The 46,720-nt window shown below is 71.7% G+C and carries 46 protein-coding genes (1 of these 46 cut by a window edge); 29 read left to right on the top strand and 17 right to left on the bottom strand.

All coding sequences use genetic code 11. The features are described 5' to 3' along the window. Positions 1-245: 245 nt before the first annotated feature. The 4 genes from panB to BCR15_RS11790 are packed head-to-tail and all read right to left on the bottom strand — an operon-like array spanning position 246 to position 3,116. On the bottom strand, positions 246-1,130 hold the full coding sequence (gene panB, locus BCR15_RS11805; protein ID WP_068752400.1) for a 3-methyl-2-oxobutanoate hydroxymethyltransferase: 885 nt from the start codon (positions 1,128-1,130) through the stop codon (positions 246-248). Positions 1,131-1,138: 8 nt separating this feature from the next. After that, the gene (panD, locus tag BCR15_RS11800) at positions 1,139-1,540 is read right to left on the bottom strand and encodes an aspartate 1-decarboxylase (RefSeq protein WP_068752399.1); all 402 of its coding nucleotides are present in this window, start codon (positions 1,538-1,540) and stop codon (positions 1,139-1,141) included. After that, positions 1,540-2,382, bottom strand: coding sequence for a pantoate--beta-alanine ligase (gene panC / locus BCR15_RS11795; protein WP_068752398.1), 843 nt, complete (start codon positions 2,380-2,382; stop codon positions 1,540-1,542). Before panC ends, panD begins: the two co-directional genes overlap by 1 nt. After that, entirely contained in the window at positions 2,379-3,116 is a 738-nt protein-coding gene (locus tag BCR15_RS11790; RefSeq protein WP_068752397.1) for a Rossmann-like and DUF2520 domain-containing protein, read from the bottom strand. The genes panC and BCR15_RS11790 overlap by 4 nt, the downstream gene beginning before the upstream one ends. 308 nt (positions 3,117-3,424) lie before the next feature. On the opposite strand from BCR15_RS11790, the gene BCR15_RS11785 reads away from it, so the two are divergent. Continuing rightward, positions 3,425-3,622, top strand: coding sequence for a hypothetical protein (locus BCR15_RS11785; RefSeq protein WP_068752396.1), 198 nt, complete (start codon positions 3,425-3,427; stop codon positions 3,620-3,622). Beyond that, positions 3,619-3,789 (top strand): hypothetical protein, encoded by a 171-nt coding sequence (locus BCR15_RS14990; RefSeq protein WP_153302385.1) that lies wholly within the window; start codon positions 3,619-3,621, stop codon positions 3,787-3,789. The genes BCR15_RS11785 and BCR15_RS14990 overlap by 4 nt, the downstream gene beginning before the upstream one ends. Before the next feature lie 316 nt (positions 3,790-4,105). On the opposite strand, the gene BCR15_RS11780 is transcribed toward BCR15_RS14990, so the two are convergent. Beyond that, positions 4,106-4,360 (bottom strand): hypothetical protein, encoded by a 255-nt coding sequence (locus BCR15_RS11780; RefSeq protein ID WP_068752395.1) that lies wholly within the window; start codon positions 4,358-4,360, stop codon positions 4,106-4,108. Here BCR15_RS11780 and BCR15_RS14985 point away from each other — a divergent pair. From BCR15_RS14985 to BCR15_RS11745, 6 genes are all read left to right on the top strand, one after another. Further along, on the top strand, positions 4,346-4,777 hold the full coding sequence (locus BCR15_RS14985) for a hypothetical protein (RefSeq protein WP_176715245.1): 432 nt from the start codon (positions 4,346-4,348) through the stop codon (positions 4,775-4,777). The genes BCR15_RS11780 and BCR15_RS14985 overlap by 15 nt on opposite strands. A 52-nt stretch (positions 4,778-4,829) precedes the next feature. Further along, positions 4,830-6,191: a right-handed parallel beta-helix repeat-containing protein gene (locus BCR15_RS11765; RefSeq protein WP_141680124.1), complete on the top strand. Its 1,362-nt coding sequence runs from the start codon at positions 4,830-4,832 to the stop codon at positions 6,189-6,191. Between the two features lie 4 nt (positions 6,192-6,195). Next, a complete protein-coding gene (locus tag BCR15_RS11760; protein WP_068752391.1) occupies positions 6,196-7,278 on the top strand; it encodes a phage tail sheath family protein in 1,083 nt (360 codons plus the stop codon). Positions 7,279-7,280: 2 nt separating this feature from the next. Beyond that, positions 7,281-8,156 (top strand): hypothetical protein, encoded by an 876-nt coding sequence (locus BCR15_RS11755; RefSeq protein WP_068752390.1) that lies wholly within the window; start codon positions 7,281-7,283, stop codon positions 8,154-8,156. An 870-nt stretch (positions 8,157-9,026) separates the two neighbouring features. Next, the gene (locus BCR15_RS11750; RefSeq protein WP_068752389.1) at positions 9,027-10,475 is read left to right on the top strand and encodes an HNH endonuclease signature motif containing protein; all 1,449 of its coding nucleotides are present in this window, start codon (positions 9,027-9,029) and stop codon (positions 10,473-10,475) included. Positions 10,476-11,188: 713 nt separating this feature from the next. Continuing rightward, the gene (locus tag BCR15_RS11745; protein ID WP_068752421.1) at positions 11,189-13,123 is read left to right on the top strand and encodes an acyl-CoA dehydrogenase family protein; all 1,935 of its coding nucleotides are present in this window, start codon (positions 11,189-11,191) and stop codon (positions 13,121-13,123) included. Between the two features lie 99 nt (positions 13,124-13,222). Here BCR15_RS11745 and BCR15_RS11740 read toward each other — a convergent pair whose 3' ends face one another. Next, positions 13,223-13,618 carry a four-helix bundle copper-binding protein gene (locus tag BCR15_RS11740; RefSeq protein WP_068752388.1) on the bottom strand — a complete coding sequence of 132 codons (396 nt, stop codon included), beginning with the start codon at positions 13,616-13,618 and terminating at the stop codon, positions 13,223-13,225. A gap of 114 nt (positions 13,619-13,732) precedes the next feature. Here BCR15_RS11740 and BCR15_RS11735 point away from each other — a divergent pair, with 114 nt between their 5' ends. From BCR15_RS11735 to BCR15_RS11720, 4 genes are all read left to right on the top strand, one after another. Beyond that, entirely contained in the window at positions 13,733-14,170 is a 438-nt protein-coding gene (locus tag BCR15_RS11735) for an SRPBCC family protein (RefSeq protein WP_068752387.1), read from the top strand. Positions 14,171-14,179: 9 nt separating this feature from the next. Continuing rightward, complete coding sequence (locus BCR15_RS11730; protein WP_068752386.1) at positions 14,180-15,682, top strand: FAD-dependent oxidoreductase; 1,503 nt, start codon at positions 14,180-14,182, stop codon at positions 15,680-15,682. Between the two features lie 158 nt (positions 15,683-15,840). After that, on the top strand, positions 15,841-16,053 hold the full coding sequence (locus tag BCR15_RS11725) for a hypothetical protein (RefSeq protein ID WP_068752385.1): 213 nt from the start codon (positions 15,841-15,843) through the stop codon (positions 16,051-16,053). A 64-nt stretch (positions 16,054-16,117) separates the two neighbouring features. Continuing rightward, complete coding sequence (locus BCR15_RS11720) at positions 16,118-19,042, top strand: helix-turn-helix transcriptional regulator (RefSeq protein ID WP_078919844.1); 2,925 nt, start codon at positions 16,118-16,120, stop codon at positions 19,040-19,042. Between the two features lie 45 nt (positions 19,043-19,087). On the opposite strand, the gene BCR15_RS11715 is transcribed toward BCR15_RS11720, so the two are convergent. After that, positions 19,088-19,918 (bottom strand): TspO-related membrane protein, encoded by an 831-nt coding sequence (locus tag BCR15_RS11715; protein ID WP_068752383.1) that lies wholly within the window; start codon positions 19,916-19,918, stop codon positions 19,088-19,090. A gap of 33 nt (positions 19,919-19,951) precedes the next feature. Between BCR15_RS11715 and BCR15_RS15500 the strand changes: the two genes are divergently transcribed. The 4 genes from BCR15_RS15500 to BCR15_RS11700 all read left to right on the top strand — a co-directional run bounded on the left by BCR15_RS15500 (position 19,952) and on the right by BCR15_RS11700 (position 23,111). Beyond that, entirely contained in the window at positions 19,952-20,086 is a 135-nt protein-coding gene (locus BCR15_RS15500) for a BBE domain-containing protein (protein WP_078920437.1), read from the top strand. Between the two features lie 85 nt (positions 20,087-20,171). Continuing rightward, the gene (locus tag BCR15_RS11710; protein ID WP_083196606.1) at positions 20,172-20,744 is read left to right on the top strand and encodes a DUF4956 domain-containing protein; all 573 of its coding nucleotides are present in this window, start codon (positions 20,172-20,174) and stop codon (positions 20,742-20,744) included. Continuing rightward, the gene (locus BCR15_RS11705) at positions 20,741-21,490 is read left to right on the top strand and encodes a polyphosphate polymerase domain-containing protein (protein WP_068752382.1); all 750 of its coding nucleotides are present in this window, start codon (positions 20,741-20,743) and stop codon (positions 21,488-21,490) included. The genes BCR15_RS11710 and BCR15_RS11705 overlap by 4 nt, the downstream gene beginning before the upstream one ends. Positions 21,491-21,518: 28 nt before the next feature. Then, complete coding sequence (locus BCR15_RS11700; RefSeq protein ID WP_068752381.1) at positions 21,519-23,111, top strand: carbohydrate-binding domain-containing protein; 1,593 nt, start codon at positions 21,519-21,521, stop codon at positions 23,109-23,111. Positions 23,112-23,117: 6 nt separating this feature from the next. Here BCR15_RS11700 and BCR15_RS11695 read toward each other — a convergent pair whose 3' ends face one another. Both BCR15_RS11695 and BCR15_RS11690 read right to left on the bottom strand, forming a co-directional pair. Further along, positions 23,118-24,212, bottom strand: coding sequence for a Gfo/Idh/MocA family protein (locus BCR15_RS11695; protein ID WP_068752380.1), 1,095 nt, complete (start codon positions 24,210-24,212; stop codon positions 23,118-23,120). After that, positions 24,196-25,128 carry a DUF808 domain-containing protein gene (locus BCR15_RS11690; RefSeq protein ID WP_068752379.1) on the bottom strand — a complete coding sequence of 311 codons (933 nt, stop codon included), beginning with the start codon at positions 25,126-25,128 and terminating at the stop codon, positions 24,196-24,198. Before BCR15_RS11690 ends, BCR15_RS11695 begins: the two co-directional genes overlap by 17 nt. Before the next feature lie 59 nt (positions 25,129-25,187). On the opposite strand from BCR15_RS11690, the gene BCR15_RS11685 reads away from it, so the two are divergent. The 6 genes from BCR15_RS11685 to BCR15_RS11660 all read left to right on the top strand — a co-directional run bounded on the left by BCR15_RS11685 (position 25,188) and on the right by BCR15_RS11660 (position 30,168). After that, positions 25,188-26,132, top strand: coding sequence for a Sir2 family NAD-dependent protein deacetylase (locus BCR15_RS11685; protein WP_078919840.1), 945 nt, complete (start codon positions 25,188-25,190; stop codon positions 26,130-26,132). Further along, complete coding sequence (locus tag BCR15_RS11680; RefSeq protein WP_068752378.1) at positions 26,129-26,905, top strand: fructosamine kinase family protein; 777 nt, start codon at positions 26,129-26,131, stop codon at positions 26,903-26,905. The genes BCR15_RS11685 and BCR15_RS11680 overlap by 4 nt, the downstream gene beginning before the upstream one ends. A gap of 48 nt (positions 26,906-26,953) precedes the next feature. Further along, positions 26,954-28,189 (top strand): dicarboxylate/amino acid:cation symporter, encoded by a 1,236-nt coding sequence (locus BCR15_RS11675; protein WP_068752377.1) that lies wholly within the window; start codon positions 26,954-26,956, stop codon positions 28,187-28,189. Positions 28,190-28,211: 22 nt separating this feature from the next. Continuing rightward, positions 28,212-28,814, top strand: coding sequence for a DsbA family protein (locus tag BCR15_RS11670; RefSeq protein WP_068752376.1), 603 nt, complete (start codon positions 28,212-28,214; stop codon positions 28,812-28,814). Positions 28,815-28,892: 78 nt separating this feature from the next. Then, positions 28,893-29,378 carry a flavodoxin domain-containing protein gene (locus BCR15_RS11665; RefSeq protein WP_068752375.1) on the top strand — a complete coding sequence of 162 codons (486 nt, stop codon included), beginning with the start codon at positions 28,893-28,895 and terminating at the stop codon, positions 29,376-29,378. A 25-nt stretch (positions 29,379-29,403) separates the two neighbouring features. Then, complete coding sequence (locus BCR15_RS11660) at positions 29,404-30,168, top strand: extensin family protein (RefSeq protein WP_068752374.1); 765 nt, start codon at positions 29,404-29,406, stop codon at positions 30,166-30,168. Between the two features lie 7 nt (positions 30,169-30,175). On the opposite strand, the gene BCR15_RS11655 is transcribed toward BCR15_RS11660, so the two are convergent. Together BCR15_RS11655 and BCR15_RS11650 are read right to left on the bottom strand one after the other, a co-directional pair. After that, complete coding sequence (locus BCR15_RS11655) at positions 30,176-31,840, bottom strand: DUF885 domain-containing protein (RefSeq protein ID WP_068752373.1); 1,665 nt, start codon at positions 31,838-31,840, stop codon at positions 30,176-30,178. Positions 31,841-31,868: 28 nt separating this feature from the next. Continuing rightward, positions 31,869-32,909: an LLM class flavin-dependent oxidoreductase gene (locus BCR15_RS11650; protein ID WP_068752372.1), complete on the bottom strand. Its 1,041-nt coding sequence runs from the start codon at positions 32,907-32,909 to the stop codon at positions 31,869-31,871. A 254-nt stretch (positions 32,910-33,163) separates the two neighbouring features. On the opposite strand from BCR15_RS11650, the gene BCR15_RS11645 reads away from it, so the two are divergent. After that, positions 33,164-33,478, top strand: coding sequence for a DMT family transporter (locus BCR15_RS11645; RefSeq protein ID WP_068752371.1), 315 nt, complete (start codon positions 33,164-33,166; stop codon positions 33,476-33,478). Beyond that, entirely contained in the window at positions 33,475-33,849 is a 375-nt protein-coding gene (locus BCR15_RS11640) for a DMT family transporter (protein ID WP_068752370.1), read from the top strand. The genes BCR15_RS11645 and BCR15_RS11640 overlap by 4 nt, the downstream gene beginning before the upstream one ends. Before the next feature lie 16 nt (positions 33,850-33,865). On the opposite strand, the gene BCR15_RS11635 is transcribed toward BCR15_RS11640, so the two are convergent. Further along, positions 33,866-35,770 (bottom strand): penicillin-binding transpeptidase domain-containing protein, encoded by a 1,905-nt coding sequence (locus tag BCR15_RS11635; RefSeq protein ID WP_176715242.1) that lies wholly within the window; start codon positions 35,768-35,770, stop codon positions 33,866-33,868. Between the two features lie 165 nt (positions 35,771-35,935). Here BCR15_RS11635 and BCR15_RS11630 point away from each other — a divergent pair, with 165 nt between their 5' ends. Together BCR15_RS11630 and BCR15_RS11625 are read left to right on the top strand one after the other, a co-directional pair. Beyond that, positions 35,936-37,126, top strand: coding sequence for a TerC family protein (locus tag BCR15_RS11630; RefSeq protein WP_068752369.1), 1,191 nt, complete (start codon positions 35,936-35,938; stop codon positions 37,124-37,126). A gap of 15 nt (positions 37,127-37,141) precedes the next feature. Beyond that, positions 37,142-38,467 (top strand): MFS transporter, encoded by a 1,326-nt coding sequence (locus BCR15_RS11625; protein WP_078919831.1) that lies wholly within the window; start codon positions 37,142-37,144, stop codon positions 38,465-38,467. A gap of 7 nt (positions 38,468-38,474) precedes the next feature. Here the strand turns inward: BCR15_RS11625 and BCR15_RS11620 are convergent, their stop codons facing one another. Continuing rightward, complete coding sequence (locus BCR15_RS11620) at positions 38,475-39,128, bottom strand: response regulator transcription factor (protein WP_068752368.1); 654 nt, start codon at positions 39,126-39,128, stop codon at positions 38,475-38,477. Next, the gene (locus BCR15_RS11615; RefSeq protein WP_068752367.1) at positions 39,125-40,336 is read right to left on the bottom strand and encodes a sensor histidine kinase; all 1,212 of its coding nucleotides are present in this window, start codon (positions 40,334-40,336) and stop codon (positions 39,125-39,127) included. The genes BCR15_RS11620 and BCR15_RS11615 overlap by 4 nt, the downstream gene beginning before the upstream one ends. Positions 40,337-40,470: 134 nt before the next feature. Here BCR15_RS11615 and BCR15_RS15370 point away from each other — a divergent pair, with 134 nt between their 5' ends. Continuing rightward, complete coding sequence (locus tag BCR15_RS15370; RefSeq protein ID WP_256094630.1) at positions 40,471-40,596, top strand: hypothetical protein; 126 nt, start codon at positions 40,471-40,473, stop codon at positions 40,594-40,596. A gap of 33 nt (positions 40,597-40,629) precedes the next feature. Here the strand turns inward: BCR15_RS15370 and galE are convergent, their stop codons facing one another. The 3 genes from galE to BCR15_RS11600 are packed head-to-tail and all read right to left on the bottom strand — an operon-like array spanning position 40,630 to position 42,897. After that, complete coding sequence (gene galE / locus BCR15_RS11610) at positions 40,630-41,652, bottom strand: UDP-glucose 4-epimerase GalE (protein ID WP_408647381.1); 1,023 nt, start codon at positions 41,650-41,652, stop codon at positions 40,630-40,632. A gap of 34 nt (positions 41,653-41,686) precedes the next feature. Beyond that, complete coding sequence (locus BCR15_RS11605; protein WP_068752365.1) at positions 41,687-42,310, bottom strand: MBL fold metallo-hydrolase; 624 nt, start codon at positions 42,308-42,310, stop codon at positions 41,687-41,689. Then, complete coding sequence (locus BCR15_RS11600; protein ID WP_068752364.1) at positions 42,307-42,897, bottom strand: TetR/AcrR family transcriptional regulator; 591 nt, start codon at positions 42,895-42,897, stop codon at positions 42,307-42,309. Before BCR15_RS11600 ends, BCR15_RS11605 begins: the two co-directional genes overlap by 4 nt. Positions 42,898-43,001: 104 nt before the next feature. On the opposite strand from BCR15_RS11600, the gene BCR15_RS11595 reads away from it, so the two are divergent. Both BCR15_RS11595 and BCR15_RS11590 read left to right on the top strand, forming a co-directional pair. Continuing rightward, positions 43,002-45,662, top strand: a complete 2,661-nt coding sequence (locus tag BCR15_RS11595) for an MMPL family transporter (protein ID WP_068752363.1) — start codon at positions 43,002-43,004, stop codon at positions 45,660-45,662. Further along, positions 45,659-46,720: the 5' end (the start) of a YhgE/Pip domain-containing protein gene (locus BCR15_RS11590; RefSeq protein ID WP_068752362.1), read on the top strand. Its footprint extends 1,443 nt past the window's final position; only the first 1,062 of its 2,505 coding nucleotides appear in the window; it begins with the start codon at positions 45,659-45,661; the stop codon falls past the right edge of the window. Before BCR15_RS11595 ends, BCR15_RS11590 begins: the two co-directional genes overlap by 4 nt.

Genomic DNA, 46,720 nt, shown 5'->3' with positions numbered 1-46,720 from the left:
ACACGGGAGGACCTTCCTGGAGAGCGGATACCTTGAGCAGTTCCACTCAACCGCGGGGGGTCCTCCTTCTCACGTCTACTCAGATCGTGTCGTCACAATCCCTCGACCAACCTGTCCGGTCAGTACAACTAGAGAGCAGGCGTCGCGAAGGAAGGCAGGCGTCGGGACGGGGCGCAGGCGTCGGGACGGGGGGGCAGGCGTCCGGACGGGGGGCAGGCGTCGGGACCGGGGCAGGCGCCAGGGCGTCAGCGGGGGACAGTGAGGAAGGCGGCCAACTCGTCGTCGGGGATGCCGTAGCAGTGCTCCGGCGCCGGGTAGGTGCCGTCGCGGACCTCCGCGGCGAACGTGGCCAGGCCCTCAACGGTCGCGGTGTGCAGGTCGGCGTAACGCTTGACGAAGCGCGCCGAGCCGCCCGACGACATGCCGAGCAGGTCGTGCAGCACGAGCACCTGACCGTCGACGGTGGGGCCGGCGCCGATGCCGATGACCACCGCCGTCATCGACCCCACGATCGTCTCCGCGACGGCCGCCGGGATCGCCTCGAACACGACGGCGAAGCACCCGGCATCCTGCAGGGCCAGCGCCTCGCCGGCCACGCGACGGGCGGACTCCGCGGTCCGGCCCTGCGCCTTGAAGCCGCCCAGTTCGGCCGCTGACTGCGGCGTCAGGCCCACGTGCCCCATGACCGGGATCCCCGCCGCGATGATCGCCCGCACCCGCGACACCGACCCGGGCCCTCCACCCTCCAGCTTGACGGCGTCGCAGCCCGCCTCGTCGACGAACCGGCGCGCGGTCGCGACGGCCTGCTCGTCGGAGTCCTCGTACGACCCGAACGGCAGGTCTCCCACCAGCAGCGGCGCCTGCAGTCCGCGGCGCACGGCGGCGGTGAGCATGAGCATCTCGTCGACGCTCACCTCATTGGTGTCGGGGTACCCGAGTACCGTCATCGCGCCGGAATCGCCGACGAGGACGATGTCGACGCCAGCCTCTTCAGCCGCCAGCGCGCCCGGGTAGTCGTAGGCAGTGACCATGACGATCTTCTCGCCGGCGCGCTTCTTCGCCGCGAGGGCGGCGAGGGTCACGGGCGCGGGGCCGTGGGCGGCGGTGCGGACCGGGGGTCGGGCGGACATCGGCGGCCTCAGCGCTGGTCGGGGAGCTCGGTGAGCAGCGTTGCGACCTCGGCGTCGACCTCGACGATCGCGTTCGTGCCGCGCTCGACGTGCACGACGACGGGTTCGTGCGACGCGATCTCCGGGCCCTCGTACTGGCCGTACGAGATGACGATGATGGTGTCGCCGCGGTGGACCAGGCGGGCCGCCGCACCGTTGACTTTCATCTGGCCCGAGCCGGGCTCGCCGGCGATGGTGTAGGTCTCGAACCGGGCGCCGTTGTCGACGTTGACGACGCTGACCTGCTCGTACTCGAGGATGTCGGCGGCTTTCAGCAGCTCGGGATCGATGGTGATCGAGCCGACGTAGTGCAGGTCGGCGTCGGTCACCGTGGCGCGGTGGATCTTGGACTTCAACATGATGCGCTGCATCAGGCCTCCTCGCGGGCGGGGATGGTCAGGTTGTCGATGAGCCGCACGTCGCCCACGTGGGCGGCGACGACGGCGAGGGTCGGGCGGGTGAGGTCGTCGGCCGGCGCGAACGTCGCGGGGTCGACGAGCGCGAGGTACTCCGGGTCAACGCCCTGCTGCCGCATGACGTCGGCGCCTCGTCGCTCGGCGTCGCGTGCGGCGGCGCCCCCAGACAGGGCCGCGGCGACGGCGTCGAGGCCGGCCTTGAGCGCGAGGGCCCGGGGCCGGTCCGCCGCGCTCAGCCGGACGTTGCGACTGGACATCGCCAGGCCGTCGGGTTCCCGGACGATCGGGACGACCGCGATCTCCACGGGCAACCCCAGATCAGCGACCAGCCGCCGCACAACCGCGACCTGCTGGGCGTCCTTCTGCCCGAAGTACGCCACGTCGGGCGCCACGGCGATGAGGAGCTTCGCGACGACGGTTGCGACGCCGTCGAAGTGGATGGCCCCCCGGTGCGCACCCTCGAGGGGCTCGCTGACGCCACGGACGCTGACGGTGGTGGCGTAGCCGTCGGGGTACATCTCGGCGGGGGAGGGCACGAAGAGGACGTCGGTGCCGGCGGATGCGGCGAGGTCGGCGTCGCGGGCCTCGTCGCGGGGGTAGGCCTCGAGGTCGCGGGCGTCGTTGAACTGCATCGGGTTGACGAAGACGCTTGTCACGACGGTATCGACGGCGGCGCGGGCCGCGCGGATGAGCGAGAGGTGCCCGTCGTGGAGGGCGCCCATGGTGGGGACGAAGCCGACGCGGCCGGCGTCGCGGAGGGCGGCGCGGAGCTCGGCTACGGTGCGGACGATCCTCATGCGGCGCCCCTTCCGGCGAGGCGGCCGGTGGCGGCCGCGAGGGTGTCGAACAGGTCCAGGTCCGCGGGGCTCACAGCTTCGACGGCGGCGCGCTGCCGGGCGACCGTCGCGGTGTCGCTCCGCGCGATCGGGCCGGTAAGGACCCGCGCGGCGCCGTGGGCCGCCCAGTTGTCGACGGTGGCACGCACCAGGGGGACGAGGGCCTGACGGGGGACGCCTGCGACGGCGGCGAGGCGCTCGGCCAGGTCCTCAACGGTGAGCAGGTAGTTCGACGCGACGGAGGCCGCCGCGTGGTAGGCGGGGCGGGCGCCGTCGTCGAGGGTGAACGGCAGCATGCCGAGCGAGGTGGCCAGGTCCTGCGCCGTGGCAAGGGCGTGGGCGGTGGTGCCCGCGACGCCCGCCGTCGCGCCGTCGAAGCGGGTGGGGGCGCCGGCGGGGATGGTCATCAGTGGGTGGAGGCCGAACGCCTCGTGCGGGGCCAGCGCGGTGAGCGGGGTGGCGCCCGAGCAGTGGCCCACGAGGACACCGTTTCGGGGAGGGAGGGCAGCGGCCGCCGTCGCGATCTCCCGGTCCGGTACGCAGAGGAGGACGACGTCGGCGCCGTCCGGGGCGGTGTCGCGGCCGAGGGGACCGTCGACGGTCCAGCCCGCGTCGCGGAGCGCCGGGACGAGCGCGGACCCCAGCCGGCCGCGGCCGACGACGGCGACCCGCGGGCGCGTCGGGGGAGTGTGCATCGCTTCTCCGAAAGCTGGGGGACGGGGTGTGGCAACTGTAGTTGAGGGTGGTTCGAGGGCAGCACCCATGTCCGGCGCAGTTCGCTCTCGGCGCCATCTGCGGGGTCCGGGAGGCAGTTCGATGGCGTGTCGTGCCGGTGAAGGTGGCGAGCGTGGCACCGCCGGCGGTGAAGACCATGCCGAGGTGCGCGACCGCGACGGTGAAGCCGCTGCCGGTCTTGGTGAAGGCGAGGTCCGCGGTGAGCTGCTGACCGAGCACCGCGATCATCGACGGCGTCGCGGTCGGTCTCAACAAGGGCTTCGTCGGCGTGGGCTCCAACCAGGCGCGCGGCAAGTTCGACAGCGTGTCCGTCGCGGTCCTGCCGCCGCAGATCACGCTGGACGTGACCGAGTCCTTCGACGACGGCCCGGGCCTGGTCGACGACGTGCAGACCGGGTCGTGGACCGCAGCCGACGGCGCCCTCACCGCGTCGGGCACCCCGACGGCACCATCAGGGCCGCAGTGATCGTCGGGGGGACGGCCACGGGGGAGCTGGTGTCGGTGGTGTGCAAGGACGTGGACTACGCGATCGTGGTCACGGACACGGCCGCGCCCACTCTGACCGACAACCAGTGCGCGCCGGCCCGGGGCAGCATCGGCTCCCCGTCGCCCTCACCCACCCCCGCTGGTTGAGCCCGCTGCGGCGCGAAGCGCCCCTTCCCGCTGGCTGAGGGTCCGTACCCGACACATACCACCGTTCCGACAGTTCCCCACCCGCCACGACCATCAGCGACGGCCCCGACAAGCGGTTACGCACCGCAAACCAGCCCCGATCCACCGGGTTAGAGCTGGGCGACGATTAAGAGGCTTTACGACACCGGTTCCTCTCGTACACCTTCCCGTCTTGCTCACCAGACACGGCCCATCCGGTAGTACTGGACCGTCCTGACTTTGTCACGGCTGCTCCCACCCACCCCAGGCGTTCCCCCAGGACAGGCTGCCGTCAGCTTCACTTGGCCGCTACGACGGCCAACCAATGCAGGTCTCCCACCTCCATCCGATACAACAGCGCCTCGTGGCGCACGATGTGTTCGTCGACGCCCAGTGAGGTGACGTCGGCGAAGCGGGTCTCGTCGTCGGCGGCGGTCTCAGCCTGCGGATCGCCGAGGGCGGCATCGCCGGTCTCGTCTACGACTTCTACAGCCTCGACGAGTTCAAGTTCATCGTTCTCGACGTCACGACCCAGACCGTGATCTTCGGGCACGTCACCCGAGGCTCGTGGTCCATCGACCAGACCGTCAGCCAGGTGCTCGTCGCGGGTGCCGACTACACGATGGTCGTGACCATCAAGGGCGCATCGGTGTCGTTGGAGCTGAACGGATCGTTCGTCCGGTCGATGGCGTACAGCGCGGCTCTGGCCGATGGCCGGGTCGGCTTGGTGGTGGGGTCCGCGACCGCGTCGTACGACTCCGTGCGGATCCGCACCGACGGCTGGACCGCGCCGGAGGGAACGGTGACCGAGCCCGTCCCGACGGATCCCGTGCCGGCCGACCCGGTGCCGACCGATCCCCTCCCGACGGATCCGGACCCGACCGACCCCGTGCCGACAGACCCGGAGCCGGAGCCGACAGAGCCGGTGCCGACAGAGCCGGTGCCGACGAAGCCCCCCAAGAAGAAGTGACCCTCCTGATCACTTGCCTCCGTGGTGGGGGAGCGGCCTGTAGCGTGAGCGCATGAAGGCCGTTGTGGGACTGGCGACGTCGATCCTCGCGTCGTGTGTCCTGATCGGCTGCACCTCCGCCCCGTCCTCCCCGCCCAGCCCGTCGCCCTCGCCGTCGCAGTCTCCGTCGTCGTCCGCATGGCCGGAGCGGCGGTGCCAGGATCTCGCGGCCACCGTCGGCGCGGCCCTCCAGCAGGTGGTGGACTCCTACGACGATCGCGCCGCCTCTCCCGCCCCGTCGCCGACCCCAACGCTCACCGCGACGCCCTCAGCCACCCCGACCGCCACGGTCCAGCCCGCCGAGGGCGACGAAATCCAGGACGCGCTGGCCGAGGTCCGCGACGCCGTTGAGGAGCGTCGCTGCGCGGCCGCCCAGATGCGCGCCGACGTCGACGCCGGCATCGACGACGTGAGGGCGGAATCACCGCTGGCGGAGGCGGTGCGGGCGCGTCTGGTCGCGGGACTCGACGGCCGGATCCCCGAACTGCCCGTGCGCCGGGCGGTGTTCCCCGACGAGGACCTGGCCACCGCACTCGCGGAGGTGCCGTCCGGATCGACGCTCCTGCTCAGCGAGGGGACCTTCACGCTCGCCCAACCGCTGGTCATCCTCAGCTCCGTCACGCTGCTCGGCGAGGGTGAGGAGGCCACCGTGCTGACGTCCGCCGCGCCGGAGGCAGCCATCCTCATCGCGACCGCGGAGCCCGTCACCCTCGACTCCCTCACGCTGAACCGCGACCCCGCGGTCCCCGGCTCCGGCGTCGTCGCGGGAGGGGCGGCCACGCTGGCGCTCGCGCACGTCACCGTGTCCGGCGGGCGCCCGGACGACACGGGCGGCGGAGCCGGGGTCATGCTCGTCGGCGGCGACAGCGAAGCGGAGCGTCGCACCACCTTCGAGGCCACCGACGTCACCCTCCGCGACAACGCCTGGGCGGGGCTCGCCGTCGCCGGCGCGCACCGCGTCAGCGTGACGGACGTCGACCTGATCGGAAACGGCGAGTGCGGCGTGTGCTTCCTCGGCGACTCCGACGGCTCCCTGTCGGGCGGGATCTTCTCGGGCAACACGGTGGGGATCGCGGTCGCGGAGTCGGCCCGGCCCACGCTGCTGGACCTGCGGATCGACGGCGGGGAGGTCGGCCTCCAGGTGGAGGGCGCCGCGGCCCCAGTGGTCGAGGGCGCCACCATCGCGGGGTCGAGCCGGGCAGCGGTGATCGTCGGCGGAACCGCCACCGGCGCGCTGGCAGGCGTCGTGTGCGAGGACGTCGACTTCGGGATCGTCGTCACGGACACCGCCGCCCCCACCCTCACCGACAACGAGTGCGCGTTGGCGCGGGGTCGCACCGGCTCGGAGTCGCCGTCGCCCACCCCGGGGGGATGACCGCATGCCCTACGTCGAGGAGATCCCCGCGGCCCGCTCCATCCGGCCGCTGCCCGCGTCCGTGACCGGCTTCGTCGGCGCCTGCGACGCCGGGCCCGTTGACACCCCGGTCGTCGTGACCAGCGACGGGGAGTACCACGCCATCTTCGGCCCCACCCTGGACCCCGGGCGGCCCCTCGGACACGCCGTCGACCTGTTCTTCGTCAACGGCGGCACGCGGTTGACGGTGGTGCGGGCGGCGTCGCCTGCCCCGGATCATCTCGTCCCGGGCGCGGGAGGAGGGGTCCACGCACTGGCCGACTCCGGCATCACGGTCCTCGCGGTCCCAGGCCTGACGGCGGACCACCACCTCCAGGTGAGCACCGCCCTCGCCCTCTGCGCGTCCTGGCGCGCCGTGCTCGTCCTCGACCTCCCGCCCGGACCATTCAACGACGGCGCGGGCGCGGCCGCACGCCAGACCGGCCCACACCGGGAGCGCGCGGCGGTGTACCATCCCTGGCTCGTTACTGGCGGGGTCGCGGTCCCGCCATCGGGCGTTGTCGCGGGCGTGATCGCGCGCACCGACGCGGAGCGCGGGTTCTGGAAGGCGCCGGCCGGTGTCTCGCTTCACGGGTTGGACGGTTTCACGGAGGCGCTCGACGACGTCGCCAACGAGGCGCTGGTCCAGGCCGGGGTCAATGCGATGCGCGAGTTCCCCGGCCGGGGGCGGCTGGTGTGGGGCGCGCGGACGCTCGCAGGGGCCGACAGCGCGGAGCCAGCCCGTCGCTACCTCCCGATGCGGCGGCTCACCGACCACGTGCTCGGTTCGCTGGCCGCGGGCCTGGAGTTCGTCGTGTTCGAGCCCAACGAGGCCCCTCTCTGGCTGCTCGTCAAGCAGCTCGTAGAGAGCTTCCTCAACGAGCTGTGGCGGGCCGGAGCGTTCCCAGGTGACCGGCCCCAGGACGCCTACGGGGCGCGGTGCGGGCTCGGCGAGACGATGACTCACGCGGACCTGCAGGACGGCCGGCTGGTGGTGGAGATCTACCTCGCGACCATGCGGCCGGCCGAGTTCGACGTTCACCGGTTGACCTTCCAGACCCAGGGGTAGCCATGTCGTATCCGTCGCAGCGGGCCGTGGCCGCAGTCGTCGCGATCGCCGACCCCGTGGTCCGCAACACCGCCATCACCGCCTGTTACCGCGACCTGGCGCTCGCCGTCGCGGACCTCACGGGCCGCAGCGACGTCAACTGGCTGGCGTTCGGGGCGTGGGCCAGCGCCTCGGCAGGCCGCGTCATCCGCAGGGAAGGGCTGCCGCTCGGGCTGGACCCCGGCGCCTCGGGTGCGGTCGCGGAGGGCAACCGGACGATCATCGCCGACGTCGCACCCCGATTCGTGCGGTGGCTCGACGAGGTGTCCCGGGCAGGTAGGCCCACCCGGACGGCGCTGGAGGTGGCGGTCGCGGACCCGCTGTTCGACGACGCCCCCGACCTCGGCGCGGCGATGGCGGCCTACCAGTCCGCGCTCGAGTTGCGGGCCCTCGCGGCGGCCGAGGAACTGGACGAGGAGGCAGACCGGGCGGTCGCGGAGCTGATGCTGTTGGGCAACGTGCGGGTGGCGGCGCACGAGCAGTGGATCGCGGACGCGCTGATCGACGACGCGATGCCGTTGGGTGGGCTGTTCGGGCGGATCGTGACCAGGTTCGTGGACGTGGTCACCCCCGACGGGCCCCTCGATGTGTGCCGTGAGGTGCCCGCGCCGTCGTATCTGGGCGGCGCGCGATTCCCGGCAGTCCTGGAGCACCTGCGGCAGGTGGAGCTGTGTGAGCTCGCGGCGCGGTTCGACCATGCGGTCGCTGGGGAGGTGGTGGGGAGCGAGGCGACGACGTGGGAGTGCTACGAGGAGCGGATGGGGTTCATCTTCGCGTTCTTTCGGGCATACGCGCGCGACGCCCGCTTCTTCGACGCCCCGCCCGCCCCCGCTAATTGAGGTCGCACCTGCACCGTTCGCTGAGGTCGCGCCCCCCGTTCGCTGAGGTCGCGCCCGACGGCGGAGCCGTCCGGGCGAGTCTCGAAGCCGACGCCGCAGGCGTCGATCCCCCGAGCGCAGCACGGATAGCAGCCAAACTCGGGCTCGGGGGCGGTTGAGGGCGTTCATGGCGAAGTTCGACGGCGTGTCGTGCTGGTGTCGGCGGCCCGCTCGCTGAGGTCGCGCCCACCCGTTCGCTGAGGTCGCGCCCGACGGCGGAGCACCCGGGCGAGTCTCGAAGCCGACGCCGTAGGCGTCGATCCCTCAACCCCGTCCGCTGCTGGTGTGGGGAGCCGTGACCCGACGCTCGGGCGGCACTTGTGGACGGGTGGTCTGTTCAGGTGACCGACTGGCTGGGGTTGAGTAGCCGAGGCCGCCCGAGCGTCGGTTCCCGTCTCCCCACACTGGTTCGGGCGGTGGCGTGGCCGGGTTCGGGGGCGTGCCGGTGGGGCGGCCTTGGGTCGGGTTGGTCTGGGCGGGACGCCAGTTGGGTGATCGTCGGGTTGGGCATCACTGCGCATTGCCGCCCCACCGTCCCACCCCCTCGCGGACCCGCTGGCTGAGGTCGCGCCGACCCCGTTCGCTGAGGTCGCGACCACTCGTTCGCTGAGGTCGCGCCCGACGGCGGAGCCGTCCGGGCGAGTCTCGAAGCCGACGCCGTAGGCGTCGATCTCCTGACCACCGCTCCTGAGGTTGAGCCGGCATCGTTCGCTGAGGTCGCGCCCGACGGCGGAGCCGTCCGGGCGAGTCTCGAAGCCGACGCCGCAGGCGTCGATCCGTGACCGAACCGCCGATCAGAAATTGTCAGTGGCCCCGGCAAGAATAGTTCACATGAGTGATTCGATGCGCGAGCAGATGCAGCGATCCATCGCTGCACTCTGGGACGCCGCGCTGTCACTTACCACCGACGACACCCCAGCAGACCGCCTCTCCGGCCTCGTCGCCGCGGTCACCGAAGCCGAAGCCCAGCTCGCCGGACTCCGCCTCCACCTGCTCCATGAGGCGAAACTCGCCGCCGCGGAGGCCGTGATCGACGGGGTGCGGCAGTCGGTGCGCACCACCCCCGCCCAAGCCACCGCGAGCCTCCGGCTCGCGCAGGACCTGTGCGACCGCTTCCCGCTGATCGGCGCAGCCTTGAACGACGGCTCGATTTCGTTGGCGCAGGCCGACGCCATCGTCGCCGGTCTGCGGAAGCTGCCCGGGCGATTGACCCGGGCGGAGCTGACGCGCTGCGAGGAGGAGATCCTCGCCCACGTCGACACCCTCGGCCCGTCCGAGTTGCGAGTGTTGGCGGCGCGTCTGGTGGAGATCATCGACCCGGACGCATCGGACGCGGATGACGCGAAGCGCTTGGCGCGGGAGGAAGCGGCGGCGCATCGGGGCAGGTTCCTGCGCCTGGCGCCGGACTACCACGGGTCGATGAGCATCACCGGACAGTTGCCGGTCGCGGATGCGGCACTGTTGACCGCGCAGTTGGACGCGCTGATGCCCGACGCCTCCGGCTGCACCGCCGCCGGTGAGGCCGCGTCACGGGACGCGCGTCGCGCGGATGCGCTGGTCCTGCTGACCCAGAAAGCCGCCAACACCGGAACGCTGCCCAGGCATGGTGGGGATCGGCCGCAGGTGCACGTCACCCTCGACCTCGACACCCTCACCACCGGCCTCGGAAAGGTCGGCTTGATCGGTGTCGACGACGTCGACGGCCTGTCCGCCGGCGAAGTGCGCCGCCTGGCCTGTGACGCCGGGATCATCCCCGTCGTGTTGGGCGGGCCATCCCGGCTGCTGGATGTCGGGCGCACCTACCGCACGTTCACTCCCGGCCTGCGTACTGCTTTGCTGCAGCGCGACGGTGGGTGCGCGTTCCCCGGCTGCACCGCCACCCCGGCCTGCTGTGAGGCGCATCACATCGTCCCCTGGTGGCAGGGCGGGGACACCCGGCTAGGAAACGGGGTACTGCTCTGCCCGCACCATCACCGCCTGGTGGAACCGGATCCTCTGCAGTCGGAGCAATCGCAGTGGCGGGTGGATCTGGATCCGGTGACCGGGCTGCCGTGGTTCACCCCACCCCGACACATCGACCCCGCCCGACGACCACGGCAACACCGACGCTTCCGACTCCAACAGATCCGCGCCGGGGCACCACCGGGCCCAGACGACGACCCGCCAGACACCGACCCACCTGACGTCGACCATCCCGAGACGGAGTCGTCAGCCGCCGACCGGTCGGTCCTGGGCGACCTCATTCGCCGCTCCGCCGCCATCTGGGGCGACGGCACCTGACCCGCACCCAGGGGGATCGACGCCTACGGCGTCGGCTTCGAGACTCGCCCGGACGGCTCCGCCGTCGGGCGCGACATAAGCGAACGGGTGGCGCGACCTCAGCGAGCGGGGGGTCGCGACCTCAGCGTCGCTGGGGATTCCCGCGAGGGGGTGGGACGTTGGGGCGGCAATGCGCAGTGATGCCCAACCCGAGGGTCACCCAGCTGGCGTCCCGCCTAGACGAACCTGTGCCAGGGCCGCCCCGCCGGGCCGCCACCGGACCCAGCCACGCCACGGGTGCAACCAGTGGGGGGAGACGGGACCCGACGCTCGGGCGGCCTCGACTGCTCAACCCCAGCCAGTCGGTCAGCCGAACAGGGCACCCGGCGTCAAGGGCCGCCCGAGCGTCGGGTCACGGCTCCCCACACCCTCAGAGGATGGGGTTGGGAGATCGCCGCCTGCGGCGTCGGCTTCGAGACTCACCCGGACGGCTCCGCCGTCGGGCGCGACCTCAGCGAACGGGAAGGCGTCGGCTTCGAGACTCGCCCGGGTGCTGCGCACCGGGCGCGACCTCAGCGAACGGATAGGCGCGACCTCAGCGAACGGGCGAGCGCGACCTCAGCGAACGGATAGGCGCGACCTCAGGAACCGGCGGGGCCGCTGCTCCCCACACACGGGATCAAGTGTGAATGTCAGTCCAGGAGTATCGTGGAATGGGTTCCCTGGAGGGCATCATGAGCACCGCGACTCACCCCACATCCACGCCCACCCACGGCCCCAGCGCCCGCGAGGCCCGCACCGTTGCGGAGGCGGCACGACAAACCGAGTGGACGAAGCCCAGCTTCGGCAAGGAGCTCTTCCTCGGCAGGCTGCGGCTGGACCTCATCGAGCCTTGGCCCACACCCAGCCCGGAGGCCAAGGCGAAAGGCGAGCCGTACCTCAAGCGGGTCGAGGACGTGTGCCGCCGAATCGACGGCGCCCGCATCGAGCGCGATGCCAGCATCCCCGACGAGACGTTCGCCGAGCTCGCCGACATCGGCGCCTTCGGGATGAAGGTTCCCGAGCCGTACGGAGGTCAGGGTCTGAGCCAGTACTACTTCAACAAGGCGCTCACGCTGATCGGGTCGGCCAACCCCGCGGTCGCCGCGACGCTCTCCGCGCACCAGTCCATCGGCGTGCCCCAACCGGTCAAGATGTTCGGCACCACCGCCCAGAAGGACGAGTACCTCCCGCGGGTGGCCGCCGATGAGATCTCCGCCTTCCTGTTGACGGAGCCCGACGTCGGATCGGATCCCGCCCGCCTCGCCACCACAGCCACGCTCGACGGCGACTCCTACGTCCTCGACGGCGTGAAGCTCTGGGCCACCAACGGCACCATCGCCAGCCTCTACGTCGTGCTCGCCCGCGTTCCGGCCACCGCCGACAAGAGGGGCGGCATCACCGCGTTCGTCGTCGAGGCGGACTCGCCCGGCATCACCGTCGAGCGGCGCAACGCGTTCGTCGGTCTCCGCGGGATCGAGAACGCGCTCATCCGCTTCCATCAGGTGCGGGTCCCCGCGGACAATGTGCTGGGCGCCGTCGGCAAGGGCTTGAAGATCGCGCTGGCCACGCTCAACACCGGCCGGCTGTCGCTGCCCGCCATGTGCGTGGGGGCGGCGAAGTGGTCGCTGCACGTGGCGCGCGGCTGGGCGGGGGAGCGGGTCCAGTGGGGTCAGCGCGTGGGAGACCACGAGGCCATCGCCACCCGCATCGCGTTCATCGCGGCCACCACGTACGGCATGGAGTCGATGCTCGATCTGGCCAGCATGTTGGCCGACGACGACGCCAACGACATCCGCATCGAGGCCGCCCTGGTGAAGCTGTATGCCTCCGAGATGGGGTGGCGCGTCGTCGACGACCTCGTCCAGATCCGCGGAGGCCGTGGGTACGAGACGGCCGAGTCGCTGGCGGCGCGCGGTGAACGTCCCGCGGAAGTTGAGCAACTCATGCGCGACATGCGCATCAATCGCATCTTCGAGGGATCCACCGAGATCATGCACCTCCTCATCGCCCGCGAGGCCGTCGACGTCCACCTCGAGGTGGCCGGCGAGATCATCGACCCGGAGGCGTCCACGCGTGCGCGGGCGGAGGCCGTGGCGCGGGCGTCGGCCTTCTATGCCAGGTGGCTGCCGATGCTCGCTGTCGGCGCGGGGACGGTACCCGGGGCATACCGCGAGCACGGACCGCTGGCGGAGCATCTGCGCTACGTCGAGCGTGCCGCCCGCCGTCTCGCCAGGGCGACCTTCGCCGGGATGGCACGCTGGCAAGGCAGGTTGGAGCATCGACAGGCGTACCTGGGCCGGATCGTCGACATCGGCGCCGAGTTGTTCGCGATAGCCGCGTCGTGCGTGCGGGCCACCGCCGAGCGCGACTCCCATCCCGACGGCGTGGAACTCGCGGCCGCGTTCTGCGAGCAGGCACGGGTACGGGTGGACGCGCTGTTCGGTGAGCTGTGGCACAACTCGGACCGCAGCGATCGCCGCCTGGCACGTCGCGTGCTGGACGGACACCACACGTCGCTCGAGGAGGGAGTCCTGCACATCGCCGACGATCTGCCGTGGGTCGCGGCCTGGACCCCCGGGCCCTCGACCGCCGAGGACGTCCGACGTCGGGTCCCCCGCCCGACCTGACGGTCGCTGAGCCCAGGAAGCCACGCCGCCATTAGTCCGCCCAGGACGCAGCCGAGCCGGCCGGGCTGCAATCAGCTCGGCCGGCTCGTGCCGACTGAATCAGGCCGCGGCACCGAGAAGGCGCGTGCACGCCTCCTCGCACTTCCGGCACGCCTCGGCGCAGATCCTGCAGTGCTCATGCATGTCGGCGTGCCGCTCGCACTCGGTGGCGCATGCGGAGCATGCCGCGACGCACGCGCGCAGCACGGCGTCCACGACGGCGTCGTCGCCGGCCACTCGGCGGGCGACGACCCGCTCGGCGGTGGCGCAGACGTCCGCGCAGTCCTGGTTCAGCCGGATGCAGGCGCGCAGGTCAGCGACCATGTCCTCCGCCAGGCAGGCATCGGCGCACAGCGTGCACACCTGGGCACACTCGGCCAAGGCGGCGAGCGCATCGCCCACCGCGGAGACATCGGGGGTGGTGATCGGGTGGCTTCGCAGCATCTCGAGATGCATCGTTTTCTCCTCCTCACTGAGTTGGGGGTCCGGTCGGGCCCCACCTCTTCCCCGTACCCCCCTTCCGTTCCCCGAAACCCGATCCGGCCCGGCCCGCGCACATAGCATGGCGACATGTCCCGCACCGCAGCGTTCGTCGTCGACCTGCCCGCTTCCTGCCCGCCGGACGAGGCGCTGCGCCGGGTACTGGATCTCCGCGCCCACTCCCGCCTCATCCCGCTCACCACGGTCACGCCGGCGGTGGCCCCGGACGGGCTCGCGACAGGACTCACATTCGTGGGCCGAACCGCCGTCGGACGGGTGGGTTTCGACGATCCGATGCGGATCCTGTCACTCTCCTTTGATCCTCCCGCGGCGCGCATCGTCAAGGAGGGTCGCATCATCGCCGGCGCCATCAACATCACCGTCACCCCCGCCGCGACCGGCAGCCGCGTCCGGTGGGAGCAGACGGTCGAGATCCCCTGGCTGCCGCGATCCCTCCAGCCCGTCGCCGCCCGGATACTGCGCGAGGGATACCGCAGAATGCTGTCTAAACTGCTGGACGGCGGGTAATGATGGGTCATGGAGTCGATGACGTCTGTCTGGTTCGCCACCCATCCCGCGCCGCACGTCGCAGCCCGGCCGTTCCCTGAGGGGAGCCGCTTCGACACGGTCGTCGCCGGCGCCGGCCTGACCGGTCTCGCCACCGCGGCGCTCCTCGCCCGCGCCGGGCACCGGGTCGCTGTCGTCGAGGCCCGCAGCGTCGGTGCCGTCGCCACGGGGAACACCACCGCGAAGGTGTCGCTGCTGCAGGGCAGCACCTTGTCGGACATCCGGTCTCATCAGAGTGACGAGGTGCTGGCCGCGTACGTCGACGGCAACCGCGAGGCCCAGGCGTGGCTCGCGCGCTTCCTGGAGGAGCGCGACATCGAGTTCCAGCGCCGCACCGCCTACACGTTCGCCTTCGGGGGCGACGGCGTGAGCACGCTCGAGGACGAGCTCGCGGCCTGCCGCGCCGCCGGGCTGACCGGCGTCACGTGGACCACCGACACCGGGCTGCCCTTCGACGTCTCCGGTGCACTCGCCCTGCCCGACCAGCTGCAGATTCATCCGCTGGTCGTGCTCGACGCTCTCCTCGAGGACCTTGTCGAGCACGGTGGGGTCGTCATCGAGGGCGTCCGGGTCACCGACGCCGAGGTGGACTCCTCGGTGAACGTGAGCACCACCGCGGGCGGCCTCGAGGCCGACCAGCTGATCCTCGCCACCGGCACCCCGATCCTGGACCGCGGGGGCTATTTCGCGAAGCTGGAGCCGCACCGCTCCTACGCCACCACCTACCGGGTCCCGGGCGCCATCCCGCAGGGGATGTACCTGAGCGTCGACGGCCCCGGCCGGTCGCTGCGGACGGTGCCCGTCGTCGACGGGGAACTTCTCATGGTCGGCGGCAACGGGCACGTCGTGGGCCGGACAGACTCCGAGGCCGCCGCCGTCGCCGACCTGCGGCGGTGGACCGCCGAGCACTTCCCGGGCGCCGAGCCCACTCACGCCTGGTCCGCGCAGGACTACCGGGCCGTGGATCGCGTCCCCTACGTCGGTGAGCTTCCGCGCGGGGAGGGCCGCATCTTCGTGGCGACGGGGTACAACAAGTGGGGCATGACCAACGGGGTCGCGGCCGCGCTGATGCTGAGCGGCCGGCTGCTCGACGGATCGATGCCGTGGGCCGACGTGCTCGCCGAGCGCACGCCGACGTCGTCCACGCTGCTCAGCGCGCTGGCGCCGAATGCCAAGGTGGCCGCCACGCTCGCGAAGGATTGGGTGCAGGCCGAGGTGGGTGGGCTGCCCGACGAGCCGCCGGCCGAGGGTGAGGGGGTCGTGGGCCGCGGGCCGCGCGGCGTCCCCGAGGCCGTCTCCACCGTCGACGGCGTCACCTGCCGGGTGTCCGGCATCTGCACGCACCTCGGCGGGGTGGTCCGATGGAACGACGCGGAGAAGTCGTGGGACTGCCCGCTGCACGGGTCGCGGTTCGCGCCCGACGGCGCGCTCCTCGAGGGCCCGGCCGTGGCCGACCTCCCGGGCGTCGAGTGACCCGCTCGCGCTCAAGGCGGAAAGGTGCGATGCCCTAAGGAGTGCGTGCCGCCCGCCAGGCATGGCGCATAGGGCAGATGCCTGATGTGGCCGGGCCCCCTTAGGGCGCACTGTTGGGTCATGGCCCCGTCGGGGGGACGAGCCAAAGGAGCCCAGCAATGTCGCAACTCGACGTCAACCTCGCATCAACTGTGTACCGCGACCGCGCCGACGGCGTGGCCATGGACGCGGAGGTGCGCAGAATCATCGCCGAACGCAACCGCCTCGCCGAGCCCGGCCCGGATCATCACTGGTCCTGGTGGGAGGGCGTGATGGACGTCTTCCGCGGCATGCGGCTCCCCGGGCATCACACCGCCCTCAGCGGGACCTGACCCGCGTGCCAGGGCCGCGTCGGCGCACCCTGGTGGGGGCGTGGTCCCTGTGACACCATGAGGTATGACGGACTCCTCGGTCAGCCCGTTCATAGTCGGCAGAGCCCCAGAGCTGGTGCGTCTGCACGACATCTTCGCCGCATCCAGGCGCAACACCCCCAGGGGCGTCGTTGTGACCGGCGAGGCGGGAATCGGCAAAACCCGCCTGCTGCGTGAGTTCGCCGACCAACTGCGCCCTGACGCGGCCGTTGCCGTCGGTCAGTGCGTCGACCTCGGCGCCCTCGGGACGCCGTTCGAGCCCGTCCGCGACGCGCTACGCGACCTGGTGCAGGACTTCGGGGCCGACTCCTTCCGCGATGCCGTCGGGGATGAACACCTCGCGACGCTTACGACACTTCTCCCGGAATTGGGCGACGGAGCAACAGACGCACCTGCCCGCGACCGGATGCATGAGGCCGTCAGGGGAGCCCTGGTGGGCCTCTCGCGGGTCACCCCCATTCTCGTGGTGCTGGAGGATCTGCACTGGGCCGACGCCGCCACGCTGGACCTGCTGCGAGGGGTCGTGGGGCGCATCCGCGAGGGTCGCATCATGCTCGCGCTCAGCTGCCGCACCGACGGCGTGTCGCGCGCCACGCCGCTGCGGACCTTCCTGGTTGAGCTGGAGCGGATGCGCCACGTCTTCCGCCTCGAACTGAGCCGACTGGACCGGGCCGAGGTCGCCGCGCAGGTCGCGCACATCCGGGGTCGGGACGACGCCGTCGACATCGATGAGCTCCTGCGCCGCAGCGACGGTGTGCCGTTCCTGGTCGAGGAGTTGCTTGCGCTCGAGGGCCGAGCTCTGCCGGAGTCGCTGCGCGATGTGGTGCTGGCCCGTTATGACTCGGTGAGCGAGGGGGCACAGGCGATGCTGCGGATGGCCGCGGTGGGCGGGCTGTCGGTCACGCATCGCCTGCTCGAGGCCGTGTACGACCGCAGCAGCGCCGAGCTGGACTCGGCTCTCCGGGAAGCAATCGCCGCGAACATCCTCACGACGCAGTCTGCCTCCTACTCCTTCCGGCACGCGCTGACCCAGGAGGCCGTCGAAGGGCAGGTGCTGCCGGGCGAGCGTGCCCGGTTCCACGCCCGGTATGCGGAGGCCCTCGAAGCGGCGGGGGAGCCGGGAACCGCGGCGCAGATTGCGCACCACTGGGCAGCCGTGGGGGACGTGCGGCGGGCGTTCACGGCGCTGGTGCAGGCCACACGCGACGCCAAGGCGACGGCGGCCCTCGCCAGCGCGGCCCGGTTCGGGGAGCAGGTCCTCGACCTCTGGCCCGAGGTGGAGGATGCGGCCACCCTGGTCGGCAGCGATCGGGTCGACTTCGTCCTCGAGGTCGCGGCCTCCTATATGGAGACGGCGGACCCGCGGTCTCTCGCCCTGCTGCAGCGCGAACTCGGCCGCTGCGACCCCGACGACCACCGCAGCCGGGCGTTGCTCCTGCATGAGCAGACCATCTTCGCGCAGGGTCTCGGGCTGCCGGGGATCTGCGACCTCGCGGAGGCTGCCTATGCCGAACTGCGTCCGGACACCGACGACCTCGATCGGCTGGCCCGGGTGCGGGTGACCTGCGGTCTCGGCATCGTGCAGGCCTTCTACGGGGACGCCGAGGTGGGGTGGAGTCGGCTCCACGAGGCCCTGGACGGAGCCAGGAGCCTCCTTGACCGTGGACCGCCGGAACCCATCGCGTCCAAGGCCAGAGCTGAGCTGGTCAGGGTGCTCACGTCCATCGCCTCCATCCGTGGCGCCGCGGGCGACGTCGACGCGGCCCTCGACGGTTTGGCGGAGGCCATGGCCATGGACGACGACCCGGTCAACGTGCTGCGCGCCGCTGGGTTGCGCCTTGAGCTGTTGCGGCTCGTCGGGCGGCACCGCGAAGCCCTGGAGGAGGGTCGGGCCGCCCTCGGCCTCGCACGGGACACCTGGAAGCAGCGCAGCTGGGGCAGCGCGATCTCGTTGCACGTCATGAACATCCACATCGATCTGGGCAACCTGGCGGAGGCCGAACGCGTGGGGCAGGCCCTCATCGCGCTGGGACCCTGGGCTTTCGTCAGCGGCTACTGCCGACTCGCGCAGGCCGACATCCTCCGTCTCCGTGATCAGGCCGTCGCCGCGGACGAGCTGCTGGCCCGGCATGCCGAGGCGATCGACGGCGCCCGACGGAGTTCCACGGGGGCCTTGACCGCGGCGCGGACGGTGGGCGCCGTCGCTCTCGCGCTGGGTGATCTCCCGCGGGCCTGGACTCAGGTTGAGCAGGTTTGGGCGGCTCCACGGAATGTTGCCAGCCGCGCCGCGCTCAGGCTGCTGGTGCTGGGTGCCGAGGTACTCGCAGCGCTGCGCCGCGATCATGCTGAGGTCCTGCTCGCGGGCGAACCGGCGCCCTACCCCGACGCCGAGGCGACGCTGCGCGAGGCCTTGGACCGGCTCAGCATCTGGGAGGTCGCGGGTGACTGGCGAGCCATGGTCGACGCCCGGCTCTCCGGGCCCGCCGGCACCGGGACGGACCTGGCCGCGTGGCGGGCAGCTGTCGAGGCGGCGGCCCGCGGACGGGTCCCCGCTCAGTATCACTCGGACGCGCTGTACCGCCTCGGGGAGGCCGAACTGCTGGCCGGAGAGCGCGGGGAGGCCGCCCTCACCCTGGGCGCCGCTGCCGACTGGGCGGAGCGGATCGAGGATCTCTTCACGCTGCGCAGGGTGAGAGACGTGCTGGCCCGGGCCCACATGCTCGACGCACCGGCCCGCACCTCTGCCGCCGGCCTTGTTCCGCATCTCACCGACCGGGAACGGCAGGTCCTCCGGCTGGTCGCGGAGGGCCTCACCAATCGCCAGATCGGGCGTCGGCTGTTCATCAGCGAGAAGACCGCCAGCGTCCACGTGTCTGCCATCCTGCGCAAGCTCGGGGTCGCCAGCCGGACGGAAGCCGCGGTGCTCGCAGCCCAGGTGCCCGACGAGTAGCCCGAACTCTGGGGCCGGCCGTGGCCGCTCTGCCGGAGCGGAGGACTAGCCGCGGGCCGCGGCAGGCCGGCGCCGCGACGCGCCGAGCGCCTCGGGCCCGAACCGGACGGCCAGGGCCGCGCCGACGACGACCACGGCGGCCACCGCCGCCGCGATGCCGGTGGGCAGCGATTCAGGGGCGTCCGTGATCCGGCCGACCGCGATCCAGCTCAGGCCCCACGCCATGGCCGCCGCGACGGCGAGCCGCCCGCCGAGGGTGCGGGCGAGGATCACCCCGAGCACCGCCGCCACCACGAGCACCGCGACCGCGAAGAACTCCGAGGCGGGGCGGCCGGGGTCCACGCCCGCCGCGACGAGGGTCGCGGTGATGTTCGCGATGGTGGCCACCGACACCCAGCCGAGGTAGAGCCCGAAGGTGCCGTCGACGACGACGCGCTCGGCGTCGATCCACCCGCGGGACGACCGGGGCGCGATCACCGTCAGCCGTCGCACCAGCGTCCCCAGCACCAGCGCGAGCGCGACGATCACGACGACGCTCAGCCACAGCTGGCCGACCTGGGTCACCAGCAGCCAGGAGGCGTTGAGCACCATCGACCACGCGGCGAGCCACCCGATGGCCCTGGCGCGAGGGGTGGCCGCGTTGGCCGGCAGCCACTGCCACACCACGTAGGCGATGAGCCCCATGTAGATGACCGACCAGATCGAGAACGCGCTCACCGCCGGGGCGACGAGCGTGGCGGTCGCGGAGAGGCTGCCGCCGGCGCTCTCCTCGACGCGAGTGCCGATCACCCCGATCCCGAACAGGGACCCGATGATCATGAACACCGCGCTGGCGGTGACGACCACCTGTCGGATGCGGTCGGTGGTGCTGGTCATGGGAGCCCCTCTCATCAAGCTTGAACAAAGCTTATACAACATCGTCTCGTTTGGGAAGCGACCCGCGGTGCCAATGAGGAGCGGCTGGCCGACGTCAAGGCGCACTACGACCCGGCCCATCTCTTCCGATCCCGAACGCCTCGCGCGACGGTGAGCCGACACTCATAGCGGCGCAGCAGGACGGGCACAGACACCCCACAGATTCGGCTGGCGGAATGTACTCACCACCACCCGCCGATCCGAGGAGTTCCCCGTGTCCACCACCGCCCTGCTGTATCTGGCCAACGTCGCCGCCATCGCGATCCTCACGCTGGGGCTCTACTTCCCCCGCCACGGGCGCCGCGACCTCGTCGTGGCCTACCTCGGCGTCAACCTCGGCATCATGGCGGTCAGCTCCGTGCTCCTGTCGACGGCGGTCGGCGCGGGCCTGGGCCTCGGGCTCTTCGGCGTCCTGTCGATCATCCGACTACGGTCCGACGAACTCGCTCAGCACGAGATCGCCTACTACTTCTCCGCGCTGGCTCTCGGCCTGCTGAGCGGCCTTGGCTCCGAGCCCGTCATGGCGCTCAGCCTCATGGCCACGGTGCTCGCAGCCATGTTCGTCGCTGACCATCCGCTGCTCCTGCGCGGCTACCTCCGCGAGGTCGTCGTCGTCGATCGCGCCCTCACCGACCGGGCTGCCCTGGTGGACTATCTGGAGGGCCGCCTCGGCGGCACTGTCAAACACCTCGCCGTCCAGCGGCTCGACTTCGTCAATGACACCACCACCGTCGATGTCCGCTACCGCGCCGCCTCCCGCCGCCCGGCCCTGGCGGTGGCCCGATGAGCATCGCCGTCGTCGATCGCGCCCCGGTCACGCTCGACGACCTCAACCGGGCCGCCGCGCTCCTGACGCGGGTCGACCGCAAGTACGTCCTCGCCGCCAGCGCAGCCGACGCCGTGCTCGCCGCGCTGCCGCATGCGACCCGGGTCCTCGAGATCGACGGCGCACGCACGTTCGCCTACCGCTCCACGTACTTCGACACCCCCGACCTCGCCTGCTACCTGGGCACGGCACACCGCAGACGGCGCCGCTACAAGGTGCGCACCCGCACCTACGTCGACAGCGGCGAGTGCTTCCTGGAGGTCAAAACCCGGCGCGGCGACGCCACGGTCAAGCGACGCCTCCCGTGGTCGGGGCCGGCCGACAGGATCGACGCCGATGGACTGGGCTTCGTCGACGGCGCCCTCTCCGAGGACCGGATCCAACTCGACGGCGCCCTCACACCCACCCTCGACGTCGACTACCTGCGCACCACGCTGCTCATGCCCGACGGCGCCTCCCGCGCCACCGTCGACTCTGCGCTGACATGGCGCGACAGGGCCACCGGCCGCACCCGCACCGCGCCCGGCGTCGTGATCGTCGAGACCAAGTCCGGCGCCGGGCCCTCGTCCGCCGACCACGTGCTCTGGCGGCGCGGACACCGACCCGTCGCCGTGTCCAAGTACGCCACCGGACTCGCCGCCCTGCGCCCGAGCCTCCCGCACAACCGGTGGCACCGGCTCCTGAGCCGGGCCGACCTCGCCGCCTGACCATCCGGACGAACAAAGGAAACCCACAGTGAAACCCCGATCCATCCTCGTCAGCCTGTCCTCGCTCGCCGTCGGCGCCCTCCTCGTCGGCTGCGGCGCCACCGGAGTGGAGAGCACGGCCGCGGCCGGTACCGTCTCCGCCGCCTCATCCGCGTCGACGTCCGCCGCGACCGTCACGACCGCCACTGGGAACGCGGCGCTCACCGTCGACGAGGCGCGTGCCGCGAACGCGACCCCGGACGCCGCCGACACCACGTGGGAGGCCGCGTCCGCCACGACCGTCACGCTCACCGGCGACTCCGCTGCCGTCGAGGGTGGGGGCGCCACCGTCGACGGCGCCACCGTCACGATCACCACCGGCGGGACCTACGTCCTCACGGGCACCCTCGACGGGCAGGTCGTCGTGGACTCCGCCTCCGACGACGAGGTGAAGCTCGTCCTCTCCGGCGCCGACATCACGTCCGGCACCGGACCGGCGATCTCGGTCGTGGACGCGGGCGAGGCGGTGGTCGTCCTTGCCGAGGGCAGCACCAACTCCCTCACCGACGCCGCGACCTATGCCGACACCGGCGAGAACGCTCCCAACGCCGCGCTCTACTCCACGTCCGACCTCACCATCGGCGGCGCCGGCTCGCTCACCGTCACGGGCCGCAGCCAGGACGGCATCGCCAGCGTCGACGGCCTGGTGATCAGCGGCGGCACCCTGTCGGTCGAGGCGGCCGACGACGGCATCCGCGGCAAGGACCACCTCGCCGTCACGGGCGGCGCCGTCACGGTCGACGCCGGCGGCGACGCGCTGAAGTCGACCAACGACACCGAGGCCGATTCGGGCTTCATCGACATCTCCGGCGGGACGCTGACCCTCAGCGCCGGCACGGACGGCTTCGACGCCGCCACCGACGTCATCATCTCCGGCGGGGCCGTCCAGGTCGACGCGCTCGACGACGGCGTCCACGCCGAGTTCAGCCTCGTCATCGGCGGCGGCGACGTCACCGTGACCCGCTCCTACGAGGGCCTCGAGGCGCAGTACCTCGCCCTGACCGGCGGCACGGTCGAGATCACGGCCGAGGACGACGGCCTGAACGTCTCCGCGGGCTCGACGACCTCCGACACCGCCCCGCAGATGGGCGGAGGGCCGGGCGGCGGCGTCGTCGACGGGCTGGCGCTCGTCACCGGCGGCAGCCTGACCATCGACGCCGGTGGCGACGGGTTCGACTCCAACGGCAGCGCGGAGATCGCGGGCGGGACCGTCGTCGTGCACGGGCCGCTCACCGACGGCAACGGCGCGCTCGACGTCAACGGCACGTTCCTCGTGACCGGCGGGACGCTGTTGGCGGTCGGCTCGGCCGGGATGGCGGAGGCCCCGGACGCCGAGTCGACACAGGGCTGGATCCAGGCGCAGACGTCGGGTCCGGCCGGGGCGACGATCCAGATCCTCTCGGGCTCTGACGTCGTCGCCGAGTTCACCGCTGCGAAGGACTTCGCCAACGTCGTCTACTCCGGAGCGGGGATCGCCGCCGGTGAGGAGTACGCGATCGTCGTCGACGGCCAGTCCACGACGGCGACGGCCGGCACCGCGACCGGCGGCATGGGCGGCGGTGGGCGCGGCCCGCGCCGCTGACCCGCCTCAGCCGGCGGACGACCAGACGTCCGGGGACACCCGGACGTCTGCGCCCGTCCGGGCCGACTCCTCGATCGCCAGCCCCAGCGCGTGGTCCTGGCATGCGTCGGCCAGGGGATAGGGCGCCGGGCCGTGGCCCCGGGCCCAGGCGCCGGTGTCGGCGAGGATCTGCGCCACCGCGATGTCGTCCTCCGACATCCGCGACCCCGCCCAGGCGTTGCGGTACACCACGGACCCCTCGAACGACACCGACACCAGGTCGTTGCCCTCCAGGTTGAGGTCGACGCCGGTGCGGCGGTAGGACAGCGGCGACACGACGACGTCGCCGTCGGCCCAGCGCCGCACCACGTCGTCGGCGATCTCCCCGTGCGTGCCGCGCACGACGATCCGCCGCGACAACAGGGGGTTCCACCACTGGTTCTCGACGAAGTCATACAGGCCCATCCGCCCCTCGCCGAAGTCGATGGTCGCGATGGTGGTGCTCCGCGACACCGGGCGCGGATCCTCCGCCCACCCGGCGGGGGACAGCGGGTCGGTCAGCGGCGCCGCGAACGACCGCGCGGTCACCGTCGCTGCCGCCATGCCCACGCCGAGGAGCCCGCGGATCATCGACGTCGCGTGGTACAGGTGAGTGGAGGCGACCTGCACCGACGTCGGCGTTCCGATCGCCCCAGAGGCCACGACGGCGGCGCGGGCCGCGTGCCCGGGCATCAGCAGGTACTGCTCGGCCACCTGCACGAGACCCGAGTCCCCGACCGCGGCCCACAGCGCGCGCAACCCGTCGAGGGTCGGGGCCGGCGGCGTCTCCGCGAGCACGCGGGCGCCGCGCTCCACGAGGCCGGCCACGACCGTCGGCATCGCCTCCCACGTCACGGCCGCGACGACGAACTCCGGGGCGTGGGCCAGGGCGTCGTCGAGCGTGCGGACCACGGGGATGCCCGGCCAGTCGGCGGCCAGCCGCGCGGCCGAGGAGTCGGAGTGCGCCACGAGCGCGACCACGCGGAGCCGCTCGGGCGCGGCCGCGGCGAGCCGCAGCATGAAGCGGGTGCGCCATCCCGATCCGACGATGGCGAATCGGACCGGCTCAGTGGGCGTCGGCATGGGACTTCTTCCGCGGGATGAGGTGCATGACGACCACGGCGATGGCACCCACGATGATGCCGAGCAGCGCGGAGGCGAGCGTGTTGACCAGCCAGCCGACGAACCCGCCGGCCGCCTCGGTGGCCGCGACCTCCCAGTGGTGCACCAGGTCGTACATGGGCGTCCAGCCGAGGTCGTGGATGCCGACCAGCAGGATGTGGCCGCCGACCCACAGCATCGCGGCGATGCCCACCGTGGAGAGCACCTTCATGACGATCGGCATGGCCTTGACCAGCAGCTCGCCGAGGCGCTTGGTCGACGGGTTCGCCGCCATGTGCAGGCCCGCGTCGTCCATCTTCACGATGAGCGCGACGGCGCCGTAGACGAGTGCGGTGATGCCGATCGCGACGACGACGAGGGTCAGCGCCCGCATCCAGAAGCCGACGTCGGCGATCTCGTTGAGCGAGATCACCATGATCTCGGCCGACAGGATGAAGTCGGTGCGGATGGCCCCGCTCACCATGGTGTCCTCGTGGTTGGGGCCCTTGATCGCGGCGGGGGCCTCCTTGACCTTCGAGTGGCCGCTGACGGCCTCCCAGATCTTTTCGGCCCCCTCGTACGAGAGATAGAGGCCGCCGAGCATCAGGAGGGGGGTGAGCAGCCAGGGCAGGAACTGGCTGAGCAGCAGGATGGCGGGGAGGATGAACAGCAGCTTGTTGCGGAGCGACCCCTTGGCGATCTTCCAGATCACCGGCAGCTCGCGGTCCGGGGTGAAGCCGTCGACGTAGCGCGGCGTCACGGCCGCGTCATCGACCACCACACCCATCGCCTTGGTCGACGCCTTACCCGCCGCTGCGGCGATGTCGTCGACGGAGGCCGCCGCGGCCCGGGCGATGGCCGCCACGTCGTCGAGTAGTGCTGCAAGGCCGCCGGCCATGGGGTTCCCCTCTCACCTGATACCGGGACGAGTCTAGGGTCCCCTCTACGCTGGGGGCGATGAGTAGCGCACCGATCCCCGACGTCGGCGGCTGGTTCCGCACCGCCGCGGACGGCGTCGCGCTGCCATCGCTGCCCTCGTGGGGGCCGGGGACGGGTGGGTTCGGCCGGACCTCGCCGGAGGAGGACCTGGTCGCGGCCGCCGAGCTGTTCCGCGGCCGCCCCACCATGGTGCTGACCGGGGCGGGCATGTCGACGGGGGCCGGCCTGCCCGACTACCGCGGCCGCGACGCCGTCCCGCGCTCGCCCATGACCTACCAGGAGTTCGTGGGATCGGACCTCAGCCGACGTCGCTACTGGGCCCGCAGCACCGTCGGCTGGCGGTGGTTCGAGCGCGCCCGGCCGCACCACACCCACCTCACGCTGGCCCAGATGGGCGACCTGACGCCGCTCACCGGCGTCGTGACGCAGAACGTCGACGGGCTGCACCAGGCGGCGGGGTCGCGGCCGGTCCTCGACCTGCACGGCAACCTGGCCCGCGTCGTGTGCCTCGGCTGCCGGGCGGTGCTGGACCGCGGGCGGCTGCAGGATGAGCTGCTGGCGCTCAACCCCGAGGTGGCGCGCCGGCTCGACGCCCTCGCCGAGGAGACCCGCACCGCACCCGACGGCGACGCCGAGGTGGACCGCACCGAGGACTTCCGCTACCCCGCCTGCCCGCGCTGCGGCGGCATGCTCAAGCCGGAGGTCGTGTTCTTCGGCGAGAACGCCGACCGGGGCGTCGTCGAGCGGGCCTGGGCCATGCTCGAGGACGCCGCTGTGCTGCTGGTGCTCGGCTCGAGCCTGTCGGTGATGAGCGGACTGAGGTTCGTGCGCCGCGCCGCGCAGCACGGCAGGGATGTCGTCATCGCCAACGACGGCGCGACCCGCGGGGACGACCTGGCCACCCTGCGCATCCACGGCCGGCTGGAGGACGTGCTCACGCGGTGGGCGGAGCTGCTCACGTGAGCACCTTCCGCAAGACGGGCAGTCGGCGCGCGATCGCCACCGAGGTCGCCAGCCTGCGCTGGCTCGCGGAGGCCGAGGCTGACGGCGGCGCCGCCGTCGCGGAACTCGCCGGGTCCGGGGAGACGTGGCTGGAGACGGTCCTGCTGAGTACCGGGCACCCGTCGCGGGCCGACGCCGCCGAGTTCGGCCGCAGACTGGCCCGCACCCACGCCGCCGGGGCGAGGTGGTGGGGCGAGGCCCCACCCGGGCTGGACCCCGCGCACCTGTCGACGGCGAACCTCGGCACGCCCGCCGCCGCGGAGCCGGTGTGGGACACCTTCGGCGAGTACTACGCCGAGGGGAGGCTCCGGCCCTACGTCGCGATGGCGCCCTGGCTGGACGCCGATGACGCCGCGCTGCTGCACCACGCCTGCGACGCCGTCGCCACGGGCCGTTTCGACTCGTCGCAACCCGCGCTGTGCGGCCCCGTCGCCCGGATCCACGGCGACCTCTGGGGCGGCAACGTCGTGTGGACCGCCGACGGGGTCGGCACCCTCATCGATCCGTGCGCCAACGGCGGCCACGCCGAGACCGACCTCGCCGAGCTCGCGCTGTTCGGCTCCCCGCACCTCGCCGACACCGTCGCGGGCTACCACGAGGTCAGCCCGTTGGCCGACGGATGGCCGGCTCGCGTGCCGCTGCATCAGTTCCACATGCTGCTCGTCCACGTCGTCCTCTTCCGTGGGGGCTACGTCCGGCAGGCCCTCGCCGTGGCCCGCGAGCTGCTGCGTTAGCGGGCCTCGGCTGCGCGATGGCGGCGGTGCTGGGTTAAGTTTGCGCGCATGAGCACAGCCGCTGCCGCCCAGAAGAAGAAGTTCACGTTCGGGCTCCTGCCCCAGATCGTCGTCGCGATCGCGCTCGGCGTGCTGTTCGGGAACTTCTTCCCGGACTGGCTGACCAGGGTCTTCGTCACGTTCAACGGCGTGTTCGGCCAGTTCCTGGGCTTCGCCATCCCCCTGATCATCCTGGGCCTCATCGCCCCGGCGATCGCCGAGCTCGGCCGCGGGGCCGGCCGGTGGTTGGCCATCACGGCCGCGCTGGCGTACTCATCGACGCTGCTGGCCGGATTCCTCGGGCTCAGCACGTCGCTGATCGTCCTGCCCCGTGTGCTCCCGGAGGGCGGGGCGCCGTCGCTCACCAACCCGGACGAGGCGCTGCTCGCCCCGTACTTCTCGCTGGAGATCCCGCCGCTGTTCGGCGTCATGTCGGCGCTGGTGTTGGCGTTCATCGTCGGCGTGGCGATGACCGTCATCCAGGGAGACTCGCTGCAGCGGGGCTTCCTCGAGTTCCGCGAGGTGATCAACCTCGTCATCCAGAAGATCCTCATCCCGCTGCTGCCCATCTACATCTTCGGCATCTTCCTCAACATGACCCAGGGCGGCCAGGTGGCCACCGTCATCGCCACCTTCCTCGGCGTCGTGGTGTTCGTGTTCATCCTCACGTGGATCATGCTGCTGCTGCAGTACACGGTCGCGGGTGTCATCACGGGCAAGAACCCCATCAAGATGCTCGTCACCATGCTGCCTGCGTACGCCACCGCGTTGGGCACGTCGTCGTCGGCCGCGACGATCCCGGTCACGCTGCGCCAGGCGATCAAGATGGGCGTCTCGCAGCCCGTGGCGGCCTTCGCGATCCCGCTCAACGCCACCATCCACCTGGCCGGATCGACCATCAAGATCACGTGCTTCTCGATGGCGGTGATGATGCTGGCCGGCATGGAGATCAACGTCGGCGTGATGATCGGCTTCGTCATGATGCTGGGCGTCATGATGGTCGCCGCCCCTGGTGTTCCCGGCGGCGCGATCATGACCGCGGCGGGACTGCTCTCGACGATGCTCGGCTTCTCCGAGGCCCAGGTCGGCCTGATGATCGCGGCCTACATCGCCATCGACTCGTTCGGCACCGCCACCAACGTGACGGGCGACGGCGCGCTGGCGGCGATCGTCGACAAGTGGGTGTCGCGGTCGAAGCACCGCGACGAGCTCGGCGACGAGGCGGCGGTCCGGGCCGCCGCCTGACGGGATGTGCTGAGATGGGACCATGACGACTGACGTTGACTTCTGGTTCGATCCCGTCTGCCCGTGGGCCTGGATGACCTCCCGCTGGATGCTCGAGGTGGAGAAGGTCCGCGACGTGAAGGTGACCTTCCACGTCATGAGCCTGTCCGTCCTCAACGACGGCCGCGACCTCCCCGCGGGCTACCGCGCCTTCCTCGACAACGCCTGGATGCCGGCCCGCGCCGCGCTGCTGGTCGAGCAGCGCCACGGCTCCGACGTGCTGCGCGACTTCTACACCGAGCTCGGCACCCGCTTCCACCCCGGCGAGCAGGAGGTCGGTCCGGAGCCGGTCGCGGCTGCGCTGGCAGCCGTCGGCGCCGACGCGGACATCCTCGACATCGCGCAGACCGACGCCATCGACGACGACCTGCGCCGCTCGCACCACGAGGGCATGGATCCGGTGGGCGACGAGGTCGGCACCCCCGTGATCCGCGTCAACGGCATGAGCCTGTTCGGCCCTGTCATCTCCCCGGCGCCGAAGGGCGAAGAGGCCGGCGAACTGTTCGACGGGTTCGTCAAGGTCACCGCCTACCCGGGCTTCTTCGAACTCAAGCGCACCCGTACGGTGGATCCGATCTTCGACTGAGGCATTAGCACAGCCCGTTGGATAAATTGGCCGACCCCACCCGAAGCGTCCTGCGGGCCCACGGCTACCGTGTCTCGCATGGGCAGGGTTCTGGTCGCGTACGCGACCCGTGGTGGTGCGGCGCGCGACATCGCCGAGACGGTCGGTGAGGTGCTGCGCGCCTCGGGGCACGCGGTGCGCGTGGCTGATCTGAAGTCGAAGCCAGGCGTCGACGGCGCCGAGCTGGTCGTCGTCGGCAGCGGCATCAATGCCGGATCGTGGTACCCGGAGGCGACGTCGTGGCTGGCCGCCGAGGCCGGCGCGCTGCGGACGGCGCGGGTGGCGGTGTTCAACGCCTGCCTCAACGCGGCCGACCCGGCCAAGCGCGACGACTCCCTCGCCTACAACCGGTCCGTGGCCGAGCGCGTGCGCGCGTCCGCGAGCGAGTCCTTCGCCGGCCGGTTCGTGCCGGAGCACATCAGTTGGTGGCGCCGGCTGTTCCTGCGCACCATGCAGAAGCCGACGCAGGATCACCTGGACCTCGACGCCGTCCGGGCCTGGGCGTCGACGCTCACCGTGAGCTGATCGGGAGCGCGCATACCATCGAGGCATGCGTCGGCGTGCCTTCCTCCTTGGCGCCGCCACCGTGCCGCTGGCCGGGTGCGGCGACGACGGGTCGCTCTCCGTGCCCGACGTGCCCATCGATCTCAGTGGCGTGGGCGGATGCCGCAGCCCCGAGTCGCTGGTGACGTTCTCGACGCTGGGCGGGGCCCCGCTGTCCTACGAGGTGACGGGCACCCCTCAGTCGTTCCGGGCGGACCCGCAGTTCGTCGAGGCCTTGGAGGACTGGGCAGCCGGGTGGGCCGCCGCGAGCGGGCTGGGCCCGCTGACCGGCGTGTCGACCTATGGTGCGTTCGTCGACAAGTGCGACTCCTGGCATGCGGCGGGTCGGGCCTTCGACTTCGCGACGCTGACGCACGAGGGCGGCGTCGTCTCCTGCCGCTACGACCAGTGGGGTGACGACCCGGCCGAGTTGCGCGGGTACTGGCGGCTCGCGGCCTCCGTCGCGTCGCGGTTCACCTACACGCTGACCTACCGGTACAACGCGCAACACCACAACCACATCCACATCGACAACGGCGTCAACGGCTACGACGCCGCGTCGCTGCGGGAGGGGTCGCGGACCCAGGTCGACCTCGTGCAGGGCGTGCTGCGCTTCGTGTTCGGCCGCGACGTCGAGGCGACGGGCCGCTACGACGACGCCACGAAGTCAGCGGTCCGGTCCGTCCAGCGCGAACTGGGCATCACCGTCCCGCTGGCCACCCCGGACGGATGGCGCGAGTTCCTGACCGGCGCCGTCGCTCTCGGCCGCTGACGCAGGCTCAGGCTGTGTGGCGGAGTGCGTCGCGCAGGACGTCCAGGCCTACGGAGCCGAGATCGAGGGCCCGACGGTGGAAGTTCCGCAGGTCGAATGCCGCCCCGGCCCGCGCCGCGGCCTCGTCTCGCGCCTGCTCCCACAGCCGCTGCCCGACCTTGTACGCCGGCGCCTGGCCCGGCCACCCCAGGTAGCGGTCCAGCTCGAAGCGCACGAACTCCTCGGCCATGTTGACGTTGGCCTTGAGGAACGGCCACGCCTTGTCGCCGTCCCAGGTGCCGCCGCCCCACTCGTCGGGGGCGGGCTTGCCGAGGTGCACGCCGATGTCGAGGACCACTCGGGCGGCCCGCATGCGCTGGGCGTCCAGCATCCCCATCCGGTCGCCCGGGTCGTCCAGGAAGCCGAGCTGCTCCATCAGGCGCTCCGCGTACAGCGCCCAGCCCTCACCGTGTCCCGACACCCAGCAGATGAGGCTGCGCCAGCGGTTCAGCTGCCCGGACAGGTACGTCGCCTGCGCGATCTGCAGATGGTGCCCCGGCACGCCCTCGTGGTAGACAGTCGTCTTCTCCCGCCAGGTGCCGAAGTCCTCGACGCCCGGCGGCACGGACCACCACATGCGCCCGGGGCGGGAGAAGTCGTCGGTGGGGCCGGTGTAGTAGATGCCGCCGTTCTGCGTCGGGGCGATGCAGCACTCGAGGGTGCGGATCGGGTCGGCGATGTCGAAGTGCGTCCCGGCCAGGGCCGCGATGGCGGCGTCCGAGGTCTCCTGCATCCAGCGCTGCAGCGCGTCCGTGCCGTGCAGCCGGCGGTTGACGTCCTCGTCGAGCCGCCGCATGGCCTCGTCGGCGGTAGTCCCGTCGCCGTAGAGCTGATGGGCGACCTCGTCCTGCTCGGCGACGATGCGGGCCAGCTCCTCGCGGCCCCACTCGTAGGTCTCGTCGAGGTCGATGGTCGCGCCCAGGAACTGTCGCGACAGCAGCTGGTACCGATCGCGGCCGACGCCGTCGGCCTTCGGGGCGCGTGGCGCCAGGTCGCGCAGCGCCTCCGCGAGCCGGGCGTACGCCGCGCGCGCCCCGTCGGCGTTGGCGGCCAGCGCGGCGGCCAGCGATTCGGGGAGGTCGGCGGACGCACCGAACGTGCGCCAGAAGGACCCCTCCCCGGCGAGCTCCTCCGCCTGCGCGATGCCGATCTCCATTTGCCGGACGGCCGGGGCGGGGCCCTCATCGACCGCGAGGCGCAGGGACTCGATGTAGCCGTCGACCGCCGCGGGCACGGCACCCATCCGGGCCGCGATGACCTCCCAATGGTCGGTCGTGGCCGTGGGCATGAGGTCGAAGATGTCGCGGATCCCCTGCAGCGGCGACGCGATGTTGTTCAGCTGCGCGTAGTCCTCGCCGGCCTCGAAGAGCTCGACGTCGAGGCCCAGCCGTTCCCGCATCGCGGCGGCGGTCACCCGGTCGACGTCGTCGACGATCTCAGTCGCCTCGACCTGACGCAGCGCCTCCCGGGCGGCGTCGGCCTTGGCCGCCATGCCGGCGGGGGAGAAGTCGTCGAGTTCGTGGTCGTGCCCCGGCGCGCCGATGTGGGTGGCGACGATGGGGCTGAGGCGGACGAGCGTGTCGACGTAGGCGTCGGCGACCTGGTCCAGCGGGGTGGGCGTGCGAGTGGTCATGCCGTCGACGCTACCAGCGGGCCGCCCGTCAACTGCCCGAGAGCATGTCCTTCACCAGAGGGACCACCTCGGTGCCGTAGAGGCCGATGGTGTCGAGGATCGCCTCGTGCGACAGGCGGCCGGTGGAGACCTTGAGCTGGAACCGCTGCGCGCCCAGGGTCCGGAAGCCGTGGGCGATCTTCGCCGCCACCGTCTCCGGCGAGCCGACCGCCATGGCGCCGTGGTCGGCCTCCTCGTCGAAGTGGTCGCGGGACATGCGCCCCCAGCCCCGCTCGCGCCCGATCTTGGAGGTCTGCTCCAGCCAGGGCCGGAACATCCGCTCGCGCGCGGCGTCGTCGGTGGCGGCGAGGTGCCCGTACGAGTGCCAGCCGATCGGCTGCGGCTCCTTGCCGAGCTCCTCGAGCGCGCGGCGATGCAGGTCGGCGAAGGGAGCGAACCGGTCCACCGGGCCGCCGATGATCGCGAGCATCAGCGGGAGCCCGTAGTGCGCGGCGCGGAGCACCGACTGCGGGCTGCCGCCGACGGCGACCCACGTCGTCAACGGGGTGCTCGCGAGGCGGGGGAACAGCTCGACGTCGTCGAGGCTCTGCGTGAGCTGGCCCTGCCAGGTCTGGCGGCCGCCCTGGATCAGCTGCGCGAGCATGGCGAGCTTCTCCTCGAAGAGGGCCTCGTAGTCCTGGAGGTCGTAGCCGAACAGTGGGAAGGACTCGATGAACGAGCCGCGGCCCGCGATGAGCTCGGCGCGGCCCCCGCTCAGCGCGTCGAGCGTGGCGAACCGCTCCACGACGCGCACCGGGTCGTCGGAGGACAGGACGGTCACGGCCGTGGCGAGCTTCAGGCGCGTCGTGCGGGTGGCGATGCCGGCGAGCACCATGTCGGGCGCGGAGATGGCGAAATCCTCGCGGTGGTGCTCCCCGACGCCGATCGCGTCCAGGCCCACCTCGTCGGCGAGGACTGCCTCGGCGACCACGTTGCGGATGACCTGATCGTGGGGGAGGAGGGCGCCGTCCGGGCCCTCGGTGACGTCGCCGAAGGTGTCGATGCCGAATTCGAGCCGCTCGATGTCCATGGGGTCCTCGCGAAGATTGAGAGATCAACTATCCCCAGCCTAGCCCACCCGTCAACCGCGCCTGCCTCCCGTCGGGGCGCCTGCCTTATGTTTGGGAGCCTGCGCTCCATCGCAGGCGTCTTCCGCACGCCTGGATTCCGTGCACCTGCCTGGTCTGTAGGGCAGGCGTCAAGAGCTAAGGCAGGCGTCGGACGCAAGGCAGGCGTCGGGAGCTAAGGCGGGCGTCAGAACCACGGCTGGAAAGGGAACTTGTCATGGATTGGGTCATCCTCCTCGGCTCGGGCGTCCTCGAGGCCGTCTGGGCCACGGCCCTCGGCCGCTCCGACGGCCTACGCCGCCCCCTCCCCACCGTCGTCTTCGTCGTCGGGGCCGTCCTCAGCCTCGTGGGCCTGGGGATCGCGCTGAACACCCTCCCGACCGGCACCGCCTACGCGGTCTGGACCGCGACGGGGGCGTCGCTCACCGTCGCCTGGGCCATGCTCACGCGCGTGGAGCCGGTCAGCCTGGCCAAAGTGCTCCTCCTGGTCGGCATCGTCACCTGCGTGGTGGGGCTGAAGGTGGTCGCATGACCGCCCGGGGGGCCTGGCCGGCCCTGCTCGTCAGCTCCGTCCTGGAGGCGGTGTGGGCCAACGCGCTCTCCGCCAGCGAGGGCTTCACGCGTCCGCTGCCCACCGTCGTGTTCGTCGTGGCGACGGCGCTGTCCACCGTCGGCCTCGCCTACGCCATGCGCCACATCCCGACCGGCACCGCGTACGCCGTCTGGACCAGCGTCGGCACCGTGCTCACGGTTGGGTACTCGGTCGCGATCGGCGCGGAGGCCCTGTCCTGGCTGAAGGCGCTGTTCCTGGCCGGGATCGTCGCGTGCGTCGTCGGCCTCAAACGCCTCGACGGCGGACGCGACGACGGCGCCCGCAAGGCAGGACCGGCGCCGTCGCTCTGACGGCCACGGTGCGGCCTCAGCGGAACAGCGCCGTGATGAGCGGCGCCGCCGTGGTGCCGCCCGAGTCGCCGACCTCGACGAAGGACGCGACGGCGTATGTGTCGTTGTAGGCGATCATCCAGGCGCTGGTCTGCAGCTTGCCCGTCTCGCCCCACTGGGCGGTGCCCGTCTTGGCGCCCTTCATGAGGCCCTGCAGCGAGCGCCCGGTGCCGGATGACACCGTCGCCTCCATCATGGTGCGCAGCCCCTGCGCCTCGGCGGCGCTGAGCGGAGCAGCCGTCGGGGAGGCCTGCGTGCCCTGCACGAGCCACGGCAGCGTTGTCTTTCCTGCCGCGATCGAGGCGGCCACGGTGGCCATGCCGAGCGGCGACATGGTGACCTGCCCCTGACCGATCATCGACGCCGCCCGGTCGATCGAGTTCCCCGGCTCGACGGTGCCAAAGTTGGACGTGAAGCCGACGTCGTAGTCCGTGCCCACCCCCAGCGACCCCGCCGCCGCGTGGAGCTGCTCGCCGGTGATCGACGACGCGGCGGCCGCGAACGCCGTGTTGCACGACTGCGCGAACGCTGTGGTGAGCGGGATGCGGCCCAGGGCACTCGACGGGTAGCCGGAGTAGTTGCCGAAGGTGTAGCTGCCCACGGTCAGCGACGGGGCGCAGTTGACGGTGGAGGTGGGCGTCATCCCGGACCGGAGCATCGCCAGGGCCGAGACGGCCTTGAAGGTGGAGCCGGGCGCGTACTTGCCGAAGGTCACGTGCGGATAGGTGCCCCCGGCCGGTGACTGGGCGGCGGCGAGCACCGCGCCGTCCGCCACCGACAGCACCACGAGCGCGGCCATGCCCGCCTGGCCGCTCAGGATCTCCTCGGCCTTCGACTGCAGATCCCGGTCCAGGGTCAGCGTGATGCCCGTGCCGACGCTCGGGTCCTGCTGGAAGAGCGTCGTCTCGGGCACCGGGGATGCGCTGGCCCCGGCGGCGGACTTGCGTGCGACGGCGTCGATCCGGATGCCCGGCACCCCGCGGAGCTGCTCGTCGTAGCGGGACTGCAGGCCGCTCAGGCCGACGCGGTCCAGCTCGGTCAGCGTGCCCTCGGACTCGGCGATCATCTCCGCGGTCGGTGCCCCGACGCTGCCCAGGAGCGGCGCCGCGAACGACCCGCCCGGCCCGATGATGGCGGAGATCTCCCGGACCAGGACGCCGGGGACCGTCGTGATGGTGGCCGGGATCTCGGCCTGCAGCATCGTCGCGGCGACCACGTACGCCTTGGGGCCGTTGGCCAGGACCTTGCGCGTGTAGGCGGCGGCGTCCACCTTCAGCAGCGCGGCCAGGTCCGCGGCGGCGGTCTCCCACTCGGCCTGATCGACGGCGCCCTTGTCCAGGCCGACCTCGTACATGGCCCCCTCCTCGACGATCGCGATGCCCTCGCGGTCGTTGATCGGGGCGCGCTTGGCCTCCTGGCGGGTGTGCCGGAGCCTGGTCTGCGGCGTGAGGTCCGGATGGACGATCGTCGGCTCCCAGTCCACGCGCCACTGGTCGCCCGCGTACCGGAACCGGGCCTCCGTGGTGTAGGTCCAGCCGTCGACGCCGAGCGGGTAGTCCATGGTCAGCGTGGCGACAGCGACGTCGTCGGTGGCCTCGTACGCGATGGGCCCGGCGGTGACCGCAGGGACGATGCCGTCCATGCCGGCGAAGATCTCCGTCAGGTCCGCCTGCGCGTCGGCGGCCGGGCGCACCATCGGCAGCGCGGACACGTCCTGCGCGGCGAGGGCAGCCGCCAGCGCGGCCACGGCGTCGTCCGCCGCGGGCAGGTCGTCGCGAGTCACCGCCGAGTCGCTCGGCGACGGCTCCGGTGAGTCCGGGCCGGGGGCGCAACCCACGAGCGTCAGGGCAGTGACCAGCAGCGTCGCCAGTAGTCGTCGCATCAGACCTCCTGTTCGGCCCCAGGCTACAAGGCGGCCCCGACAAGCCAGGGGAGGCGCGGGGCCCGGACGAGGTTTGTCGCTCTTCCCGGCGCCGGTACCCTGGGAAGGTGCCTGGAGGCTGTCCGCCTCGGCGCGCGCCGGTCTCGACATAGGAGCTGTTTCACGTTGAACGTACCCCTGTGGGTCTGGGCGATCACGGTCGTCGTCATCCTCGGCCTCCTCGCATTCGACTTCTTCTTCCACGTCCGTAAGGCGCACACGCCGACGCTGCGGGAAGCCGCGGTCTGGTCGGCCATCTACGTCGGCCTGGCGCTGCTGTTCGGCGTGATGGTGTGGGTCTTCGGCGGCGCCCAGATGGGCGCGGAGTACTTCGGCGGATACATCACGGAGAAGGCGCTGTCGGTCGACAACCTGTTCGTGTTCCTCATCATCATGTCCAGCTTCGCCGTGCCTCGCGAGGACCAGCAGAAGGTCCTGTTGTTCGGCATCGTGTTCGCGCTCATCGCGCGGACCGCGTTCATCTTCGCCGGCAAGGCGATGATCGAGACGTTCTCCTGGACGTTCTACCTGTTCGGCCTCATCCTCATCGTCACCGCCGGCAAACTGCTGGCGCCCGAGAAGGACGGCGAGGAGGAGGGCGCCGACAACTTCATCATCCGGCTGGCCAAGAAGTATCTGCGGACCACGGACCACTACGACGGCGACAAGCTGTTCACGGTCGAGAACGGCCGCCGCGTCCTGACGCCCATGCTTCTGGTCATGATCGCCATCGGCGGCACCGACATCCTCTTCGCGCTGGACTCCATCCCCGCGATCTACGGCCTCACCACGAACGTGTTCATCGTCTTCACGGCCACCGCGTTCTCCCTCATGGGGCTGCGTCAGCTGTACTTCCTCATCGACGGCCTGCTGGACCGGCTCGTCTACCTCAAGTACGGGCTGTCGCTCATCCTCGGCTTCATCGGCATCAAGCTCATCCTCCACGCGCTCCACGAGAACAACCTGCCGTTCATCAACGACGGCGAGCACGTCAACGTCTATGAGATCGAGATCGGGCTGTCGCTGAGCGTCATCCTCGGCATCCTGGTGGTGACGGTCGTCGCGTCGATCTTCAGCCCCACCGGCAAGCTCAAGACGGCGATCAACACCATCCACCGCTTGGCGTACGGCTACGTCCACACCGAGTACCACGGCGTCGAGGCCGAGCGCGAGGCCAACTACCAGCGCATGCTGGACGCCGAGGCGACCCTCACGAAGTTCGACCAGGAGAAGGTCATCGAGCTCATGGAGGAGTCGGGCGCCGCCTGGCTGGTGGACAAGGCGCACCGCATGCACGCGGACGCCACCCGGCGCTGACCGAGTTCCCGCGCCATGCGGATGGTCGCCGCGCTCCGGCGGCTCTGGCACCACGCCCCGTTCCGGCGGCTCCTCTGGCTGCGGACGGTCAGCCAGGCGGCCGACGGCACGCTGCAGGTCGGCATGGCCTCCTACATCCTGTTCTCCCCGCAGTCCCAGCCGTCGGCGGCGGCCATCGCGGGCGTCCTCGCCCTCACGCTGCTGCCGTTCACGCTCGTCGGGCCGTTCGTGTCGCCGCTGCTGGACCGCTGGCCGCGCCGCGACGTCGCCCTGTACTCGGACCTGGCGCGGACCGTGCTCGCGGCCCTTATCGGCGTGATCATCGCCACCGGCTCGACGACGGGGGCGTGGGCCGCGGCGCTTTACGCCGCGCTGCTCGTGGCGATGAGCATCAACCGCTTCATGCTTGCCGGGCTGTCGGCGGGGCTGCAGCACACCGTCGAGCCGGATGAGTACCTGACCGCGTCGTCGATCCTCCCGACGGTGGGTCCGCTCGGCGTCGTCGTCGGGGCGGTGCTCGGGTTCGCGACCCGCGCCCTGCTCGGTGGCGTCCTGCCGGCACACCAGGCCGACGCCGTCGTCTTCGCCATCGCGGCCGCGCTGTTCCTGGGTTCCGTGTCGATCGCGCGCGGCTTCCCACGCGGTGCGCTCGGGCCCGACGTGGTCGGCGAGGCTCCGCGCATCCGCACGGTCGCGGCAGGGCTGGCGGAAGCGGCGCGGCACCTCCGCGCCCGCCCGGCCTCCGTGCTGGCGCTCACGGTGATGGCGGCGACCCGGCTGCTGTTCGGCCTGTACAGCGTCGCGGTGATCCTCGCGGCCCGCCACCTCTGGCATCCGGCCGATCGCCCGGGCGACGCACTGGCGGACCTCACGGTGTGGGGGCTCCTGACGGGGGCCGGGTTCGTCCTCGCGGCGCCCGTGGTGCCGGCGCTGGTGCGGGTGCTCGGGCTGCGCCGCGCGAGCGTGCTGCTGCTGACCGTCGGGGCGGTCGTGTCGGCCGGTATCGCGTTCACGACCGCCCGGCCGGTGATCTTCGCCGCGGGCTTCGCCGTCGGGCTCGTGGTGCAGTCGGTGAAGATCTGCGTCGACACCGTCGTCCAGGCCCACGTCGAGGAGCAGTTCAAGGGCCGCGCGTTCACGTTCTACGACATGGCCTACAACGCGGCCTTCGTCGCGGCCGGGCTCGTGGCGATCGTCGCGCTGCCGCCCACGGGCCTGAGCGCGCCGGCGTTCCTGGCGGTCGCGGCCGGCTACCTCGCGGCCGCCGCCGCGATGCTGGCCGGCGCGGCCCGCCTCGCCCCGGGGGATCTCGAGCGGGGGACCGCGGACCTCCTGGGCTGACGGCCCCTCAGCCGTCGAGCAGCCCGCACTCGTGCGCGATGAGGACCAGGCCCACCCGGTCGCGGGCGCCCAGCTTGCTGAGCAGGCGGCCGATGTGCGTCTTGACGGTGCCCTCGGCCATGTAGAGCCGCTCGGAGATCTCGGCGTTGTTGGCGCCGCGGGCCACCTCCTGCAGCACCTCGCGCTCGCGGTCGGTGAGCACGTCCAGCCGCTGGTCGGGGCCGGCCGTGGTGCGGGGGAGCAGCGGCGCGAACCGGTCGAGCAGGCGCCGGGTGGCCGACGGCGCCACGACGGCGTCGCCGTCGGCGACCGCCCGGATGGCTCCGAGCAGCTCGTCGGGGTGCGCATCCTTGAGCAGGAACCCGCTCGCTCCGCCGCGGATCGCGGCGAAGACGTACTCGTCGAGATCGAACGTGGTGAGGACCAGCACCTTCGTCTCACCGCCGAGCGCGGTGATCTGCCGGGTGGCCTCGGTGCCGTCCATCACGGGCATGCGGATGTCCATCAGCACGACGTCGACGCGGCGCGTCCGCACCATCGCGACGGCGTCGCGGCCGTTGTCCGCCTCGCCGACGGTCTCCATGTCGTCGGCGGAGTCGATGAGCATCCGCAACCCGCTGCGGACCAGGGCCTGGTCGTCGGCCAACAGCACCCGGATCATGTGGTGGCCCCTCTCAGCCAGCTCTTCCCCAACTGGTTCGGCATCGGCAGCCGCGCCCAGACCTCGTAGCCACCGCCCGGGCGGGGGCCGGCGCGGAACTCGCCGCCCATCGCCACGACGCGCTCGCGCATGCCGCGCAGCCCCGAGCCCGTGCCGTCCGGCCGCGACAGGCTCCCGATGCCGTCGTCGCGGACCAGCAGCTCGACGTGCTCCGTGGCGTACGCGACGCGCGCCTCCGCGGTCGCGGTGGGCCCGGCATGCTTGAGCACGTTGGTGATGGCCTCCTGCATCACGCGGAACGCCGTGAGCCCCAGCGACTCGGGCACGATCGGCGTCGGCCCCTCGACCGTCAGCGTGATCCGTCCGCCGGCGGAGTCCACCAGCCCAGGGATCTCCGCCAACGACGGCGAGGGACCGAAGGCGGCCGCCTCGTCGTCGCCGCGCATGAGCGCGACGATGCGGCGCACCTCCGCGATGGAGGTGCGCCCCGTGTCTGCGATGACGTCGAGGGCCTCGGCGGCCGCCTCGGGCCGCTTCGCGGTGAGCGCCCGCGCCCCTTCGGCCTGCACCACGATCACCGACAGCGAGTGCGCGAGCACGTCGTGCAACTCCTGGGCCACCCCGGCCCGCGCGCGGCGCTCCGCCAGCTCCAACTCCTGCTCGGCCGAGCGCTGGGCCGCCGAGAAGCGTTCGGTGACGATCTCCCGGTCCAACGACTGCGTCAGCGCGCGCTCGCGCAGGAACCGGCCCCACAGGTAGGCCAGCGCGACGATGGCGGCGCAGAGGAGGACCAGCAGCGTGGTGCCCAGCACGCGGTAGGGGTCGGGGATGCCCGCGGTCCACGTGATCGGGCCGGCGAGGGAGCCCGCGACCCCGAGCGCAGCGACGGGGAACACCGCCGACATCCGCTGGTAGCGCCCGACGCAGTACACGACGACCGGAACCGCGAGGATCGCCGGGACCGGGGTGCTGAGCATGGCTGCCATCCCCACCCCGGCGGCCCCCACGGCGGTCAGAGCCGCCAGCGGGGCCATCCGGCGCAGCAGCAGCGCGCCGCACATCAGCAGCGACCAGGGCAGCGAGCGCATGACGAACTCGGAGTCCTCGTTCACCAGCAGCGGCGGCACCGTCGCGACGGCGAAGGCCAGCGCGAGGGCGCCGTCGCCCAAGAGGGTGCGGCCGTCGCGCGACCACTGCAGGTTCACCATGATGCGCCCAGCCTAGGGCGCGTCGCGCATCGCGGGATCAGACCGGCGGCGTCGATCCTCGCCCCGCGGCACCCCCGGGGTCTGACGCCGGCGGCCCTGCCGCGACAGACCGAGCTGCGCCTAGAGTGGGCCCCATGTTGCGCAAGGTGTTCTGGCTGCTGGGGATCCTCGTGGCCATCACGACGGTGTCGACCATCATCGACCGCCGCGAGGCCGCCCGCCGCCGCGAGCTCTGGGCCGAGGCGACCGACCCCCACTGATCGACCCCTGCTGGGGCGGCGCCGGAGCGCTGCTCAGTAGCCGAGCATCTCCTTGCGGACCGGCAGCCATGCGATGGCGTCGCGGACGGCCTCCTGCTCGGTGAGCTTCGCCTCCCACCCGAGGACGTCCTTGGCCTTCGACGACACGGTGTACACGCCCGCGACGTCGCCCGGCCGCGGGGGACCGTAGGTGACCTTCAGCGGGTCGCCGGAGATCTCCTCGAACGAGGCGGCCAGTTCCTTGACGGTGACGCCGTTGCCGGTACCGATGTTGAACACCTCGTAGGACGACTCGGCGGTGGCCTTGTCGAAGCCCTCCAGCGCGGCGACGTGCGCCTGCGCCAGGTCCCACACGTGGATGAAGTCACGGATGCCGGAGCCGTCGCGCGTGGGCCACTCGACGCCGGTGACGGTGAACGTCTCGCCCTTGCTCCAGGCCTCCAGCAGCTTGGCCAGCACGTGGCTGGGCTTCTCGAGCTGCTGGCCGGAGCGCAGCTGCGGGTCGGTGCCGATGGGGTTGAAGTAGCGCAGCGACAGGACCTTCATGTCCGAGGCCTTGGTGTAGTCCTCGAGGATCATCTCGACCATGTACTTGGTGCGCGCGTAGGGGGAGCCGGGCGACAGCGGGGAGGCCTCGGTGACGACGAAGTTCTCGTCGGGGGCGTAGATCGACGCCGAGGAGGAGAACAGGAAGCGGTGCACGCCGGCCCGGTCCATGGCGCGCAGGAGGGTGATGGTCTTGGCCACGTTGTTCTCGTAATAGTCCAGTGGCATCTCGACCGACTCCGGCACCACGATCTTCGCGGCGCAGTGCACGACGGCGTCGATGGCATGCTCGGCGAAGATCCGGCCCAGGAGAGCCTCGTCGGCGAAATCGCCCTCGTACACGGCCCGGTCTCGCACGAACTCGCGGCGACCGGTGGAGAAGTCGTCGAGGATGACGACCTCGTGGCCGGCGTCCTCGCACGCCGAGGCCACGGTGCTGCCGATGTACCCGGCGCCGCCGGTGATCAAGACCTTCATAGGTTCCCTTCCATCCCAGTGCTCGCCTCTCATCCTATGGCGGACGGGGGTGGGCGGGAGCGAGGGGTCACCAGCCGCGGCGGATCCACTCGGCCAGGTGCGGCCGCTCGGCGCCGATGGTGGTGGAGGGGCCGTGCCCGGTGTGGACGGTGGTGGCGTCGGGGAGGGTGAAGAGCCGCGACTCGATCGACTCGATGATCGTGCCGAAGTCCGAGTAGTGCCAGCGCGTGGCCCCGGGGCCGCCCTGGAAGAGGGTGTCTCCGGTGAACACGCACCCCAGGTCCTCGGCGACGAGCGACGTCGACCCGGGGGTGTGGCCGGGCGTGTGCCGCGCCTCGAGGACGACCCCGCCGGCGCGGAACACGTCCCCGTCGAGGAGCGGCTCGAACTCGGCGTCGCCGTGCTCCTCGCGCCAGAGGAACAGGTCGGCAGGGTTGAGGTGCACCTGCGCGCCGAGCTCGGCGGCCACCGCCAGCGCCGCCCGGACATGGTCCCAGTGGCCGTGGGTGAGCAGGATCGCGGTGACGATGCGGTCCTCGACGGCGAACGCGACGGCGTCGGCGTCGTGCGCGGGGTCGATGACGACGACGTGCTTGTCGTCGCCCACGATCCACACGTTGTTCTCGTGGACGGGCGGGCCGACGGGATCGAAGTTCCCGGCCGTGACGAGCCGGCTGACGGTGGTGCTCACGACGCCTTCTTCCTGGTGAGGTGCCGGGCCGCTGTCCCGATGAGGTGGTTGCGCAGGTCCGGCTGGTCGCTGGCCGCCGTCCGGGGGAAGTGCCAGATCGCCTCGAAGATGAGCAGCAGTTCCTCCGTGTCGATGAGGAATTCGAGGCCCGCCCGGTCCGCGGCGCGTTCGACGAGCTCGACGTAGCGCGGCCACACGTCGCCGCGGACCTCCTCGATGCGGGCCCGGAACTCCGGGTCGCGGTACGCGCGCAGCTCAATCTCCATGAGGGTGCGCAGCAGGTCCGGGCTGGTGCGGTTGACGCTGAGGATGCCGACCACGATCTCGTCGGTGGTCATCTCCCGCGGCAGGTCGGCCAGCGCCGAGCCGTAGAGCTCCACCTGGTCCTCCGCGACGTGGCGCATGATCTCGACGCACAGGTCGTCCTTGGTCGCGAAGTTGGAGTAGAACGCCCCCCGCGTGAACCCGGCCGCCTGGCACAGGTGCTCGACGCTGGTGGCGTCGATCCCGCGCCGGCTGAACTCCTCGATCGCGGCCTGCACCAGCCGTCGCCGGGTGTCCTCGCGGCGTCGCGTGGGTTCCGACATGGTCCTCCGATCAGCGCCGATTCATGCGGTTCGGGACGTCCGATGCATAGTTGTATCCTGAAGCGTAACGCGCTTCCCCTCACTCTACGGATCGGGCCCCCTGGATGTCTGCTTGGCTGTATGCCGTCGGCCGCTGGTGTTACCGGCGGCGCCTCACCGTCATCGCGCTGTGGCTGTCGCTGCTGGCGCTGCTCGGGGTCTCCGCCGGCCTGTGGATGGGGTCGTTCAACAACGCCTTCGAGATCCCGTCGTCGCGGTCCCAGGAGGCGCTCGACAAGCTGCGCATGACGTTCCCGCAGGGCGCGGCGCTGTCCGCGCTCGCCGTCGTGGTGGCCCCCGAGGGGCAGCAGGTGGCCGAGTCCCGCGAGCAGATCGAGGCCGCCGTCGCCGACTTCGACGACCTGCCGATGGTGGAGGCCGCGACGTCGCCGTGGAACGAGTACGTCGACGGGCTGATCTCGGACTCGGGCCGGGCCGCCATCATCCAGCTCAGCCTCGACTTCGGGGGCGAGGCACCGACGGAGGAGCAGCTCGCGCCCATCACCGACGTCGCCGAGGACCTCGAGGCCGCCATGCCCGCGGGCACGCAGGTGAGCATGGGCGGTGAGGCGTACAACATCGAACTGCCGCACCTCAGCATCATCGAGGGCATCGGCCTCATCATCGCGCTCGTGGTGCTGGCCGTGGTGCTCGGCTCGCTCATCGCCGCTGGCCTGCCGCTGCTGACCGCCGTGACGGGTGTCGGCATCGCGATGGCGCTCATGCTGCTGCTCACGCGCATCTTCGACATCAACTCCACCACGCCGCTGCTGTCGGTCATGCTCGGCCTCGCGGTCGGCATCGACTACGCGCTGTTCATCCTGTCGCGGCACCGCGACCAGCTCCGCGACGGGCTGGACCCCGAGGAGTCGGCGGGCCGCGCCGTCGGGACCTCGGGATCGGCCGTGGTGTTCGCCGGGCTCACGGTGTTCATCGCGCTGCTCGGGCTCGGGGTGGCCAACATCCCGTTCCTCACCGTCATGGGCATCTTCGCCGCCGTCACGGTGGCGGTCGCGGTGGTCATCGCGCTCACCTTCCTGCCCGCGCTCATGGGCCTGCTGGGGGAGCGGATGCGGCCCAAGCCTCGTGCCGCCGGCGCGGCGAAGCGTCCCGGGCGTACCGGGCTGTTCGCCTGGTGGGTCGGCGTGACGACCACGCACCCCGTCGCCACGATCGTCACGGTGGTGGCCGCCCTGGTGGCGCTGACCCTGCCGGTCCTGGGGCTGCAGGTGTCGCTGCCGAACGCCGGCCAGCAGCGCCCGGATCAGCCCGCCCGCATCGCCTACGACCTGCTGAGCGAGCACTTCGGGCCCGGCGTCAACGGCCCGCTCATCGTCACCGCCGACATCATCGGCTCCACCGACCCCCTCGGGCTGATGGCCAGCCTCAAGGACGACATCGAGGGCATCGACGGCGTCGCCCAGGTCCCGCTCGCCACGCCCAACCAGAACGCCGACACCGGCCTCATCCAGGTCGTCCCCGAGTCCGGCCCCGACGATCCGGCCACCGCCGACCTCGTCCGGGCGCTGATGGAGCGCCAGGACCACTGGCTCGCCGAGTACGGCGTCGAAACCGACGTCACGGGCCTCACCGCGGTCCAGATCGACATCAGCGAGAAGCTCACCGCGGCCCTGCTGCCGTTCGGCGTGCTCGTGGTGGGGCTGTCCCTGGTGCTGCTCGCGGCCGTCTTCCGGTCGGTCTGGGTCCCCATCAAGGCGACCGTTGGCTACCTGCTCAGCGTCGGCGCCGCGTTCGGCGCCACCGCTCTCGTGTTCAACTTCGGCGTCGCCAAGGAGGTCGTGAACCTCGAGCGGCCCATGCCCGTGATCTCCTTCCTGCCGATCCTGCTCATGGGCATCCTGTTCGGTCTCGCGATGGACTACGAGGTCTTCCTCGTCAGCCGCATGCGCGAGGAGTACGTGCACGGCAAGAGTCCGCTCGAGGCCATCCGGGGCGGCTTCGTCGCCTCCGGGCCCGTCGTCATGGCGGCCGCCGTCATCATGATCGCCGTCTTCGCGTTCTTCGTCCCCGAGGGGATGGGTGCCATCAAGGCCATCGCGTTCGCACTCGCGGTCGGGGTCGCGGTGGACGCCTTCCTCGTCCGGATGACGCTGGTCCCCGCCGTGTTGACGCTGCTGGGCGAGAAGGCCTGGTGGCTGCCGGCCTGGCTGGACCGCATCCTTCCCACGTTCGACGTCGAGGGGGAGGTGCTCAGCACCGAGATGGCCCTCAAGGACTGGCCCGGCGACGGGTCCGTCCTGTTCGCCGACCAACTCGCCGTCGCCGGCGTCGTCGGACCGCTCGACCTGCGGCTCGTGCCGGGCAACGTCATCGGCATGGTGGGCCCCACCGGGGCCCGCACGGGCGCCGCGCTCGCGCTGAGCGGGCGGCTCGAGACCACTGGGGGGCGCGCCCGAGTCGCCGGAGCCCTGCTGCCCGAGGCCGCGGGGGCGGCCCGGCGCCGCGTCAGCTACCTCGACCTCGCCCACGTCGACGACCCGGCGCGGGCGCTGGCCGCCATGCGCCCGGGCAAGGTCGTCTTCATCGACTCGGTCGATCTCATCACCTCCCCCGAGGCGCACGCCGCGCTCGACTCGCTCATGGACCGCGTCCGCGCCGACGGCGCCGTCGTCCTCTGCGCCGCCGTCGAGGACCACCTCACCGACCACCAGCTCGACGGCGTCTTCGCGGCGCCGTCGGCCGCCCACGAGGAGACCAGGGCATGACCCCCGAAACCCAGTCCGGACGCCGCGTCACCTGGCCGGCGATCATCGCCCTGGCGCTCATCCCCCTCCTCACGGTGGCGGCGCTCATCGGCCTCACCCGGCCGGACGCCGAGCGGATCGACGCCGCGGTCGTCAACCTCGACGAGGCCGTCACGGTGGACGGGCAGCTCATCCCCATGGGCCGCCAGCTCGCCGCCGCCATGCTCGAACGCGACGGCGAGAACGTGTCCTGGACCCTCGCCGACGTCCCCGGCGCCGCCGCGGGGCTTCGCTCGGGGGAGTTCGCCGCCGTCGTGACCATCCCGGAGGGCTTCTCCGCCGCCGCGACCTCCTTCTCCGCCAACGACGCCGCGCAGGCGCAGCAGGCCACCATCGACGTCGAGGTGAGCGACAACGCTCCCGTGACCGACGCCCAGCTGGCGCAACAGGTGGCCCGCCTCGCCACCGAGACCATCAACGACACGCTCACCGAGGGCTACCTTGACGGCATCTACGTCGGCTTCAACACCGTGGGCGAACAGTTCACCACCATCGTCGACGGCGCGCGCCAGCTCGCGGACGGGTCGGGCCAGCTCGCCGACGGCACCCTCGAGGCGTCGCAGGGGGCCAACCAGCTCGCCGACGGCATGACGCTGCTTGCCGACAACGGGCCGCGCCTCGCCGACGGCGGGGACCAGCTCGTCCTCGGGGTCGGGGAGCTGGGCGACGGCGCGGCGCAGCTCGCCGACGGCGCCGGCCAGCTCGCGTCCGGCATGCGGCAGTACGCCGACGGCGTCGACCAGTTCGCGGCCCAGACGCCGGAACTCGTCGACGGGGTCGGACAGCTGGCCGACGGCGCGGACCGATTGCTGGGCGGCCTGCCGCAGTTCGCCGACGGCGCAGCGCAGGCCATCGGCGGCGTGGCGCAGCTGCGCGACGGCCTCGATCGGGTGGTCGCAGGCCTGGACCAGCCGCAGGACTTCTCGCAGCTGCAGGAGCTGGCCGACGGCGCGGCCGGTGTCGCGGCGGGCGCGGAGGGTGTGTCGGGCGGCATCGGGCAGGTCGACGCGGCCATGCAG

Origin of the sequence: Tessaracoccus lapidicaptus, assembly GCF_001693815.1 — a bacterium.
In the GTDB taxonomy this organism is placed as follows: domain Bacteria; phylum Actinomycetota; class Actinomycetes; order Propionibacteriales; family Propionibacteriaceae; genus Arachnia; species Arachnia lapidicapta.
Note: the sequence above shows the minus strand (reverse complement) of the source record. Positions and strands in the feature narration are given on the sequence as shown.

Bases quoted from the DNA above. Each gene is read 5' to 3' on its own strand.
- panB (WP_068752400.1), bottom strand. From the start codon at position 1,130: ATGTCCGCCCGACCCCCGGTCCGCACCGCCGCCCACGGCCCCGCGCCC.
- panD (WP_068752399.1), bottom strand. From the start codon at position 1,540: ATGCAGCGCATCATGTTGAAGTCCAAGATCCACCGCGCCACGGTGACC.
- panC (WP_068752398.1), bottom strand. From the start codon at position 2,382: ATGAGGATCGTCCGCACCGTAGCCGAGCTCCGCGCCGCCCTCCGCGAC.
- BCR15_RS11790 (WP_068752397.1), bottom strand. From the start codon at position 3,116: ATGCACACTCCCCCGACGCGCCCGCGGGTCGCCGTCGTCGGCCGCGGC.
- BCR15_RS11765 (WP_141680124.1), top strand. From the start codon at position 4,830: ATGAAGGCCGTTGTGGGACTGGCGACGTCGATCCTCGCGTCGTGTGTC.
- BCR15_RS11760 (WP_068752391.1), top strand. From the start codon at position 6,196: ATGCCCTACGTCGAGGAGATCCCCGCGGCCCGCTCCATCCGGCCGCTG.
- BCR15_RS11755 (WP_068752390.1), top strand. From the start codon at position 7,281: ATGTCGTATCCGTCGCAGCGGGCCGTGGCCGCAGTCGTCGCGATCGCC.
- BCR15_RS11750 (WP_068752389.1), top strand. From the start codon at position 9,027: ATGAGTGATTCGATGCGCGAGCAGATGCAGCGATCCATCGCTGCACTC.
- BCR15_RS11745 (WP_068752421.1), top strand. From the start codon at position 11,189: ATGAGCACCGCGACTCACCCCACATCCACGCCCACCCACGGCCCCAGC.
- BCR15_RS11740 (WP_068752388.1), bottom strand. From the start codon at position 13,618: ATGCATCTCGAGATGCTGCGAAGCCACCCGATCACCACCCCCGATGTC.
- BCR15_RS11735 (WP_068752387.1), top strand. From the start codon at position 13,733: ATGTCCCGCACCGCAGCGTTCGTCGTCGACCTGCCCGCTTCCTGCCCG.
- BCR15_RS11730 (WP_068752386.1), top strand. From the start codon at position 14,180: ATGGAGTCGATGACGTCTGTCTGGTTCGCCACCCATCCCGCGCCGCAC.
- BCR15_RS11725 (WP_068752385.1), top strand. From the start codon at position 15,841: ATGTCGCAACTCGACGTCAACCTCGCATCAACTGTGTACCGCGACCGC.
- BCR15_RS11720 (WP_078919844.1), top strand. From the start codon at position 16,118: ATGACGGACTCCTCGGTCAGCCCGTTCATAGTCGGCAGAGCCCCAGAG.
- BCR15_RS11715 (WP_068752383.1), bottom strand. From the start codon at position 19,918: ATGACCAGCACCACCGACCGCATCCGACAGGTGGTCGTCACCGCCAGC.
- BCR15_RS11705 (WP_068752382.1), top strand. From the start codon at position 20,741: ATGAGCATCGCCGTCGTCGATCGCGCCCCGGTCACGCTCGACGACCTC.
- BCR15_RS11695 (WP_068752380.1), bottom strand. From the start codon at position 24,212: ATGCCGACGCCCACTGAGCCGGTCCGATTCGCCATCGTCGGATCGGGA.
- BCR15_RS11690 (WP_068752379.1), bottom strand. From the start codon at position 25,128: ATGGCCGGCGGCCTTGCAGCACTACTCGACGACGTGGCGGCCATCGCC.
- BCR15_RS11685 (WP_078919840.1), top strand. From the start codon at position 25,188: ATGAGTAGCGCACCGATCCCCGACGTCGGCGGCTGGTTCCGCACCGCC.
- BCR15_RS11675 (WP_068752377.1), top strand. From the start codon at position 26,954: ATGAGCACAGCCGCTGCCGCCCAGAAGAAGAAGTTCACGTTCGGGCTC.
- BCR15_RS11670 (WP_068752376.1), top strand. From the start codon at position 28,212: ATGACGACTGACGTTGACTTCTGGTTCGATCCCGTCTGCCCGTGGGCC.
- BCR15_RS11665 (WP_068752375.1), top strand. From the start codon at position 28,893: ATGGGCAGGGTTCTGGTCGCGTACGCGACCCGTGGTGGTGCGGCGCGC.
- BCR15_RS11660 (WP_068752374.1), top strand. From the start codon at position 29,404: ATGCGTCGGCGTGCCTTCCTCCTTGGCGCCGCCACCGTGCCGCTGGCC.
- BCR15_RS11655 (WP_068752373.1), bottom strand. From the start codon at position 31,840: ATGACCACTCGCACGCCCACCCCGCTGGACCAGGTCGCCGACGCCTAC.
- BCR15_RS11650 (WP_068752372.1), bottom strand. From the start codon at position 32,909: ATGGACATCGAGCGGCTCGAATTCGGCATCGACACCTTCGGCGACGTC.
- BCR15_RS11645 (WP_068752371.1), top strand. From the start codon at position 33,164: ATGGATTGGGTCATCCTCCTCGGCTCGGGCGTCCTCGAGGCCGTCTGG.
- BCR15_RS11640 (WP_068752370.1), top strand. From the start codon at position 33,475: ATGACCGCCCGGGGGGCCTGGCCGGCCCTGCTCGTCAGCTCCGTCCTG.
- BCR15_RS11635 (WP_176715242.1), bottom strand. From the start codon at position 35,770: ATGCGACGACTACTGGCGACGCTGCTGGTCACTGCCCTGACGCTCGTG.
- BCR15_RS11625 (WP_078919831.1), top strand. From the start codon at position 37,142: ATGCGGATGGTCGCCGCGCTCCGGCGGCTCTGGCACCACGCCCCGTTC.
- BCR15_RS11620 (WP_068752368.1), bottom strand. From the start codon at position 39,128: ATGATCCGGGTGCTGTTGGCCGACGACCAGGCCCTGGTCCGCAGCGGG.
- BCR15_RS11615 (WP_068752367.1), bottom strand. From the start codon at position 40,336: ATGGTGAACCTGCAGTGGTCGCGCGACGGCCGCACCCTCTTGGGCGAC.
- BCR15_RS15370 (WP_256094630.1), top strand. From the start codon at position 40,471: ATGTTGCGCAAGGTGTTCTGGCTGCTGGGGATCCTCGTGGCCATCACG.
- galE (WP_408647381.1), bottom strand. From the start codon at position 41,652: ATGAGAGGCGAGCACTGGGATGGAAGGGAACCTATGAAGGTCTTGATC.
- BCR15_RS11600 (WP_068752364.1), bottom strand. From the start codon at position 42,897: ATGTCGGAACCCACGCGACGCCGCGAGGACACCCGGCGACGGCTGGTG.
- BCR15_RS11595 (WP_068752363.1), top strand. From the start codon at position 43,002: ATGTCTGCTTGGCTGTATGCCGTCGGCCGCTGGTGTTACCGGCGGCGC.